The organism is Cytobacillus praedii, assembly GCF_001439605.1.
Lineage (GTDB): Bacteria > Bacillota > Bacilli > Bacillales > Cytobacillaceae > Cytobacillus > Cytobacillus praedii.
Genome location: NZ_LMBX01000013.1, coordinates 25,431 through 83,101, shown reverse-complemented (window position 1 = coordinate 83,101; position 57,671 = coordinate 25,431). Strand labels below are relative to the sequence as shown.

Annotated in this window: 63 protein-coding genes and 1 pseudogene (1 of these 64 only partly in view); 10 read left to right on the top strand and 54 right to left on the bottom strand. The window is 38.4% G+C overall.

The features are described 5' to 3' along the window. Positions 1-1,111, bottom strand: the 5' portion of a protein-coding gene (gene gpr, locus ASU02_RS14760) for a GPR endopeptidase (RefSeq protein ID WP_057765030.1). Its footprint begins 14 nt before the window's first position; the window shows 1,111 of its 1,125 coding nt (coding positions 1-1,111); it begins with the start codon at positions 1,109-1,111; its stop codon lies off the left edge, out of view. Positions 1,112-1,382: 271 nt separating this feature from the next. On the opposite strand from gpr, the gene rpsT reads away from it, so the two are divergent. Beyond that, a complete protein-coding gene (gene rpsT / locus ASU02_RS14755; RefSeq protein ID WP_057764917.1) occupies positions 1,383-1,649 on the top strand; it encodes a 30S ribosomal protein S20 in 267 nt (88 codons plus the stop codon). A 270-nt stretch (positions 1,650-1,919) separates the two neighbouring features. Here the strand turns inward: rpsT and holA are convergent, their stop codons facing one another. Beyond that, the gene (gene holA / locus ASU02_RS14750; RefSeq protein WP_057764915.1) at positions 1,920-2,951 is read right to left on the bottom strand and encodes a DNA polymerase III subunit delta; all 1,032 of its coding nucleotides are present in this window, start codon (positions 2,949-2,951) and stop codon (positions 1,920-1,922) included. Between the two features lie 346 nt (positions 2,952-3,297). On the opposite strand from holA, the gene ASU02_RS25925 reads away from it, so the two are divergent. Continuing rightward, a complete protein-coding gene (locus tag ASU02_RS25925; RefSeq protein WP_075209192.1) occupies positions 3,298-3,432 on the top strand; it encodes a YqzM family protein in 135 nt (44 codons plus the stop codon). A 74-nt stretch (positions 3,433-3,506) separates the two neighbouring features. Here ASU02_RS25925 and ASU02_RS14745 read toward each other — a convergent pair whose 3' ends face one another. From ASU02_RS14745 to ASU02_RS14735, 3 genes and pseudogenes are all read right to left on the bottom strand, one after another. Continuing rightward, a complete protein-coding gene (locus ASU02_RS14745; RefSeq protein ID WP_057764913.1) occupies positions 3,507-5,831 on the bottom strand; it encodes a DNA internalization-related competence protein ComEC/Rec2 in 2,325 nt (774 codons plus the stop codon). Between the two features lie 94 nt (positions 5,832-5,925). After that, positions 5,926-6,378 (bottom strand): annotated as a pseudogene (locus ASU02_RS14740) (ComE operon protein 2); the annotation flags it as partial. A gap of 97 nt (positions 6,379-6,475) precedes the next feature. After that, complete coding sequence (locus ASU02_RS14735; RefSeq protein WP_057764908.1) at positions 6,476-7,099, bottom strand: helix-hairpin-helix domain-containing protein; 624 nt, start codon at positions 7,097-7,099, stop codon at positions 6,476-6,478. Between the two features lie 86 nt (positions 7,100-7,185). On the opposite strand from ASU02_RS14735, the gene comER reads away from it, so the two are divergent. Continuing rightward, the gene (gene comER / locus ASU02_RS14730) at positions 7,186-8,010 is read left to right on the top strand and encodes a late competence protein ComER (protein WP_057764905.1); all 825 of its coding nucleotides are present in this window, start codon (positions 7,186-7,188) and stop codon (positions 8,008-8,010) included. A gap of 91 nt (positions 8,011-8,101) precedes the next feature. On the opposite strand, the gene ASU02_RS14725 is transcribed toward comER, so the two are convergent. From ASU02_RS14725 to ASU02_RS14690, 8 genes are all read right to left on the bottom strand, one after another. Then, a complete protein-coding gene (locus tag ASU02_RS14725) occupies positions 8,102-8,848 on the bottom strand; it encodes a class I SAM-dependent DNA methyltransferase (RefSeq protein WP_057764903.1) in 747 nt (248 codons plus the stop codon). Beyond that, positions 8,845-9,201, bottom strand: coding sequence for a ribosome silencing factor (rsfS, locus tag ASU02_RS14720; protein ID WP_057764901.1), 357 nt, complete (start codon positions 9,199-9,201; stop codon positions 8,845-8,847). The genes ASU02_RS14725 and rsfS overlap by 4 nt, the downstream gene beginning before the upstream one ends. A gap of 4 nt (positions 9,202-9,205) precedes the next feature. Continuing rightward, a complete protein-coding gene (gene yqeK, locus ASU02_RS14715; protein WP_057764899.1) occupies positions 9,206-9,772 on the bottom strand; it encodes a bis(5'-nucleosyl)-tetraphosphatase (symmetrical) YqeK in 567 nt (188 codons plus the stop codon). Continuing rightward, positions 9,762-10,331, bottom strand: coding sequence for a nicotinate-nucleotide adenylyltransferase (locus tag ASU02_RS14710; RefSeq protein WP_057764897.1), 570 nt, complete (start codon positions 10,329-10,331; stop codon positions 9,762-9,764). Before ASU02_RS14710 ends, yqeK begins: the two co-directional genes overlap by 11 nt. 24 nt (positions 10,332-10,355) lie before the next feature. Beyond that, entirely contained in the window at positions 10,356-10,652 is a 297-nt protein-coding gene (gene yhbY, locus ASU02_RS14705; RefSeq protein ID WP_057764895.1) for a ribosome assembly RNA-binding protein YhbY, read from the bottom strand. 5 nt (positions 10,653-10,657) lie between these two features. Beyond that, positions 10,658-11,488: a shikimate dehydrogenase gene (gene aroE / locus ASU02_RS14700; RefSeq protein WP_057764893.1), complete on the bottom strand. Its 831-nt coding sequence runs from the start codon at positions 11,486-11,488 to the stop codon at positions 10,658-10,660. A 68-nt stretch (positions 11,489-11,556) separates the two neighbouring features. Further along, positions 11,557-12,660 carry a ribosome biogenesis GTPase YqeH gene (gene yqeH, locus ASU02_RS14695; RefSeq protein ID WP_057764892.1) on the bottom strand — a complete coding sequence of 368 codons (1,104 nt, stop codon included), beginning with the start codon at positions 12,658-12,660 and terminating at the stop codon, positions 11,557-11,559. Positions 12,661-12,663: 3 nt separating this feature from the next. After that, a complete protein-coding gene (locus ASU02_RS14690) occupies positions 12,664-13,179 on the bottom strand; it encodes a YqeG family HAD IIIA-type phosphatase (RefSeq protein ID WP_057764889.1) in 516 nt (171 codons plus the stop codon). A gap of 394 nt (positions 13,180-13,573) precedes the next feature. Between ASU02_RS14690 and ASU02_RS14685 the strand changes: the two genes are divergently transcribed. Continuing rightward, complete coding sequence (locus tag ASU02_RS14685) at positions 13,574-13,714, top strand: sporulation histidine kinase inhibitor Sda (RefSeq protein WP_057764887.1); 141 nt, start codon at positions 13,574-13,576, stop codon at positions 13,712-13,714. A 224-nt stretch (positions 13,715-13,938) separates the two neighbouring features. Here the strand turns inward: ASU02_RS14685 and ASU02_RS14680 are convergent, their stop codons facing one another. Continuing rightward, on the bottom strand, positions 13,939-14,736 hold the full coding sequence (locus tag ASU02_RS14680; RefSeq protein ID WP_057764884.1) for a phosphatidylserine decarboxylase: 798 nt from the start codon (positions 14,734-14,736) through the stop codon (positions 13,939-13,941). Positions 14,737-14,889: 153 nt separating this feature from the next. Here ASU02_RS14680 and pssA point away from each other — a divergent pair, with 153 nt between their 5' ends. Beyond that, positions 14,890-15,429 (top strand): CDP-diacylglycerol--serine O-phosphatidyltransferase, encoded by a 540-nt coding sequence (gene pssA / locus ASU02_RS14675; RefSeq protein ID WP_057764882.1) that lies wholly within the window; start codon positions 14,890-14,892, stop codon positions 15,427-15,429. Positions 15,430-15,593: 164 nt separating this feature from the next. Here pssA and ASU02_RS14670 read toward each other — a convergent pair whose 3' ends face one another. Both ASU02_RS14670 and ASU02_RS26700 read right to left on the bottom strand, forming a co-directional pair. Next, positions 15,594-17,393, bottom strand: a complete 1,800-nt coding sequence (locus ASU02_RS14670) for a M3 family oligoendopeptidase (protein ID WP_057764880.1) — start codon at positions 17,391-17,393, stop codon at positions 15,594-15,596. A gap of 234 nt (positions 17,394-17,627) precedes the next feature. Beyond that, positions 17,628-17,783 carry a hypothetical protein gene (locus ASU02_RS26700; protein WP_198317448.1) on the bottom strand — a complete coding sequence of 52 codons (156 nt, stop codon included), beginning with the start codon at positions 17,781-17,783 and terminating at the stop codon, positions 17,628-17,630. Positions 17,784-17,953: 170 nt separating this feature from the next. Here ASU02_RS26700 and ASU02_RS14665 point away from each other — a divergent pair, with 170 nt between their 5' ends. Continuing rightward, the gene (locus ASU02_RS14665; RefSeq protein WP_232426262.1) at positions 17,954-18,925 is read left to right on the top strand and encodes a F510_1955 family glycosylhydrolase; all 972 of its coding nucleotides are present in this window, start codon (positions 17,954-17,956) and stop codon (positions 18,923-18,925) included. Between the two features lie 40 nt (positions 18,926-18,965). Here ASU02_RS14665 and ASU02_RS14660 read toward each other — a convergent pair whose 3' ends face one another. Both ASU02_RS14660 and sigK read right to left on the bottom strand, forming a co-directional pair. Further along, positions 18,966-19,295, bottom strand: a complete 330-nt coding sequence (locus ASU02_RS14660) for an antibiotic biosynthesis monooxygenase family protein (RefSeq protein WP_057764877.1) — start codon at positions 19,293-19,295, stop codon at positions 18,966-18,968. Between the two features lie 83 nt (positions 19,296-19,378). Further along, a complete protein-coding gene (gene sigK / locus ASU02_RS14655) occupies positions 19,379-20,095 on the bottom strand; it encodes an RNA polymerase sporulation sigma factor SigK (protein ID WP_057764875.1) in 717 nt (238 codons plus the stop codon). A 361-nt stretch (positions 20,096-20,456) separates the two neighbouring features. Between sigK and ASU02_RS26425 the strand changes: the two genes are divergently transcribed. Beyond that, positions 20,457-20,618, top strand: coding sequence for a hypothetical protein (locus ASU02_RS26425; RefSeq protein WP_157684514.1), 162 nt, complete (start codon positions 20,457-20,459; stop codon positions 20,616-20,618). Positions 20,619-21,201: 583 nt separating this feature from the next. Here the strand turns inward: ASU02_RS26425 and ASU02_RS25920 are convergent. From ASU02_RS25920 to ASU02_RS14625, 7 genes are all read right to left on the bottom strand, one after another. Continuing rightward, entirely contained in the window at positions 21,202-21,342 is a 141-nt protein-coding gene (locus ASU02_RS25920; protein ID WP_082631811.1) for a YrzI family small protein, read from the bottom strand. A 449-nt stretch (positions 21,343-21,791) separates the two neighbouring features. Continuing rightward, complete coding sequence (locus tag ASU02_RS14650) at positions 21,792-22,928, bottom strand: bifunctional cystathionine gamma-lyase/homocysteine desulfhydrase (protein WP_057764873.1); 1,137 nt, start codon at positions 22,926-22,928, stop codon at positions 21,792-21,794. Beyond that, the gene (locus ASU02_RS14645; protein ID WP_057764871.1) at positions 22,929-23,852 is read right to left on the bottom strand and encodes a PLP-dependent cysteine synthase family protein; all 924 of its coding nucleotides are present in this window, start codon (positions 23,850-23,852) and stop codon (positions 22,929-22,931) included. 23 nt (positions 23,853-23,875) lie between these two features. Beyond that, positions 23,876-24,574 carry a 5'-methylthioadenosine/S-adenosylhomocysteine nucleosidase gene (gene mtnN, locus ASU02_RS14640; protein ID WP_057764869.1) on the bottom strand — a complete coding sequence of 233 codons (699 nt, stop codon included), beginning with the start codon at positions 24,572-24,574 and terminating at the stop codon, positions 23,876-23,878. Positions 24,575-24,590: 16 nt separating this feature from the next. Further along, on the bottom strand, positions 24,591-25,229 hold the full coding sequence (locus ASU02_RS14635) for a class I SAM-dependent DNA methyltransferase (protein WP_057764867.1): 639 nt from the start codon (positions 25,227-25,229) through the stop codon (positions 24,591-24,593). Positions 25,230-25,406: 177 nt separating this feature from the next. Continuing rightward, on the bottom strand, positions 25,407-26,330 hold the full coding sequence (locus ASU02_RS14630) for an ABC transporter permease (RefSeq protein WP_057764865.1): 924 nt from the start codon (positions 26,328-26,330) through the stop codon (positions 25,407-25,409). Then, entirely contained in the window at positions 26,327-27,193 is an 867-nt protein-coding gene (locus ASU02_RS14625; protein ID WP_057764863.1) for an ABC transporter permease subunit, read from the bottom strand. Before ASU02_RS14625 ends, ASU02_RS14630 begins: the two co-directional genes overlap by 4 nt. Positions 27,194-27,344: 151 nt before the next feature. Here ASU02_RS14625 and ASU02_RS14620 point away from each other — a divergent pair, with 151 nt between their 5' ends. Beyond that, positions 27,345-27,551 (top strand): YrzA family protein, encoded by a 207-nt coding sequence (locus ASU02_RS14620; RefSeq protein ID WP_057764861.1) that lies wholly within the window; start codon positions 27,345-27,347, stop codon positions 27,549-27,551. 28 nt (positions 27,552-27,579) lie between these two features. Here ASU02_RS14620 and ASU02_RS14615 read toward each other — a convergent pair whose 3' ends face one another. The 23 genes from ASU02_RS14615 to ASU02_RS14515 all read right to left on the bottom strand — a co-directional run bounded on the left by ASU02_RS14615 (position 27,580) and on the right by ASU02_RS14515 (position 50,183). Beyond that, on the bottom strand, positions 27,580-28,284 hold the full coding sequence (locus ASU02_RS14615; protein ID WP_057764860.1) for a YrrS family protein: 705 nt from the start codon (positions 28,282-28,284) through the stop codon (positions 27,580-27,582). Between the two features lie 192 nt (positions 28,285-28,476). Further along, positions 28,477-30,234: a peptidoglycan D,D-transpeptidase FtsI family protein gene (locus tag ASU02_RS14610; RefSeq protein WP_057764857.1), complete on the bottom strand. Its 1,758-nt coding sequence runs from the start codon at positions 30,232-30,234 to the stop codon at positions 28,477-28,479. Positions 30,235-30,527: 293 nt separating this feature from the next. Next, on the bottom strand, positions 30,528-31,004 hold the full coding sequence (gene greA / locus ASU02_RS14605) for a transcription elongation factor GreA (protein WP_057764855.1): 477 nt from the start codon (positions 31,002-31,004) through the stop codon (positions 30,528-30,530). A 156-nt stretch (positions 31,005-31,160) separates the two neighbouring features. Further along, the gene (gene udk, locus ASU02_RS14600) at positions 31,161-31,796 is read right to left on the bottom strand and encodes a uridine kinase (protein WP_057764853.1); all 636 of its coding nucleotides are present in this window, start codon (positions 31,794-31,796) and stop codon (positions 31,161-31,163) included. 5 nt (positions 31,797-31,801) lie between these two features. After that, a complete protein-coding gene (locus ASU02_RS14595) occupies positions 31,802-33,070 on the bottom strand; it encodes a peptidase U32 family protein (protein ID WP_057764852.1) in 1,269 nt (422 codons plus the stop codon). Between the two features lie 115 nt (positions 33,071-33,185). Then, the gene (locus ASU02_RS14590) at positions 33,186-34,115 is read right to left on the bottom strand and encodes a peptidase U32 family protein (RefSeq protein WP_057764849.1); all 930 of its coding nucleotides are present in this window, start codon (positions 34,113-34,115) and stop codon (positions 33,186-33,188) included. A gap of 5 nt (positions 34,116-34,120) precedes the next feature. Next, positions 34,121-34,759, bottom strand: coding sequence for an O-methyltransferase (locus tag ASU02_RS14585; RefSeq protein ID WP_057764847.1), 639 nt, complete (start codon positions 34,757-34,759; stop codon positions 34,121-34,123). 219 nt (positions 34,760-34,978) lie between these two features. Beyond that, positions 34,979-36,106, bottom strand: a complete 1,128-nt coding sequence (gene mltG, locus ASU02_RS14580; protein ID WP_057764845.1) for an endolytic transglycosylase MltG — start codon at positions 36,104-36,106, stop codon at positions 34,979-34,981. A 364-nt stretch (positions 36,107-36,470) separates the two neighbouring features. Beyond that, on the bottom strand, positions 36,471-36,764 hold the full coding sequence (locus ASU02_RS14575) for a DUF1292 domain-containing protein (RefSeq protein WP_053477111.1): 294 nt from the start codon (positions 36,762-36,764) through the stop codon (positions 36,471-36,473). Positions 36,765-36,777: 13 nt separating this feature from the next. Beyond that, a complete protein-coding gene (gene ruvX, locus ASU02_RS14570; RefSeq protein WP_057764843.1) occupies positions 36,778-37,194 on the bottom strand; it encodes a Holliday junction resolvase RuvX in 417 nt (138 codons plus the stop codon). A 3-nt stretch (positions 37,195-37,197) separates the two neighbouring features. Then, positions 37,198-37,464, bottom strand: coding sequence for an IreB family regulatory phosphoprotein (locus tag ASU02_RS14565; protein WP_053477113.1), 267 nt, complete (start codon positions 37,462-37,464; stop codon positions 37,198-37,200). Positions 37,465-37,803: 339 nt separating this feature from the next. Further along, positions 37,804-40,437 (bottom strand): alanine--tRNA ligase, encoded by a 2,634-nt coding sequence (gene alaS / locus ASU02_RS14560; protein WP_057764841.1) that lies wholly within the window; start codon positions 40,435-40,437, stop codon positions 37,804-37,806. 453 nt (positions 40,438-40,890) lie between these two features. Continuing rightward, positions 40,891-41,973, bottom strand: coding sequence for an AI-2E family transporter (locus ASU02_RS14555; RefSeq protein WP_057764839.1), 1,083 nt, complete (start codon positions 41,971-41,973; stop codon positions 40,891-40,893). Positions 41,974-42,061: 88 nt separating this feature from the next. Continuing rightward, entirely contained in the window at positions 42,062-42,187 is a 126-nt protein-coding gene (locus ASU02_RS25915; protein ID WP_328155347.1) for a YrzQ family protein, read from the bottom strand. Between the two features lie 34 nt (positions 42,188-42,221). Next, positions 42,222-42,413, bottom strand: coding sequence for a hypothetical protein (locus ASU02_RS14550; protein ID WP_053477116.1), 192 nt, complete (start codon positions 42,411-42,413; stop codon positions 42,222-42,224). A gap of 12 nt (positions 42,414-42,425) precedes the next feature. Next, positions 42,426-42,899: a PRC-barrel domain-containing protein gene (locus ASU02_RS14545; RefSeq protein ID WP_057764838.1), complete on the bottom strand. Its 474-nt coding sequence runs from the start codon at positions 42,897-42,899 to the stop codon at positions 42,426-42,428. 96 nt (positions 42,900-42,995) lie between these two features. Next, the gene (locus ASU02_RS26695; RefSeq protein ID WP_165571530.1) at positions 42,996-43,163 is read right to left on the bottom strand and encodes a hypothetical protein; all 168 of its coding nucleotides are present in this window, start codon (positions 43,161-43,163) and stop codon (positions 42,996-42,998) included. 157 nt (positions 43,164-43,320) lie between these two features. Then, complete coding sequence (gene recD2, locus ASU02_RS14540; RefSeq protein WP_057764836.1) at positions 43,321-45,729, bottom strand: SF1B family DNA helicase RecD2; 2,409 nt, start codon at positions 45,727-45,729, stop codon at positions 43,321-43,323. Positions 45,730-45,766: 37 nt separating this feature from the next. Further along, positions 45,767-46,429: a tetratricopeptide repeat protein gene (locus ASU02_RS14535; RefSeq protein WP_057764833.1), complete on the bottom strand. Its 663-nt coding sequence runs from the start codon at positions 46,427-46,429 to the stop codon at positions 45,767-45,769. A 275-nt stretch (positions 46,430-46,704) separates the two neighbouring features. After that, positions 46,705-47,820 (bottom strand): tRNA 2-thiouridine(34) synthase MnmA, encoded by a 1,116-nt coding sequence (mnmA, locus tag ASU02_RS14530; protein ID WP_057764830.1) that lies wholly within the window; start codon positions 47,818-47,820, stop codon positions 46,705-46,707. 31 nt (positions 47,821-47,851) lie between these two features. Next, the gene (locus ASU02_RS14525; RefSeq protein ID WP_057764828.1) at positions 47,852-48,994 is read right to left on the bottom strand and encodes a cysteine desulfurase family protein; all 1,143 of its coding nucleotides are present in this window, start codon (positions 48,992-48,994) and stop codon (positions 47,852-47,854) included. Positions 48,995-49,083: 89 nt separating this feature from the next. Continuing rightward, the gene (gene cymR, locus ASU02_RS14520; RefSeq protein WP_057764826.1) at positions 49,084-49,503 is read right to left on the bottom strand and encodes a cysteine metabolism transcriptional regulator CymR; all 420 of its coding nucleotides are present in this window, start codon (positions 49,501-49,503) and stop codon (positions 49,084-49,086) included. Next, complete coding sequence (locus tag ASU02_RS14515; RefSeq protein ID WP_057764824.1) at positions 49,503-50,183, bottom strand: YczE/YyaS/YitT family protein; 681 nt, start codon at positions 50,181-50,183, stop codon at positions 49,503-49,505. The genes cymR and ASU02_RS14515 overlap by 1 nt, the downstream gene beginning before the upstream one ends. 151 nt (positions 50,184-50,334) lie before the next feature. Here ASU02_RS14515 and ASU02_RS14510 point away from each other — a divergent pair, with 151 nt between their 5' ends. Continuing rightward, the gene (locus ASU02_RS14510) at positions 50,335-51,600 is read left to right on the top strand and encodes a replication-associated recombination protein A (RefSeq protein ID WP_057764822.1); all 1,266 of its coding nucleotides are present in this window, start codon (positions 50,335-50,337) and stop codon (positions 51,598-51,600) included. A gap of 30 nt (positions 51,601-51,630) precedes the next feature. On the opposite strand, the gene ASU02_RS14505 is transcribed toward ASU02_RS14510, so the two are convergent. The 6 genes from ASU02_RS14505 to ASU02_RS14480 form a co-directional block, all read right to left on the bottom strand. Then, on the bottom strand, positions 51,631-52,590 hold the full coding sequence (locus ASU02_RS14505) for an ABC transporter permease (RefSeq protein ID WP_057764820.1): 960 nt from the start codon (positions 52,588-52,590) through the stop codon (positions 51,631-51,633). Continuing rightward, positions 52,583-53,509, bottom strand: coding sequence for an ABC transporter ATP-binding protein (locus ASU02_RS14500; protein WP_057764818.1), 927 nt, complete (start codon positions 53,507-53,509; stop codon positions 52,583-52,585). The genes ASU02_RS14505 and ASU02_RS14500 overlap by 8 nt, the downstream gene beginning before the upstream one ends. A gap of 15 nt (positions 53,510-53,524) precedes the next feature. Further along, positions 53,525-54,217: an ABC transporter ATP-binding protein gene (locus tag ASU02_RS14495; RefSeq protein WP_057764816.1), complete on the bottom strand. Its 693-nt coding sequence runs from the start codon at positions 54,215-54,217 to the stop codon at positions 53,525-53,527. A gap of 1 nt (position 54,218) precedes the next feature. Next, on the bottom strand, positions 54,219-54,593 hold the full coding sequence (locus ASU02_RS14490; RefSeq protein WP_057764814.1) for a GntR family transcriptional regulator: 375 nt from the start codon (positions 54,591-54,593) through the stop codon (positions 54,219-54,221). A 4-nt stretch (positions 54,594-54,597) separates the two neighbouring features. After that, the gene (locus ASU02_RS14485; RefSeq protein WP_057764811.1) at positions 54,598-55,383 is read right to left on the bottom strand and encodes a hypothetical protein; all 786 of its coding nucleotides are present in this window, start codon (positions 55,381-55,383) and stop codon (positions 54,598-54,600) included. A gap of 245 nt (positions 55,384-55,628) precedes the next feature. After that, positions 55,629-56,390, bottom strand: a complete 762-nt coding sequence (locus ASU02_RS14480; RefSeq protein ID WP_057764809.1) for a tRNA threonylcarbamoyladenosine dehydratase — start codon at positions 56,388-56,390, stop codon at positions 55,629-55,631. 214 nt (positions 56,391-56,604) lie between these two features. On the opposite strand from ASU02_RS14480, the gene ASU02_RS14475 reads away from it, so the two are divergent. Further along, on the top strand, positions 56,605-57,558 hold the full coding sequence (locus ASU02_RS14475) for an NAD(P)H-dependent flavin oxidoreductase (RefSeq protein ID WP_057764807.1): 954 nt from the start codon (positions 56,605-56,607) through the stop codon (positions 57,556-57,558). Positions 57,559-57,671: the final 113 nt, after the last annotated feature.

Below are 57,671 nucleotides of genomic sequence, written 5' to 3'. Positions count from 1 at the left end.
AACCTGCATTTTCCTGCTTCACATTGCGATGTAATGCTGCATTTAGCCCATTGGCAATTAGATTTGCCATGTCTTCTATAAATACGTCTACTTCTTTTGGAGTCACCATAAGATTATGCCCGATTGGGGATAATACTTCATAAATTAACTTCCGCTTTTCATCTTCTGGCAGCGTTCCGATCATTCCCAAAAATGTCTTTCGGTGCTCTTCCTCTGGCAAATCTTCCTCCGTTAACTTTTTCCTTTTCCCGAAGGTCATACCAGCAGGAGCCAATGCTCTTGATGGCCTGTCTCCTTCTTTTAACTCCTTGCCAAAATGTTTAAGAATAAAATCTATCGTATCGCTAGTGATAGAAACTGCATCTACCACTGTTGGCACACCAATTGCAACAACTGGAATTCCTAGTGTTTCCTTGCTTATTTCTTTTCTTTTATTCCCAACTCCTGAACCAGGATGAATCCCTGTATCAGAAATTTGGATTGTTGAGTTTACACGTTCAATGGATCTTGATGCCAGGGCATCAATCGCAATGACAAAATCTGGCTTCGTCTTTTCAACGATGCCAAAGATGATATCACTCGTTTCAATTCCAGTTAGCCCCATAACACCAGGAGCAATCGCGCTGACAGGGCGATACCCTTCCTCGACACTTTCAGGCTGAAGCTGATAAAGATGACGGGTGACAAGCAAGTTCTCACAAACCTGGGGCCCAAGGGCATCAGGTGTCACATTCCAGTTCCCCAAACCAACAACAAGACATGATGCATCGTCTCTTATTCCAAGCTGCTTTAGAAATTGGGAAAATTCTTCGGCGAATATTTTTGCTACCTTTTGCTGCATAACCGTATCTTGCTGACGGATACCTACAGCCTCCATGGTTAAATATCTACCCTCTTTTTTCCCAATCGCTGCTGCGCCTTCTTTTGTTACCTCGACAAAGGAAATCTTTATATCTTCCTCTTCTTTTTCTTTAATGATAACCCCTTCAATTTGTGAAAGATCTTCCTGATCATGTACATGCTTTTGCTGATCTGCTATCGCTATTTCCCGTGCTTCAATTGCAAGATCAGTTCTGATAGCATATTTGCTCAAATCCAATTGTTCCAAGATGATCCCCTCGCATTCTTCTCTTAAGTCGTCAAATAACATGACTTTCTTTTATCTTTTCCTTCTACATGGAAAAACATTCATTAAATGGCAGGCAATCCTTGCTCTCCTTTTCCCTTCTTCCGAGCATCCAACTTATCAAAATAGACGAAGAGTATTGCAAAAGAACGGAGTGTTTGATAAAATATCACTTGTTCTTAATATTTGATTGTTAATGAATGATGTGAAAGTCGAGTTAATATAATCTCGATGCTTTTTGTAGGAGGTGAATGGAATGCCAAACATTAAATCTGCTATTAAGCGTGTGAAAACAAGTGAAGCGCGTAACGCTCATAACGCAACTGTTAAATCTTCAATGCGTACAGCTGTTAAAAAGGTTGAAGCTGCAATCGTTACTAACGATTCTGCTGCTGCAAAGGGAACTTTTGCTGATGCTGCTAGTAAGCTAGATAAAGCTGCTGCAAAAGGTCTAATCCACAAAAATGCTGCTGCTCGTAAAAAATCTCGTTTAACAAAAAAAATGAACGCTTTAAACGCTTAAGTTTAAAGAATAACGGCTATCTTTCAGGGATAGCCTTTTATTTTTGCAAGAAATGAACAAGCATCTTGCTTAGCACTGTATGGACAGAACTGATACCGAATCGATAAAGGAAACACGAGGAGCGATCATGATTCGATTCTGACTTATCGCAGGAGGAGCAGGGAGTTAATTAAGCGCTAGGTACTGAAGCTAGACAGCATTTCACTTTCAAAAATACTCTACTTTATTATTCTTCAAAAAAAAGCAGTCTAAGTTGTCACTTAGGCTGCCCTATTTTTTATAAGCCTGATCATGTAATCGAAATAAGAACATTTCAATTAAGATTACTTTATTCATTCCGCCAGTTTTCATTTGATAATCCGCTTCTGCTAATAAATTTATGATGTGAGCCAGCTCTTCATCTGCAAAGAGCCTTGCCTGTCCAGCAGCAAGCTTTATTCGAAATGGATGGATTTTTAAATGACCCGCAATTTGCTGTTGGCCATATCCTCTTCGCGCAAGCTCTTTAACTTGATAAATAAGCCTAAACTGTCCGGTTATAAGCGAAAGTATTTTAATAGGTTCTTCATTTTGCTTCAATAAATCATAATAAATTCTTAATGCCCCTTCTACTTGCCTGTTCACTATTTTGTCAATTAAAGAAAAGATATTTTGCTCTAGTGACCGAGCAACAAGCATTTCTACCGTTTCTTCATTAATTTTCGAACCAGACCCAATGTATAATGCCAGCTTGTCTACCTCACTAGTGAGTGTAAATAAATTTGTACCTGCAAGTGTGAGCAGAGTTTCCGCAGCTTTATCGTCAATTTCTACTCCATTTAACGCCGACCGGTCCTTTATCCAAGCCATCAGTTCAGCTTCACTCAGCTTTTTCGCTTCTAATATTGCCGCACTCCGCTTTAATTCCTTTGTTACTTTTTTCCGTTCATCTAATTTCTCATAAGGAGCGGTAAAGACAACAATAGAATAAGGAGATGGTTCCTTTATATAAGCCTCAAGCTTTGCCAGATTATGCTCCACTTTCTCTTTTGTTTTGACTGCAGTAAGAAAAACTGGATTCTGCAAAAAAATCAATCTTTTTTCTCCCATAAATGGAAACGTTTCTGCATCCTCCAACGCCGCATCAATCGGGGTTTCCTCTAAATCATATGTGGAAAGATTGAAATCAATCTCCTCCTCATTTAATAGATGGTTGATCAGCAGTTGTTTTGTTTCATTGATAAGAAATGCTTCCGGACCATATAATAAATATAATGACGAAAATTTCTTTGCTTTTATTTGTTTCCAAAGATCAAAAATCACTTGTCTTCTCTCCGTTCACATTTGGATTCCTATTCTAATCCTAATGAAGCTTGAAGCGTTTGACAAGTATATAAACGAATTCAAGAAGACTCAGTAAAATCTAAAACAATAAATACAAAAGGAATTGACACATCATTTTAAATGTCAATTCCCCCATCTATATAGAACGTCGAAACAAGAGGCCTAGGATACTCTCGTCACGACGGTGCACCAATGTAATACTATTCTTTCCTCACACTCTTTACTTATTTGTGACAACTCTTGTCACAAGTGGAAAAGCGGCGAGGAATGCTAGATTTTTTCATTCTAATGCCTTATACTATATAGGAAATAGGAGGGGTAGACTGTGAACGAATTTGAAAAAGACGTCCAATATAAGCAGAATGATGCCATTGACTCTGGAATTGGATTCATCGTATCTTTCGGCTTCTTCGCAACTGTGTTTATTATTGCAACAGTCATTAAAGTAATCGGATCTTAATGACTACATAAGTGGGATTTTTGAGAGGCTGCGTTTGCAGCCTCTTTTCATTTGTTCAGCTGATTTATATTATCTTATGGATGTACCGCAGAAAAGGTTCCAGTTTCACCCTTAAAAAAATAGGTAATTGCCCCATGCTGATCCGTTCGTAATATTTTTATTTTTCGTTCACTCAAATTTGTTAACACTTCTTCAGCTGGGTGACCATAACGATTATTTTTCCCTGCCGAAATGATGGCAATTTTCGGTTCAAGCTGATCAAGAAAGGCTATTGTTGTTGAGGTTTTACTGCCATGATGACCCGCCTTAAGCACATCAACGGTAAGGTTATCGTAATGATTTACTAGTTGTTTTTCTCCCTCTTCTTCCAAATCACCTGTAAAAAGCCATCTAAGCCCTCCTATTTTCACAAATAGAACAATTGAACCATTGTTACGCTCGACCTCTACTCCAACTTGCGGTGATACGACATGAAAATTGGTATTTCCAGATTTCCAGCTATCCCCTGCACTAAGAAAATTCCAGGGGATGCCGTTCCGCTTCGCTATAGTTAGCAATTCTTTTTCTAGCTCAGATAGTTCTGGTGTTTTTGGTAAAAGGATTTCTTTTACTTGAAGCTCTTTCAATACGGATAAAGCACCGCCAATATGATCTGCATCCCCATGCGTAATAATAAGCTTATCAATTGCTGTGATTCCCTTACTTTTTAAAAATGGAACAACAACCTCTTTTCCAACCTCAAATTTCTTCTTTCTAGCCTTCCATTCCTCTGTATTAAATTGAATGGTCCCACCTGCATCTATTAGGTAATTCCCCTTTCCGAATGGCAGTTTAATAAAGATGCTATCACCTTGCCCAACATCGATAAATGTGATTTCTCCATACGGGGATAAAGCATTTCCTAATAACTGAACGCACATGATGCTGAGCGGAAGAAGGAGCACTTGCATAAAACGTTTGGCTCCTTTCATTCGCTCCCATAACGAGAAAAATAGCGGGATACTCCAAAAGTACAAAAGCATAATCATTAAGGATGGCCTTCCAAAAGTAAGCATAGCAAATGGAAAAAGCGATAGCTTCAGTGCGAGGCCATTTGTTGCCATAATAAGCAAATTTAATGGCTGCATAAGGAATGCTATTGTTGTCCCCATCAACAAATGAAGAAGAAACAAAAGAAAGATGGCTGGTAATATAATCAATGAAAATAATGGAATAAAGATCGTATTGGCTAAAATAGAAATAAGCGAAACTTCATAAAAATAGTAAAGCATGATAGGGATTGCAGCTAATTGACAAATAAATGATGTGGAGAGCAAAAGAGGAATAGCATGATGGAATCTTTTTAAGAGGATTGGTGCAGAAAGTATGAGTGCAAAGCTTACACTGAATGAGAGCTGAAACCCTACATCATAAATAACATATGGCGTAATAAAAGTGTACACAAGAAAAACCACACTGATAATATCGATTGTATTTAAAGTGAAAATGCTCCATTTCTTCAACGATAAGAAGAGAATCATCATGGATACAGCACGAATTACCGAGGGGGCTGCGCCTGTGAGTAAGGCATAACAAGGTAAAAACAGTAATAATGCGATGGTCATTCGTTCTCTTGTGATCCCGATGCGTATTCCCAAATAATACATCATTCCTGACATCATACCGACATGAAGACCTGATATCGCCAATAAATGAACAATACCAAGTTTCTCATATGTTTCTAATCTATTGGTCTCAATGTAATCCCGTTCTCCGAAGAGGAGAGCAACCGCTAATGGGGAAGATTCGTTTGGAAAATGGTCTTGTACATATTGAATGCCATTTTCCCTAACAGATTGGAAGAAGGAAAAGGGGGTTTTCTTTTGAGAAGTGCATTGCAACAAATTTACTTGGTCTGCTTTTAAAATCCAAAAAATTTGTTTTCTAATTAAATATTCCCTGTAGTTAAAGGCATTCACATTTGTTTCCATAGTTGGTTCTGACAGTGTACCTGTTATCTTACAAGCTAACCCTGTTTTTAGATTCTTTATAATCCACTTTTTCTCTTTTTCTGTTTTTATTTGATAAGAAAAAACGATTTTTTCTTTTCGCATCAGATCTTTGCCAATGGCTGACAGACGGTCGCCGTCTACTTTTATATCCTTCTGGAATAAAATATGGAACTTAGTCTCAACAGCTGCAAAATTTGTTCTATTCGTCTTTTCAGCTAATTCGGTCCTTATTAGAAAAAAGAAAAAAATTAAACTAATGATGAAAAGATATTTTTTCGAAAAACCTTTTATTTTCCATAAAAACAATAGCAGAAAAAAGAACACGATAATAAAGACAACAAAATGGACAAAAACTGATAGAATACCAGCGAGTGCGGTGGCAGTGAAATAAATCCATCTCCCTTTCACATCTATTATTCTCCTTTTTTCCTTAGGTAGTCATGTGAGAACCATCATGCAAAGCGATGATCCCCACTGGTATTATTTTCTACTGATTGTTTCCTTGGGAATGAAATTCGATTGAGATCTCATTTCCTTCTACTTGTTCGACCTTTACCCCTGCCATTTCAAAAAGGTTCATTGCATATGGGTGATTTTTATAATCCTTTGAATAAAATACTGTTTTAATACCAGCTTGTATAATTGCTTTACAGCATTGCAGGCAAGGAAAATGCGTAACATATAAATCTGCTCCACTTGTTGGCACACCAAATTTCGCACATTGTAGAATCGCATTCATTTCCGCGTGGATTGTTCTGACACAATGGTTATCAATCACATAACATCCTTCATCGATACAATGCTCCCCACCAGCGATAGAACCGTTGTATCCACCCGCTATGATTCTCTTATCTCTTACTATCGTAGCTCCTACAGATAATCTTGTACACGTGCTCCTTAATGCTAGCAGATGACTTTGAGCAATAAAATATTGATTCCAAGATATTCTTTCCATTTCAGCCCACTCTCCTCGTTCTCTTTCGACAATTTCTCGTAAAATTCCACCTTATCTTCAAGTGTAAGCCTCTATGAAAAATGGGTCAATGGCTTCTTTATTTTACTTTTATTTGTTCTTTTAATTTTTCAAAGCTCTTTTCACCAATTCCACTAATTAACTTTAAATCTTCAATCGCTTGAAAAGGACCATTCTTTTCACGATAATCAATAATAGCAGCTGCTTTCGCTGGTCCTATGCCAGTTAAAGTTTGCAGCTCGGCCTCACCTGCAATGTTAATATTTACCCTTCCATCCTTTTGATCAGCTCCTCCCATTGCAGTCGTTCCACTTTCCAGTTCCTGCCCCACTTCTTCTCCTATTTCAGGAACATAAATAACCATTTCGTCCTCCACTCGTATGGCAAAGTTTATCTTGGTCTCATCTGCAGATTCCTTCAAGCCGCCTGCCTTATTTACCACATCAATCACTCGATCTTCTGCCTCAGCTTCATACACACCTGGTTTATTTACAGCACCTTTCACATCGACAATGACTACTCCTTCTTCAGCCGCATCCTCCGTATTCGTGTTCGTTTTATCTTCATTCATTACCCACTCTTCCTCCTGATCAAGTACATTACTTTCTTCTGATGCTGGTTCAAAGAAAAAATAAGCTGAAGCAAGGATAATACTTATGCCACCTAATGCAGCAAGTTTATTGGCTTTTATCCATTCAATCATTTAAAACATCCTTTCATTTTTAGCATAATCTGCAAAGGAAATTCATATCGTATATGAGTGAGTTTGCTTGTGAAGGGGGGATGAGCATGAACGTTGGAATCATTGGTACAGGAAATATGGGGAGAATATTGGCAGAAGCATTACTTGATGGAAAAGCCGTTTCCCCTTCAGCCATGATAATTACAAATCGAACAAAATCAAAAGCAGAAGAAATAAAGAACATATACGAGGATATTTATGTAGGAGATAACGGAAGAGATGTCGCTGAACGCTCCTCGCTAATCTTTGTTTGTGTGAAGCCTCATGATGTTCATCACGTGATTAAAGAGATTTCGCCATACCTAACGAAGGAAAAATGTATTGTTTCAATTACTAGCCCGATAAGTGTCAAACAATTAGAATCCATCGCCGATTGTTCTGTTGCTAGAGTCATTCCAAGTATAACGAATCGGGCCCTTACCGGTGTTTCATTACTATCGTTTGGTGAATGCAGTTCTTATTGGAAAAAACAAATACGGAGTCTGTTTGACCGGATTTCAAAGCCAATTGAAATTGAAGAGAACATTACCCGGGTAGCCTCTGATATCGTGAGCTGCGGACCAGCATTTTTCAGCTATTTAACACAGCGCTTTATTCTTGCCGCTGTGAAAGAGACAGAAATCGACCAGGAAACCGCAACGACGCTTGCTGAGGAAATGCTGATGGGAATGGGAGAACTAATGAAAAAAGGCTTTTATACGCTACCAACATTGCAGGAAAAGGTATGTGTAAAAGGGGGAATTACTGGAGAAGGAATTAAGGTGCTTGAAAATGAATTAGGAGATGTATTCGAACATGTTTTTCAGGCAACCCATGCAAAATTTAAAGAAGATCTTGAACAAGTAAAAAAGCACTACACCATTCAAACATAGTATTCTACAAACATCGACTGAATCCTTCCTTGTTTTTAAAATAATTTTAAAAGGCAAGTCGGCTATGAAAGCCGATCTTGCCTTTTCTAAATTACACTTTCCGGCTAATAAAGAAAATCCGTTCTGATTGTGTTTGCGGAGACACTGCTTCAAAATCAGCAATCACTTCGAGAACTTCAAACCCAGCTTCCTTAAGCCAATTGCCATACACTTCAATTGGAAAAGTACGCTGGAAATGAAGTTCATCATAGCGTTCATACTGACCTGTCTGCTGATCCAGAACAAAGAAACTCAAATCATGCTCCACACTATTTGGATGCTCTCCCTGATAGCTATGCCAAATATAGCTGATCTCTTCATCATTTAATGCAAAGGTCTGATTCATAAATATTTGCATAATCTTGTGAATCGAATGAACATCAAAGATAAAAAGCCCATTGTCATCCAGATGCTCATGGACACGCGAAAAAGTATCAAGAACCTCTTGCTCTGACTGCAGATAATTTAATGAATCACAAAAAATACCAATTACATCGAATCGGCCAAGCCCTTCAAGCTCAGCCATATTTTGCTGGTAAAATTGCACGTTCATCTCCTTATCTGCTGCCTTTCCTTGAGCAACCATAAGCATATCCTCAGAAAGATCAACGCCAGTTACTTCAAAACCTTCTTCAGCAAATTTAATGGAAAGCTCCCCTGTTCCACAAGCAAGATCAAGGATTTTTTTTCCATTTACATGAAATTTACTTACATAATTCTTTACGATTTCTACCCATTTATCATAGGGAACATCCTTCATTAATTCATCGTAAAGATAAGCAAACTTTCCATAGGTCATTGGTTAAGCTCGCTCTGAATATTCTCAAGCGGTGCATCGCCCCATAGGCGTTCTAAATTATAATAGCTTCTTTCATCCCGATGGAATACATGAGCAACAACATCGCCAAAATCAACAAGAATCCATCTTGCTTCATCAAAGCCTTCCATTCTCTTAACAGAATAGCCTAATTCCTCAGCTTTCTCTCTCATTTCCTTAGCAATGGCCTGAACCTGCTTGTCGGAATTTCCGTGGCAAATAACAAAATAATCTGCAATTAGAGAAATTCCTTTCATATTCAACGCAACTATTTGTTCCGCCCTTTTGTCATCTGCTGCCTTTACAGCGGTTAATAATAAATTTCTTTCACTCATTCAATCAATCCTCCGAATTCATAATTAGGTCATTATATGTGTGAAATGTTGCCGGAAAAACCGGCTGACCTTTTTTCATTAAAAAAAATATTGTATTTGAAATGGATTTTATTAATGCTTCATTCAGGCTTTTCTCAGCTATTTCCCGCACTTCCTCTACACCTGGAAAATGCCTGCCTGGTTCAATATAATCAGCTAAATAAATAATCTTCTCTAATAAAGTCATCCCAACTCTGCCAGAAGTATGAAATCTGATTGCATCTAGTATTTCTTCTTCTTCAATGCCCGCTTCTTTATGAACAAGAAAAGCCCCTACTGGAGCATGCCAAAGTTCACTATTGAATTGCAGAAGTCTGGCATCCATCTTCTGATCCATAATAATTTGTTTCATTTCCTCTTTTGGACGAAACTTGGCATAATCATGAAAAATCGCAGCAAGCTCCGCTTTTTTTTCATTCGCCCCATATTTTCTCGCTAATCTAATCGCTGTTTCCATGACACCAAGTGTATGAGTATAACGATGGTCTGTTAATTGTTCCTTCACTTTTAATAAGGCGAGGTTACGATCCATATAAGTGATTCTCCTTAATATAGCTCCTTACCGCTTCAGGAACAAGATAGCGTATGGTCTTATTCTCCTTTAAACGGCCGCGGATAAGACTGGAGGAAATGCCCATTTCAGGTACATCCGCATATAGAATTGGATATAGGCTTTCATGGCAATAAGATGGTCTTCTTACGCCAATAAATTGAACGATTTCAATTAGCTGATTGATATTTTTCCACTTTGGCAAATACTCAATCATATCAGCACCAATAATGAAATAGAATTGGTTATCTGGATGGCCTTCCGTAAGGATTTTCATTGTATCAAACGTATATGAAGGTCCTGTTCTTTCTAGTTCAATCAATTCAATTTTAAAATGAGGATGCCCTTCAATAGCTAATTTGAGCAAATTCACCCGGTCTTCATCTTTAACTGCATTTGTCTTTATTTTATGCGGAGGCTCTTGATTAGGCATAAACCATATTTCATTTAACTTATGCGTATGCAAAACTTCATTCGCAATAATTAAATGGCCGAGATGCGGCGGATCAAAAGTGCCTCCCAATATGCCGATTTTCTTCAAGTGCGCTCCTCCTGCTCCCTCTGTTTAGCTCTTAGGTAAAACGATTTGTTTATTTTCTCTCGATTGTTTATAAAGAACAATGATGTTTCCAATAATTTGTACGAGCTCAGCTCTCGTTCCTTTAGCCAATTGTTCTGCAACTGTATGCTTGTCCTCATCACAGTTTTGCAGAATACTGATTTTCATTAGCTCACGCGCTTCTAGCGCTTCACTAATTTGTTTAATCATATTATCATTAACCCCGCCTTTTCCTACTTGAAAAATTGGGTTCAGGCTGTGAGCCATTGAGCGTAAAAAACGCTTTTGTTTTCCTGTTAACATTTTCCTTATCCTCCCAGTTGGTTGAGTACAATGTTCTTCATGCGTTCGATATTTGGAAAAATGCCTGTCCATTTTTCAAAAGCAAGTGCTCCTTGATAAACAAACATATCTAACCCATTTTGTATTTTTGCACCTTTGTTTTTAGCTTCCCGCAAAATCTTTGTTTCAAGCGGATTATATATTATATCACTTACAAGTGCATCAGTCTCTAGATTATGTAAGGAAAGCGGAAGGCTTTCTATATTGGGAGACATCCCAATCGGTGTTGTTTGAATGAGCAATTGGTAATCTGCCAGTTTTTTCTCAGCTTCCTCTTTTCCAATAGCTGCTGAAGGAACATGAAATGGGCATTCATTTATTAGCTGTTCTGCCTTTTGCGTCGTTCGATTACATATGTCTAATCTGTTTACTCCTGCTTGAGCTAATGTAAAATAGAGTGCTCTTGCGGCACCGCCAGCTCCGATTATCAGAATGTTTTTCTCTTTTATCGTCGGCAGCAGCGTTAATAAACCCTGTAAGTACCCGCTGCCATCCGTATTATAACCGACAAACTTTCCATCTTCGTTCACAACCGTGTTCACTGCTCCGATGGCTTCTGCAAGCGGGTCAAGTTTGTCCAGCAATGGGATAATCGTTTCTTTATGCGGGATGGTAATATTAAAGCCAGCTGTTCCAATTGCCTTTAAACCAATCACAGCTTCCTTTAGGTTTTCTCTTCTCACATGCAGAGGCTGGTAATGAGCGTCTATTCCATAAGCTTGAAATAAATCATTGTGCATAGCAGGCGACATCGAATGAGCGATCGGATCCCCTATTACAGCAAAAAGCTTCTTCATGCTCCATCCCCCTGTTTATGAACTATTTAATCATACACTCTTTCGATTTCACAGAATAACCCTAGTCTTTAGATTAATGATTTTCTAATAAGCGCATGAACGCCTTTTGGTACATATGCAGCTACTTTTGCACCAGGTTCATTAACTGTAATCCAGCCAAGACCTGAGAAAACAATATCTGTTTTCCCTTCCTTAATTGTAAATTCATGCTTAACTAATTCAGGGAAACTCTCCATATCTTCCATTCTCGGCGGGGTTAGTAATTCGCCTGCATGATTCCTATATAACTCATCTGCTTTTTCGAACTTCGTACGATGAATATTGATTTCATTTGAAAAATGACATACAAAGGATCTGCGGCCGCCTGTTAGATAATCAAATCGAGCAAGTCCGCCAAAGAAAAGTGTTTGTCCTTCATTTAGCTGGTACACCTTTGGCTTGATTTCCTTCTTTGGTGTAATGATTTTCAAATCACGTTTATCAACATAATGGGCCATCTGGTGATGATTAATGATTCCAGGTGTATCGACAAGTGCTTTTCCATCGGATAATGGAATTTCAATAATATCTAGAGTTGTTCCCGGGAAATGAGATGTCGTAATTACATCTCCTTCACCTGTAACTTCTTTTAATATACGGTTAATAAATGTTGATTTCCCCACATTTGTACATCCGACGACATATACATCTTTTCCTTCACGATATTCATCAATGGCTGCAGCTACTTCATTGATAAACTGACCCTTCGCTGCACTTACAAGAAAAACTTCCTCTGGTCTTAAGCCAAGCTCTTTTGCTTCCTGTTTCATCCAATTGATCAGCTTATTCGGTTTCACAGATTTCGGCAGCAAATCTACTTTATTCCCTACAAGCAGGATTTTATTATTGCCAACGAATCGATGCAATCCCGGAAGCCAGCTTCCGTTAAAATCAAAAATATCGACAATTTTAACGATTAATGCATCACTTTTACCGATTTCATTTAATATTTTCAGAAAGTCATCATCTGTTAAATGAACATCCTGTACTTCATTATAATGTTTTAAGCGAAAGCAGCGCTGGCAAATAATTTCTTCTTTCTCAAGAGCAGATGTCGGTGCATAACCAATTGCTTCCCGGTCTTCTGTTTGAATCTTTACACCGCATCCGATACACGAATATTGTTCACTCACTTATTAATCCTCCCATTGGATCATTCCTTTTTTTCGGAACCAATTTAATATTTGTCTTTCTACCCTTCGATTAAAACGGGTTATAAATCCATCTGTTTGTGCAACTGGAACAACAAGAATTGTCCGGAATCCACTGCGATTCCCTCCGAGCACGTCAGTTAATAATTGATCGCCAATCACAACTGTCTCTTCCTTTGCAAGCCCCATCTCCTTTAGAGCCCGATTAAATGCTCGTCCTAACGGTTTCCTGGCTGCAGGGATAAACGGGATTTTTAGCGGGTCTGAAAAAGACCTTACACGGTCCTCATTATTATTCGAAACAATCGTTATCTTCACATTGCTATGTTTCATTTCTTCAAACCATTTAATTAATCTTGGTGTAGCGTTTGGGCGATCCCATTCGACTAATGTATTATCTAAATCTGTAATAATCCCTTTAATGCCTCTTTCCTTTAAAACTTCAGGAGTAATTTCAAAAATGCTTTTAGCATGCTGATCCGGCAAAAATTGCTTTAACACTATATTCACACCTCAATTACCTTCAAAATTATTATCAATCGTCCATTTTTCTTAACAATCATAACCAATTATAGTTGTTCTATCAAATACGAAAAGCAAAAATGCCTAATAAGTATAGTATATCCTTTTTAATGGAAAAATTTTTCGACAATATTCTTTGACTTCTTACCTGTGGATAACTTTATTCACATGAGCCACACCCATTTATATACTTTTCTAAATTTTATAAACAACTTAACCACAGGTTATCCACTTAATACTGTGGATAACAGAACGGTTGTTCTAACCGTTTATTTTTGCTAGAGTAAGGGTACAACAAAGAAACCTACATTATATGTATAAGGAATACTAAATAGAATCAAACTTTTTAAATTCTTTATGGAGGTGAATGGACATGCGCAAGCTATCAGACGAATTATTAATTGAATCGTATCATAAAGCAAGAGAGCTGAAACTGAGTCCCGATTTCATCCGCCTTATAGAAACAGAAATTCACAGACGCTCATTATCTCATAGAATAAAAGTTTCTTCATAAAATATACAAGCCCAATCAGGGCTTTTTTCTTTTTTAGAAAATAAGAATGTATAACTAGGAATGCAGAAAATTGTCTAGCTCCACCACTAACCACCTATTAAACTTCAGGTCCCCTCCGCAGCGATTGAGCCGACATCAATTTGCTCCATTCATTGTGTCACCTTTATCGAAAGAACCGGCTCTTCTGCGTTTGTACGGGGATGACCACGGCGCTTGCACTATTCTTAGTTAATTCGATCCGAAGAATTGAATCCTATACAGTCTCCCACCTTCACATCAAATGGTACTTGAATGGAAGGCAATGGGTTGAAGCTATCTTTTTCAAAAAGCAGTACGACCGTTGAGCCAAAGGAAAAGTATGCCATCTCATTTCCTTTCACTAATTCTTCTCCTTCATGAATGACTTCAATTGAATTTACAAACAATGCCCCAACCTTCACAATCGATATAAATCCGCCGCCATCTTGTTTAACCTCAGTAATTTTTCGATAATTTTTTGATAATGAATCTTTTCCATATTTCAATCCGTACTTATTAACTGGATAGGATTTTCCGCCTAGTGTCCATTGATCAATAACTTTTCCAGACACAGGGCTATGAATTCGATGATAATGGCTGGGACTAAGATAGAAGATCATATAATGTCCACCTGAATACTTTTCGACCTTCTGATCATCACCTAACATTTCTTTAATAGAATAATCTTTTCCTTTCACAGTGATAATATGATTCGGCTCAATGATGCCCACGTCTTCGATCACAGCATCCACTGGACTGCTAACTGTTTGTGTGTTCTGATCTGTCATTCTTGCCCCAGCTTTAAGCTTACGGGTAAAAAAGTCATGTAAAGTAGGATAGTCTTTCAGGTTTTTTTCCATTTCACTTTCATTGATTTGATACAATTTAGCAAAAGAAGGAATAAAGAATCGACTTGCTTTTGAAAGGGCAAATCTTTTTAAAATTCCTGACGTCCATTTTCCATTAGTCAGTTCAATCATCAGTCGATAAAAGGATTGAATCAATTATCCCGCCTCCATTTCAGTGTAAATTTACTCTTTACGTATAGTCATAAAAGCTATAAAATTAAATACTATTAATTATATCAGCAAATAAATACCATTTTATGAACTTATTTATAGTATGTGTTTCTTTCAAACAAACGAGGTGTTCCGTGAATGTTTTTATCAGATGTACTTGATCAAACGATTAAGAAGTTAAAAGCTCAGACAGCAAATGTATTAACTTTAGCAAATTTATCATTAGGCGGCTTTGCGATTATTTTTACCTTAAAAGGTAATCTTGAATTAAGCTTGCTGCTAATTTTTGTTGCGGCATTAGCCGACCGTTTTGATGGCATGGTTGCACGCAGGCTTAATATTGAATCAGATTTGGGAAAGCAATTAGATTCCATGAGTGATATTATATCATTTGGTGTTGCCCCTGCACTATTAATATATCAAGGAATTTTATTTGAATTTGGTGATCCTGGCGCTTTTTTCACGATTTTTTATATTGGATGCGGCGCTTTCCGGCTTGCCCGCTTTAATATTAGTGAGAACAATGGATATTTTACGGGTCTTCCTATAACTGCCGCAGGGTGTCTTGCTACCCTAAGTTATCTTGCCATTCCCTACTTTCCGGCCCAATTCTTTTTATTTATGATGATTATTCTTTCCTTTTTAATGGTTAGTCCGTTTAAACTAAGGAAGGTATAAAGTGAAATTTTAATCAGTAGGGGTTTTTCTCCCCCACCAGTTATAACTTTTTGTTCCCTCTACTTCTTGAAGTGGGGTCTTACAGCCCGTTAATCTGCGATAAAATGTTAAAAGCCGCACCCAATTGTTTAAAAAAGGGATGCGGCTTTCCATTTATTTTTTATTTATTTTTCCTCTGTCAGCTTTAAAAACTCCTCAACATCATCCATACATAATTGGACTGCTTTTTCCCAGAAATCTGGTTTTGTTAAATCGACATTTAAATGCTTCATCGCGAGGTCCTCGACCGTCATTGAAGCTGTGTCCTTCAGTAAAGCGATATACTTTTCTTCGTAGCCTTTTCCTTCTTCCAATGCTTTTGCATAAATACCGAGCGAGAATAGGTAACCGAATGTATATGGGAAATTATAAAATGGAACGCCTGTAATATAGAAATGCATTTTAGAGCCCCAGAATAGTGGATGATATTCATCAAGTGCATTTCCGTACGCTTCTTTCTGCGCTTCCTCCATCAATAGATTCAGTTTTTCTGTACTAACAGTCCCGTTTTTCCTCTCCTCATAGAAACGGGTCTCAAATAAGAATCGAGCGTGAATGTTCATTAATAGAGCAACAGAACGCTGTACCTTATCTTCCAGAAGCGTTATTTTCTCCTGCTCTGTTTTTGCATTTTTCACAGACGCATCAGATACAATCATTTCTGCTAAAGTTGATGCAGTCTCTGCCACATTCATCGCATAATTACGATTTAAAAGGTGAAGATCCCTCATTGCATACGTGTGGAAACCATGCCCAAGCTCATGAGCTAATGTTGAAATGTTTGAGGGTGTTCCAGAATAGGTCATAAAGATCCTCGATTGGCTGCTTTCAGGGAAATACGTATGAAATCCTCCGGGGGATTTCCCAGGCCGATCTTCTGCTTCAATCCATTTTTCCTCAAAAGCCATTTTAGCAAATGACGTCATTTCATCACCAAAGTGTGAAAACTGCTCTATAATAAATTCTGCACCTTCTTGATAGGATACCTTTGATTCTGTTTGATCAATGGATGCATCTAAATCATACCAGCTTAGCTTTTCAAGTCCAAGAAGCTCTGCTTTTCTATTTAAAAACTTTACGAGCGGCTGCTTGTTTTTCGAAATGACATCCCACATTGTAGAAAGCGTTTCTTTTGTCATCCGATTAATTGCTAGCGGTTCCTTTAAAACATCCTCCCAGCCACGCTGTTTATAGACATTTAGTCTAAAGCCAGCTAAGTGATTTAATGTTTTCGATAAGTAGTCTGATTGACCCTTCCATGCATCTTCCCATTTAGCAAACATTTCTTTTCGAACACTTCTGTCAGGGTTTGAAAATTTATTAGCCGCTTGACCGACTGATAAGCTCTTTTCCTTTCCATTCTCTGTAAATGGGATTTTTATATTCCCAACAACCAAATCATAAAGCTGGCTCCAGCTATGGTATCCGTCAACCCCAAGTGCATTGATTAAGTTTTCTTCCTCTTTTGATAGTTTTTCAGAAGCTGTTTTTCGTCGTTCAGTAAGAACAAATGCCAATTCTTTTAGACCCGATGTTTGGATTAATTCAGCCCATACTTCAGAATCATAGCTTGTCAGCTTTTCATCAAAAAGCGTGAGAACGGACAAGAAAGCTGCACTTAATTGTGTAATGGCAGCACGATGTTCAGCAGCTTTTTTGTCCTCCGTATTCTGCGCTTGTAAACAGCTGACAAATGCCCCTGCTTCACGCAGCTTTTTTGTAACAGATTGAAATTTTTCCATTAAGTTTACGATATCTTTCTGATCAGAAATGGAATTTGTTTGTTCCCAATTATGTACGATTGTTTCAAAATCATTTATTTTTTCTTTTGTTTCTATTAAATGTGTGAGAAATGCTTCGGATGAACTTCCGCCTTTAAAAAAGACATCCAAATCCCATACTGGTGAATATGTAGTTGCTGTCATACATCTTCCTCCTTCTGTTATTACCTCTCAGACTAATTACATCTATATTATAAGGTAACTTTTCGGAAATTTCTATCAATAAACATTATAGCAAGAACCCATTCGTGCATAACTTCCCATAAGAAGAGTAAAGGAAGTCCAATAGGCGCTAGACCGTTCTATAATTTGAAGATGGTACCGCTTTGATATTTTTGAATAAACAAAAAGCTTATGCAATATATGCATAAGCTTCCACTAGCAATTCCCGCCGAAATAAAACCAGCCGCCAAAGACAAGCAATAAAATTAAGAGCACAACTGCGAGAGCTAACCAAAAACCGCCTCCACCATAATAGGGAGCAGGGCATGGGGGCGGCGGACAACTGAATGTGTATGGACATCCATATGGCATAAACTTCTGCCTCCCTTCTTGTATTAATAAATTATGTGTGTCATTAGGAACTTGTATAGGCTTATGTGTATTTTCCATCCATTTTTAGGATGAATCCTTTGCTTCTGTCTCCTGTTTTCCGTTACTATTGGGGAAGACAATATGACTAATCAGCAGTTGGAGTGAAAAGAATGAATGGATTAATAAAATTATTTCTGCCATGTATGATTGGATTCTCCCTATTCATGGCGGGCTGTTCGAACGGAGAGCAAACAGAAAAGGAACAGACCACAAAAAAGAATGAGCCTGTTCAAGTGAGCAAATTCGAAATCAAAAAGGCATCTCCTCAACGCCTTGAACGCATTAATGGGTTAGGGTATCCAGGAAATGATGAGGGTCTATACATAGCTTCACATCAAGGAATAAAGATTTATACTGATGAAGGCTGGCTTGAAGGATCCTCCCAAAAACATGAATACATGGGGTATCAGGCAAGTGTGGATGGATTTTATGCAAGCGGCAGTGCAGAAGAAGGCTCTAATTTAAAATCACCGCTTGGGTTAGTAAAAAGTACGGACAAAGGGGCTACACTTGAAAAACTCGCTTTTTACGGTGAAAGCAATTTTCAATTTTTATCAAAGGGCTATGGGACAAATGTGATTTATATAATCAATCAAAAGGAAAATTCAGTGCTAGGGCCAGGGGTCTATCTTTCAGAAGATGAAGGAAAATCGTGGAACCCTGTTGCCTTAAAAGGGTTTGATGCCGATACGTTAGGTATGATTGCAGCACATCCTGCGAATAGCAGCAAGATGGCGATGTCTACTAGAAGCGGCATATATTTGTCCGAGGATAAAGGGGAAAATATGAAAAAGGTAACGCCCCCAGTTATGACGACAGCATTAGCGTTTTCGGTAGAAAACCTCTACTATTCAGCAGTAGAAGACAACAAAGTGCTTTTTTATCGTATAGATATAAATACGAATCAAGCCGTTCAGCTGGAAATTCCTTTCTTAAATTATGATAACCCAGTTACATTTATTGCTGTGGATCAAAAGAATAACGATACAATTTCCTTTGCGACCTACTTAAACGATGTGTATGAATCAAATGATGGCGGAAAGAATTGGAATTTAGTATTAAAGAATGGGAAAATAGAATAGAAAAAAATCTCAGGCAAGTAACTTTAGCCTGAGATTTTTTTTATATTTGCTGCTGAACTGCATTCTTTACCGCTTTTACTTCATATAGCCCGCCTTCAGAACTAACGATATATTCTGGCTTTGGCTTGCCTAAATTAGCCTTGTGCCCAGCAATATGCTCCTCACTCTTCTCCCACTTCTTCCAAAACTCCTCAGACTCCCAGCGGATCATCACAAGTACCTCTTCATCCCCACGGCGGCTTTTCTTCACCATTACAGTCGAATCAATAAAGCCTTCTTGTTTCTCAATTATCCCTTGACCACCGAAGCGGTTAACAACTTGTTCAGCATTTCCTTCAGTTACAACAATTTTTTTCATCTGAACAAACATGAAATCATCTCCAATCACTAGTAATAACTCTATAGTAATTGATAATGATTTTCAGTGTCAACTCTTAACTATTTTTAACCATACTAACTATTCTTCCTCTTTTCCTTCTCCGCCCGGTAAAACTCGTGAAACATCTTCATTAATGCCCGCTTTTCGATCCGCGATACATAGCTTCTGGATATGCCCAGCTCTTTTGCGATTTCTCTTTGTGTTTTTTCCTTTTTTAAGTCAAGACCAAAGCGCCCAACGATAACTTCCTTTTCCCTGTCATCTAGCACAGTGATGTATTCCTTTACTTTTTCTAGCTCCATATTTAATTGGATTGTATTTATGACGTCTTCAGAATCTGATTTGAGGACATCAATAAGTGAAATTTCATTCCCCTCTTTATCTTGACCAATCGGATCATGAAGGGAGACGTCTTTCTTTGTCTTTTTCAACGCTCTCAAATGCATAAGAATCTCGTTTTCAATGCAACGAGCCGCATACGTAGCAAGCTTCGTTCCCTTACCTTCTGAATAGCTTTCAATTGCCTTAATTAGTCCTATCGTACCGATGGAGATGAGATCTTCCGCATCCTCACCCGTATTTTCAAATTTTTTGACAATATGAGCGACTAATCGCAAATTGTGTTCAATCAACATATTGCGTGCATGTGAATCACCAGCAGCCATTAGCTGCAAATACTTTTTTTCATCAGCAGCAGATAACGGTTGAGGAAATGCATTGTTCTTTACATAAGAAACAAGAAAGACAATTTCCTTAACTAAATAACCAAGTGCAGTTAAAATCCCAGACATTTTTCCACCCCCGCTTTTTCGGCCATTTGCCTATACATAATTCCTATGTAGCAAAGGAGTTGTTTTTGTCTGTCCACCTATATATTTTATAGGGGAATTATTTCCAAACACTTTTTTTATGGACAATGTTTACTTCCTTTCGCTACAATAAAGTGAAACTTCTATCAGTTGGGAGACCTTACTTCCCTGGATTGTCAGTTGCACAAATCACGTTCCAGATTCCTGTGACCTTTGTCTGAATAGAAAATTCTGTCCAGCTTCAGGCATTATGTGTAGAATTTTTTGTTCACTAAACTGCTTAAAAAATGAGTATTACCCATTAATCTATAATAAATTGAGTATACTTTAAGGTGGGAAAAACTTGATTAATCGTGTAGTTTTAGCACTAGTTTTTTTTATTGTTTTATTAGCAAGCTTAGCAGAAATTATATTTAAAGGTTTTTCATTAAAAACCATTCTCTTATTAATCGCTACAATCATTGTTATTGCATTTTTGTGGATGAGTCCAAAGAAAAGGGATTAGTCCTTTCATTTAATCTAGTTTTAACTGAATGCTGCTTTGGACTTCATTAGTTTGGAGAGGACAAAATTGTCCGAACCTGAGCCTGCTTAGGACAGATTTCGCAAATACAAGTTTATTTCTGTCTGGACTTTTGGGCATTTTCTCGGAAAACACTATTCGTTTATATCTTATAAAAAAAGGGATTAACCATTTGGCTAATCCCTTTTTCTTGTTTATTCAACAACACTCACATCTGAGTAAATAATTAATCCTATAGTTGTGCAAAGTACTAGCCCCATCACAATTGTAAACATGATATAGCCTCCCTTTAAACTCCCTTATCTATTTTAAATTTACCATAAACACATCGAGTATATTTAAAACAAATATGAACATTCTGTTAAGGAAGGAACTATAATTGAATCTATGCTTTTCTCTTCTTTTTTCGGAATTCAAGGGTCAGCAGCAATACATGTAACGACATCAGATCTCCTCCTCTAACTTAAGCTAGGTGGAATCCTTCTCCACCCATAAGATTGCTTGACGGCATTGCATAAAAAGATTCATCTTAAACTACCACCTTTCACTGTTATTTTCAGATAAATTAAAAGTGACGATACATTGAGAATTGGCGATCACGGTTATCTTCTTGAATTTTTTTAACCATTTGATTATGAATTACTTCTTCAATTGAAACATTGCGTTTCTTAATCGTAATTGTAAAAAACAATATATTTAATGTCATGATGGGTTTCACCTCCTTTAAATAGTCCCTTTAATGATAAATGTACAAGCGTCTTGAGCACGATAAACACAAGGCAAGCCTTCTATATTTCTTAGTTAGGGACAAAAAAACCGCAAAGAGACATAGCTCCTGCGGCGACTTAATTTTAGGCATAAAAATGCGCAGGAACACGATTCTCCCTGCGGCATGGATAAGCTAAGTAAAATAAATTAAGCGATCCATTCCCTGTAGGTCGAATTCGTTAAATATAAAGCTGCATGTAATTTTCTAGTAGCAATCAAGTTCATCATCATTTCATTCGACCTCCTTTTTAGAAAATTTTTCACTTACATTGGTAATTATAGCCACATACGATCTATTTGTAAACCTTTTTTTCGCCTAAATTTTAAATTTTTCCAATTATATTACTCGACAAAAAACGCCCGCAATTGGGCGTTTTCTATAGATTATTAATTTTCCAACGCTTGTTGTAAGTCTTCGATTAAATCTTCCACATCTTCCAGTCCCACGGAAATACGTACCAATCCATCCGTGATTCCAAGCTCCGCACGACGCTCTTGCGGAATGGAAGCATGTGTCATTCTTGCAGGAACAGAAATTAAGCTTTCGACAGCTCCAAGGCTTTCCGCTAATGTAAAATATTTTATTTTTTTCAGAAGAATATCTGCGTTTTCTTCACTGCCTACATCAAAGGAAATCATCCCTCCAAAGCCTCTCGCTTGCTGCTTAGCAATGTCATGATTTGGATGAGTTTCAAGACCTGGATAATAAACCTTCGTTACAGATGGATGGCTCTGTAGAAACTCAACAATTGCTCGCGTATTGCTCTCTGTTTCTTCCATACGAATACCCAGTGTTTTTATTCCTCTCATCAGAAGCCATGAATCCTGAGGTCCAAGCACACCGCCTGTTGAGTTTTGCACAAAATGCATATCTGCAGCCAGTTCATCACTATTTACAACGACTAATCCGGCAACAACATCACTATGTCCGCCAATGTATTTCGTTGCACTATGAAGGACAATATCCGCTCCAAATTCAATCGGTGTTTGCCAGTATGGTGTGGAGAATGTATTATCAACAATTGTCAGCAATTGATGTTCCTTTGCTACTTTTGCCGCCTCTGCAATGTCTGTAATTTTTAAAAGCGGGTTAGTCGGAGATTCTAAGTAAAGAGCTTTCGTATTTGGTTTGATTTCAGCTTTAATATTTTCAAGCTTACTCGTATCAACAAAAGTTGATTCAATGCCAAAACGATTCAATACTTTTGTCATCACTCGATATGACCCGCCGTATACATCATCAGTCATGATAACATGATCGCCGCTATTAAATAGCATCATAACAGCAGTAATTGCTGCCATGCCTGAACCAAATGCAAATCCTGCATTTCCGCCTTCTAAATCTTTTATTAATTCCTCAAGGGCATGCCGTGTCGGGTTGCCCGTCCGTGAGTATTCAAATCCTTTATGCTTCCCAACACTTTCTTGTTTGTAAGTGCTCACTTGGTAAATCGGCACAGATACTGCACCAGTATTGGGATCTCCAGAAATTCCGCCATGAATGAGTTTCGTTTTTCTTCTCATTTAAATACCGCCTTCATAAATTTTTTTGCTAATATATCGGTCACTGCCATCAGGAAAAATCGTCACAATATTTGTTCCTCCCTTGGCTTTCTTGGCTTCTTCTAATGCAGCATAAAGGGCTGCACCTGAGGAACTTCCAACTAATAATCCTTCCTTTAAAGCCAATTCCCGAACGAAGCGAAAAGCATTCTCGTCAAGGACCGTATGGATCGCATCGAAAAAAGAAGGATCAATAAATTCAGGCAAGAACTCCATTCCAATCCCTTCGGTTTTATGAGGACCAGATTCACCACCGTTTAAAATCGATCCTTCCGGTTCCACAATCACAGTTTTTATCTTATGGTTCTTTTCTTTTAAAAAGCGGGAAGTCCCCATAAAGGTACCGCCAGATCCCGCTCCTGCAACAAAAATATCGATTTGGCCATCCATCTGTTCCCAAATTTCCGGTCCTAGCGTTTTATAGTACGTATGCGGATTTGCAGGATTCGCAAATTGCTGTGGACAAAATGAATTCGGAATATCATCATGCAGCTGCTTTGCCCTCGCAATTGCACCTGCCATTCCTTCACTTGTTGGAGTATGGACAATTTCTGCTCCAAGTGCCTTCATAATGACTTGTTTTTCCATACTAAACTTTTCCGGCATACATACAATTACGTTAATTCCTTTATTCAAAGCAGCAAGTGCTAAGCCAATTCCTGTATTCCCTGCCGTTGGTTCAATGACAGTTCCGCCTTCCCTTAGCTTTCCGCTTTCAATGGCTTCCCTTAAGAGCTCCTGCCCAAGACGGTCTTTCACACTTCCTCCAGGGTTTAAAAACTCAAGCTTAGCAAATAAGCGGACTCCTGCTGGAAGAGCAAATTGATTTAACTCCAGAATGGGTGTATTCCCAATTAATTCATGAACATTTTTAACGATGTTCAAAAAAATCCCTCCTTCGTACGGAGTTATTGTTTCATCGCTGCTACGATCTTCATAACCAAATCAGCTGAATGTAATGCAGCCTTTTCAAGGAATTGATCAAATGAGACATTTGATTCTTTTCCTGCAATATCTGAAAGAGAGCGGATAACGACAAATGGCGTTCCAAACTGATAGGACACTTGTGCAATTGCCGCAGCTTCCATTTCAACAGCTTGAAGGTCAGTAAATTTGTCGCGAATAAACTCTACTCTAACAGGATCATTCATAAATGAATCCCCAGTTGCAATTAATCCGCGTACAACTTGAATATCTTTAATTTCTTTCGCACATTCCTCCGCAACCTGGATTAACCGGCTGTTCGCTTCAAAAGCTGGCGGCAGCTGCGGAACCTGACCATATTCATAGCCAAATACTGTTACATCAACATCATGATGTCTTACTTCAGTAGAAATAACTACATCCCCTACATTTAACTGTGGATTAAATCCTCCAGCAGACCCTGTGTTAATGACGTAATCTGGTTTGTATCTCTCTAGAAGAATAGCAGTTGATAATGCTGCATTTACTTTTCCAATTCCTGAGCGCAAAAGCACAACGTCTACTCCATTCATTTTTCCGCTTGTATACTCGCAGCCCGCGATCACTTCTTGTGTTTTATCTTCAATTTTTTCTCTTAATAGTGTTACTTCTTCTTCCATTGCTCCGATGATTGCTATTTTCATTATCAAAACCTCTTTCTTAATTTTTCACTCCTTCCATAATCCACACAAATTCATTGCATTGCTCGAACTTTTGCGTAAAACCATTCCGTTCTAACACCCCTTTTAAAAATGGGATTGTTGTATAGTATTCACGCTGCAAATCCTCTGCTAGATTATGAAAGCCGTTTTCCATTGCTTTTTCAATTGCTCTCTTATAGCTTTTAGCAGACTCATACATTGTATCCGCAAAGACTATTTTACCACCAGAGGCAAGCAGGTTTCCATACTTGGCAATAGCTGTTTCTTTTTCTTCATCGGTTAAATGGTGAAATGCATAAGAACTTACAAATGTATCGATTGGCTGATCAAGAGGAAAACTTAGAAAATCGCCATCTACAATCACTGCCTTATTTGCCAGTTTTTGATTAGCAATTTTTCTCATCGATGGAGATGGCTCCACTCCCGTTACCTTCAACCCTTTTTCAATCATCTTTATTGTTAAATTTCCCGTACCAGGTCCAAATTCAAGGACGTGTCCAAATGAGCGATCAGCAACTTTCTGCAATAATTGATCATAATGTTTAAACACTTCTTTATATTCTATATCGTTTCCAGTCACACTTTCATCGTAGGTGTCAGCCCACTGCTCAAACAGCTCGATAAACTCCATCCCCATCTCACTCACTCCTCTATATTATACACACACAATTCCTATGAGTATAGTATGGATTAAATAAAAACATGTTCTTAATTTAGCATAAGTGCGCAAAACATTCAAGAATGAATGAAAGCTAGTCAGTTTTCTATAAAAAAACACCCATTTTTTAGAATCTGGGTGTTTAAAACTTAAAAACTATAGGTGACTTGACCTTCTCGCCTTATTTTTCAATGAGGCATTTAAGCCAGCTGAAAGAAGATAAAATGAAAATAGCAAGAGCATATAAGCCATTAATGGATAAAGGATGATCCATTGGGAGTGGTATAAAAAGGATCTGGACTGACCAATTAGCCCTGACCATTCGTTTGTTATTGAAAGATAGATTGTTGGAAAATACTGTTTTTCTGTTCCTCCAAGAAAAAGATTAAAGATTCCTAGCTGTCCGATAATATGTAATACTTGTATGCATTCATTTACAAATAGAGCAAGCAAATTGCCTTTCAAAGCTGGAAAAATGTGCTTTCTGGAAATATGGCGGTTGCTTCCTCCAAGTGTTTTTGCTGCTTCTACATAAGCATTTTTCTTTATTTCAATTGTTAAATTAAAAATAACGTTGTAAACCCCAGGTATACCTAATATCGTCATTAATAAGCCTTGAATGACTGCTAAATATATAGGCGGAAGAGTCGGCTCGATATTTATTCCAGCCAAAATAAAATAAATAATGATAAAAATGGGGATGCCGCTAAATAATGATATGTGCTTATTCTTTTTCTTATTGTCTGGAGACATTACCCCATTTAAGACTCCAAAAGCTGTGCCAATTGACAGTCTCATTACAGCAACAATCAGTACTGTAAAGACAGTGTATTTTGCCCCATAAAGCAATAGAGTGAGAATATCATATCCCCATTTGTCAGTACCAAATACATGCTCTTTGGATGGAGGGAAAGGAGAACCTTTAAGCTGCTGTTTTCCATCATCAGTCGTTATATACTCTATTTTTTTGGAATACTCCAGATCATAAGGTGCTATATATGGACCAATTAATGAAATTATGACAAAGAAAGACAAGAGTACAATTCCTATAACCAGTAAAATATTAGGCTTTCGTCTCATTTGGCTAGCCGCCTTTCTGCTGCAGCCAATAATAATCTTAGTGAATGATAACAGAACAAGTATAGGATAAATAAGGATAGTAGGCAGATGATCACTAGATTGTATTGATACCCAAACTTAATAGAATGAACGAATATCAATGATGTCAGTCCACGAGTATTATATAAATACTCAACAATGAAGAGATTGCCAATCATAATGCTCAATACTTTATGTATATCAGCCTTTAAAAAAGGAAGAACATTTGTTGTGACATGGAAGAAGTATATATATTTTTTGCTGAGCCCCTTTGATTTTGCCAAAAGAATATAGTCCTCAGCGGTTATTTCCGAAGTTGCTTCAGATAAACTCCTTACTAAATAGATGGCTGGGATAATGATTAATGTAAGGATCGGCAAAAAAATGGCCGGATCATCAATGGAGGAAGAAGCTACTTTAAAAGTCTTAACTCCGAGATTTTTGTTTACATAGACCACCGCTATTTGCAGCATAAGTACTAAAAGAAAATCTGGAACCATTCCTAAAAAACCTAAGCTTGCATTTATCCATCGATTTGATTTCTTCCAAAGGAAAATTCCTAAAAAGATTGAAATTGCAATAACAATGATTGCCGAGACTATTAAATATAAGTAGGAAGCTAAAAAAAAGGAAACTAAGTCATTAAGAATCAAACGAGTTCGGCCTCCCTGAGAATAATACCAAGCATCTCCAGAAAAAAGCCCCATCAAGAATTCTTTAATAACTGCAGCCATTCCATCTATATCGAATGATACCTTTTCATCCTTATTGAATAACCCTAAAGGAAGGGCAGCAAGGATTAACAATAAAAAAAGACTCAATACGTGTCGATATAAAGCTATCATTTTTCCTCCAAGAACATTAATTTACATTTATTTTATCAGAATCTTCTACCATTTAAAAAACTATTTTAATACTAAAGGGAATACTATAGAGGTTTATATGTAAATTGTATTAAAATATCAAGAGGAATATATATAGGAGGCACATTGAGATATGAACTTTCAGCTTGACTTAATTGAGGACAAGATCGAATTTTTTGAAGCCTATGATTTAAAAACATTAGAGAAAAATATTCAAATTCAAATTGACAATAATAGAGCAATTTTACTTTCTGTCCATCATGTTTCACATCAGATGAGCTTAGATGAGAATGGGAGAAGGTATTATTCGGCAGTTGTGCATTTTAAAGCAAAAAGATGAGGCGAGCATGCCTCATCTTTTTAGATTCTTACTTCTTTTCTACTTCTTTTAATTCTTCTACTTTCGTTGGTTTCCAGCCTTGACCATCGACCCAGTCAATATAGACGCGATATATTTGCTTTTGGTCCTTTGTCGTAATCGTTCCAACTGATTTATTAAATCCATTGTTTCCAAGGAACCAGACACTCATATTGCTTTGATCAACACCTGTTGCATATGACATTGCCTGAAGCATTTCTGCCCAGTCTACAGATTCTTTATCGTAAACAGCATAATGTTCCCCAGTTTGTGTTGTACCAATTGGGTTCCAGCTCGGATTTTCAATTGTCTTTTTCACATTTCCAGTACTTCCGCCTTCGGTGACAACCGCTTCTTCTTCATTAGCTGGAACTAGATCTATCTCTTCATCATCTTCTGTATTTGCAGCAGTTTCTTTGCTTTCATCTGTGCTTTCTGTTTCAGAATCGGTTTCCTTTTCATCTTTCTTTTCATCCATAGCTGATTTCTTATTTTCTTCTGTATCCCTATTTTTCTCGTCTTGTTTTGACTCTATTTGCTGTTCTTTTTCTGCTGCATTTTCATCATTGCCTCCGAAGAATATTTTTACAGAAACAAAAATAATTAGCAGTATAACAAGCCCAATGAGCATATTTAAGATTAAATTGGTTTTTCTGCGTTTTCCCCTCAATTCGGAACGTGATTCCCGACTTGATGAATCGAAATTACGGTTCATAAGAAAGATTCTCCTTCCCATACTTCTTCATTCTATTGTTATAAGATATTCTTCAATATTTTATCATGAGTTATGTAACATTGAAAAATATCTCTGCCTACCCAGGATTAACCCTCTCCATACCAGACGGAAAATTAGCAAGGAAAGTTTCACTTTAACATGATTCTAACGAATAGAAAAGAGACTAATGCTTTAATTTTGACTGTGATCATGGTTATAGATTTCTTTTACAATATCTGCGAATAACGGACTGGCACTGCTTGTATTCCCGGTTGCCCCCAGCCTTACAGTAACAAGTGCATATTTGGGTTTATCAAACGGGAAATAACCTGCAAACCATTTATTATAAAGAGGCTTATCCCCAAGCGTTCTCCCCGTTTCTCCTGTACCAGACTTTCCAGCTACTTCATATGGAAGGTCTTGCAGGCTTCTTCCTGTTCCATTCTTATTAACTACCACTTCACGAAGTAGTTTCTGCAGCTTCATTGCCGTATAAGGAGAAAGAGTATCACCTTCAATTTCCTGTTCTTTAAAATCAAGCAATGACGTACTATTTTTATATTCAACTTTAGAAGCCACTCGAACCATTTCTTTTGTACCTCCTCTTGCAATCGTTGCCATCATATTAGCAACAGCTAACGGAGTTGCACGAACCTCATGCTGGCCAATACCTGTAAGCGCAACAAAATTATTATCTTTTTTCGCATCCTCTGATAAGAAGATTCTTCCCTTATCTTCTTGCAGCTGTTTGAAATCCTCAAAGTGGTAAATATCCCCTATCCAGCCAACAGAGCCTGTTAATGATAGCTTTTCAGCATAATTCCCGAGAATATTTGGGTCTATTTCCTTTAATTCTTTCGCTATCGTAGCAAACGTATTATTGCAGCTTCTAGCAAAGCTTGTTAAAAAATCAAGCATTCCATATTGAAATAATGGATCTGGCTCTCCTGTAATTGTCTTGCTGCAATCAAATTGGCGGGATGGATTTGTAAGTTCATAATCTATTGCCGCGGCTGTTACTACCGTTTTAAAAACAGATCCGATAATCTGCTCCTTTAACATGAGGTTTTCCGTCCCGCCGTTTTCTTTATTAAAAGGATCATCTTTGTTGATGGCAGGACGGGATACCATTGCTAGTACAGAGTTCGTTTCTATATCAATAAGTACCGCTCCGCCCCGTTCAATTCCATGCTGGTCAACCAATTGCTCAACCACAGTCTGTAAATTAGGGTCCAATGTCGTTTTAATATTAACTGGATAAAAGGGATTTGCTGGTTCCACATATTTTACATTTATCCCGAATAATGGACCTCCCGTCGCATCAACATGATAGACGAGCTTTGACTTTCCATCAGGCAATAGAAATTCATCAAAGCTTTTCTCCATTCCAGTTAGTCCAACCATCGTTTGGGAAGAAAGCTCCTTGTCAGGATAACGATTGCGGAGCAATGTTTCGTTTTCTCCTGTAATGCCAATTAAATGCTCTGCAGGGTTCTGGACTAAATGATACTTTTTTTCAACTGCAAACACCCCAGGAATTTGCAGCCCATTGATTTTTTCCATTTGGGGTTCAGTTAATTCGATTGGCTCGCCATAAGCAAATGGTTTTTTCGCCTTTTCCACTGCATATTTAAGTGCATATTCAGATACACCAATGATTTCAGATATACGTTTACTGTCCCAGTCCATTTTTTTCAAAAACGGAAAGAGAATAAGTACTGGTTTGCTTTGGTGAGTAATAGGTGTCCCGTCTTTGTAAAGAAAATTTCCTCTGCCTGTGTCAAGGATCATCTCCTGTGAACGCTGACTGACGCTAGCCTCCAATAGATTGATCTCCCTTTTTGTAAAATGCTCTGTTGCCACTATTTGAAGCTGTGTCAGCCTGGCAAGCAAAACCATTAATCCCGCTAAACATAAACATAACCATATTATTGCTCGTTTTTTCCACATAAAAAACACCTCGTCAAAAGTTTTGACGAGGTTTCAACTTTTCAAACTATTTAAAAGCTGAATATTGAGAGACGGAAGTATTTTTATGTGACTGATTTTGGCTAGTTCCCCCATTTGAGGGTTCGTAAAATTATTTACATTACCGAATATGCCGTTTTTACCCATTAGTGATTTTTTCCGCATTTTGCCGATTACAGGCATCTAGCTATTTCGTAACGGTTTTGCTCTTTTTTTCAGGCATATTATATGAAAAAAGGAGAAGGTTGCCCCTTCTCCCTCATTTACCTATTTTCTTATTTAATCGTAATGATTCGTACGTCCATTTCTCCACCAGGTGTTTGCACCTTTACTTCTTCGCCTACTTTATGACCGATTAAACTTTTCGCAATTGGAGAGTCATTAGAAATCTTGCCATCAAATGGATCTGCTTCAGCACTTCCAACAATCGTATAAGTTTCTTCTTCTCCATCTGGAAGCTCAATAAATGTAACAGAGCGTCCTAATGCGACTGTATCTCCACTCATTTCGTCTTCTGAAATGATTTTTGCATTACGGATCATATTCTCAATGGTTGTAATACGACCTTCCACGAATGCCTGCTCTTCTTTTGCTGAATCGTACTCAGAGTTTTCTGATAAGTCACCGAAGCTACGGGCAATTTTAATTCGTTCTACTACTTCTTTACGCTTAACTGATTTTAAATATTCTAATTCCTGTTCAAGCTTCTCTTTTCCAGCTTGTGTCATAGGGAAAACTTTTTCCATTGCCAAAACCTTCACTCCTTCAAATTTTCACAATTCACATCGTGATTGTGTTCTTTCATTTTTTATGTAAGAAGAAAAATGCATAGGAGCGCGTCCTTTTCTAAAGGACGCGCATTGAATAGTCTACTACAGGACTTATTATATATTTTCTATGCTATTGTGTCATAAAAAAGACTTTTGTTCAAGAATTGTTTGAATTTTTGTGACCATCAAGTCGATTGCCACATGATTATGTCCGCCTTCAGGGATAATGATATCCGCATACCGCTTTGTCGGTTCAATGAATTGATTATGCATGGGGCGAACGACATTCACGTACTGATCAATAACAGAATCCATTGTTCTGCCGCGTTCAGTAATATCTCTAGACAAACGGCGAATAATGCGAAGATCAGCATCTGTATCAACAAAAAGTTTGATATCCATCAGATTACGCAGACGCTCATCCTCTAAGACTAGAATTCCTTCTAGAATAATTACATCTTTCGGTTCAACAGTTATCACTTCATTTGATCTCGTATGCATCGCATAATCATAGACAGGCTTGTTAATTCCTTCGTATCTTAACAGCTTTTGAATATGTTCAATTAATAAATCATTATCAAACGCAAGGGGATGATCATAATTTGTTTTCAATCGTTCTTCAAAAGGCAAATGTGTTTGGTCCTTATAATAATAATCCTGCTCTAGCATCAAAATCGAGTGTCCTTTAAAAAATTCATAAATTGATTTCGTCACACTCGTCTTTCCTGAACCAGAGCCGCCGGTCACACCGATGACAACAGGTTTGCGTTCCATAGGGGTTAAATCTCCTTTCGCATCATGTTGTTCGGGTATACCGGTTTATCAAGCTTAAATTGAACAATTTGAAGCGGATGCCGCGCTGCGTCCAGCTCATTCCCATCTTCATCCCAAACTTTTTCAATCACGTGGGTAAAGTTCTTAATTTCTGGTCCAAAAAACTCTACTTCCTGCCCCGGTTTAAAATGATTGCGCTGCTGAAGTGTAACGATTTGTGTTTCTGAATTATAGTCTAGAACCAAGCCAACGAAATCAAAATTCGTCTTTTTGCTATGATTTCCAAACATTTGCTCCTTATACCCCGGAACACCTTCAAAAAATGCCGGAGCTGTTTCACGGTTGGCACACTTCGCTAATTCTTCTAGCCATTCTTGCTTAATTTTGAAGTTTGCCGGATCAGCACAATAGGCATCAATTACTTTCCGATACACGCTGACAACTGTAGCAATATAATGAATGGATTTCATTCGTCCTTCAATTTTTAAGCTGTCTATTCCAAGCTCAATCATTTCCGGAATAGATTGAATTAAATTGAGATCCTTCGGGCTCATAGCAAATGGGGAATCCCCTTCATTAAAGAAAGGAAGCTCATTTTCCCCTTCTAATTGGAAGAGATCATAATCCCAGCGGCACGACTGACAGCAGCCCCCTCGATTTGAGTCACGAGCTGTCATATGGTTACTTAGTGTACAGCGTCCTGAATAAGCAATACACATCGCACCATGAACAAAGGTTTCGATTTCGATATCTACCTTTTCTTTCATTTCACGAATTTCTTCTGCACTTGTTTCCCGTGCAAGTACAACACGCTCTAGTCCTTCTTCTTTCCAAAACTGTACAGCTTTCCAGTTGGATAAAGATTGCTGTGTGCTCAAATGAACTTCAATTTCTGGAGCAACTCTGCGGCAAGTCTCAATAATTAATGGGTCTGCTACAATAATACCCGCAATTCCTGCTTCTTTTAACCCAAGCATATACTCTTCTAGCCCATCAATGTTTTCGTTATGAGCATAAATATTTGTTGTCACGTATATTTTCGCACCGTATTTTTTGGCGAATTCTACGCCTTCTTTCATTTCTTCAAATGTAAAATTATCTGCATTTGAACGTAAGCCATACTCTTGGCCACCAATAAATACAGCATCCGCGCCATAATGAACGGCAATTTTCAACTTTTCTAAGTTCCCTGCTGGTGCAAGCAATTCGGGTTTCTTCACGATTACCCTTTTGCCGTCCACAATTTGGGAAATTTTATCTTCCACTACTGTCATAGGTAATCCTCCTAATTAAACGCGCAAGCGCCTTGCTTAGCCTAGGGCTAGCATAGACAAGCCTCTCTAGAGGATTGGCTGTGGACAATCACTAGGCAGCTTGCACTAGATATTTTTAATAAACCGTTTCTTTAAAGAAAAACCCTGTGTCCAATGGACGATTAGCAGGCTGAATTTCTTCTATTTCACTTAATAGCTCGTCCTTCACATCATCATATTGATCTGGGTCTTCGACACAAAGATCAATTGCTTTCCGATATCGCTTTGTTACTTCAAGGATATATTCAGGACTTTTTAAGATTCCATCGATTTTAAATGAGTCAACATTTGCCTCAATCATTTCTTGAAGCTCGTCAATGATACAAATATCATTCGGACTCATAATATGTGTTCCATTTTCATCTTCAAAAATCGGATATTTATTATCCCGTTCTTTATCATGCAGAAACATATTATGTTCTTGCTTACGATTTTCTACTTCCATGACTTTCCCTTGATATTCATAGTAATTGCCTAAAAGTGAACGCTTAGATTGGAACATCGTCATCATCCCATGAACCTGTACCTCAATTTCTACCTCAGCATTCTCTTTCATTTCGACAATGGCATCCATATTGATTTCACGAGCTAGAATCGCACGCTTTGCCCCTTTTCTGCCCCAATAATTACATGTATACCAATTTGTTCCCGTTGTTTCGGTACTCCAGTGCAATTTCATATTGGGTGCCGCTTCACGAGCAGCCATAAGCACTGCTGGATCACCAAAAATAACTGCATCGGCATTTGCGTCCTGCAAGAATGCAATATAATCTGACAGCTCTTCTATCTTTTCATTATGAAAGATCGCATTCATAGCGACATATACTTTCTTCCCTTTTTCATGGGCAAGCTCGATCGCCTTTTTTATATCATCCTTTAAAAATTCACCTGCAAGACGTAAACCGTAACGCTGTTCACCTATTACAAAAGCATCCGCACCTGCTTCAGCTAGCGGGATGATATCTTCCACACGAATGGGTGTAACTAACAATTCTGGTTTTGACATTTCATTCACCTCTTTTTACTAATCGCAACCCCGTCACCTACCGGCAAAATTGTCGTATAGAAGTCAGGATGATTCATCAGCCATTTATTAAATGAATCAATTTTTTTCACGAGATTGCGTGTACGTTTGTTTTCAATTTCCGGCTCACATACAAGTCCTTTAAAAAGAACATTATCTGTAATAATGACCCCAAAATCATCAAGATACTGAGAATACATTTCAAAAAAACGGTGATACTGCCCTTTTGCAGCATCGATAAAAATCGCCTGAAAAGGACCATACTCTTTTATCAGCGGTTCAGCCTCAAGTGCATCTCCTTTAATGATAACAATTTGTCCTTCCTTTCCTGCCTCTGAGATAAATTGCTCAGCAAGCTCATAACGTTCTGCATCTCGTTCGATAGTTACAATTTTACAGTTAGGGAGTGCTTCAGCCATTCGAAGTGCAGAATATCCGATTGCCGTACCAACCTCTAAAATGTTTTTTGGCTGTTGGATCCGCAAAAGCTGTATCATTGCCTCAATTCCTACAAGCTCCATAATCGGTACGCCATTTTCTTTTGCATAAACTTCCATTATTTGGAATAATCCAGGCCTAGCAGGTATAATTTCCTCTATATAAGCATGCAGCTTTTCATTTTCCAAGCTGCCATCACCTCAATCATTTAGACATGAAAAAAATAGCGTTCACGAAAGAGGACAATTAGTAATGCAAAGACCTTTGCACATTTTCAGCTTCTAAAAGCTGTCATCCTTACTCGACCGTGGGTCACGCTATCGAAAATAATATAAAACACTTGAACTATTTTAACACAAATGAAAGGGGAATGCTAATGTTTCATCCATTCCCCTTTCATTAATCACTTATTGAATATGTTTAGCTTTCTTCTGATTATGCTCCTCAAGTGTTTTCGAAAATAGAACTTCACCTGTTGAAGTGGCTAAGAAATAGAGGAAATCAGATTCATCTGGTACTAAAGCTGCTTCAATTGAGACAACACCTGCGTTAGCGATCGGGCCAGGTGTCAGACCTGGATATTTATAAGTATTGTATGGTGAATCGATCTCAAGATCTTTATAAAGAACTTTATCTTTATGTTCTCCTTGTGCATATAATACAGTTGGGTCAGTCTGTAAAGGCATTCCCGTTTCCATTCGATTATAAAACACACTTGCAATTTTATTGCGGTCTACTTTTTCCGTTGCTTCTTCTTCAATTAATGAAGAAATGGTCAATAGTTCATGCACAGAAAATCCGCGTTCTTCCATGGCAATTCGGTATTCATCGAGAACATCAACTGTTTTGTCCAGCATAGGTGTAATGATTTCTTCAATTGTAGGATTTTCTTTATAAAAAGAATAGGTTGCAGGAAATAGATATCCCTCTAACGGGTATTTTATATCTTTATCAAGAATATCCTCTGTTAGGAGATCGGGATATTTCCCCATTAATGATTTAATCATTGATGGATCATTAAGCTGCTTCATTACTTCAGCTGCACTTCTATTTGTCTTTTCCGCAATAATTCCTGCAATTTGTTCAAGCTGCTTTCCTTCAGGAATAGTTAATTTAAAAACTAATTCTTCCTGTAGCTTTCCAGTTTTGAGGCTATTAATAATCTCAGGAATGGTCATGGAAGGATTTAATGTATATTCACCAGCCATAAATCCTGTTTCATTCTTAAACTTAACATAATATTTAAATATTCGGGCATCCTTAATAATTCCATTGTTCTCCAGGATTTTTCCAATACCTGTGGATGATGACCCAATTGGTATTTCCACTATTTTCTCTTTTTTATTATCCGGGTCTACTGGCTGGATGGCAGATTTAATATAAAAATAGCCTACGCCCGCAATAGCCCCAACAGTAATAACTAAAATAATTGCTATAATCAAAACGATTTTTCGGACTAATCTTGCTTCGCTTTGCCGCTCGATCATCTTTTGCCGAACGATATCTCTTTTATCTTTTTTATTTTCTTGAGACACTATTTCCCCTCCAATCAAGCTGCATACTTCACATTTTCAGCTTAAACATGTCTTGTCAATTTCTTTTTATATCTCGGCTTATTATACTATATTTTCTTTTAGCAGTCGCAAAATAATACAAAAATCAAAGAAAACAGTCACAAATGTGCAAGTACTTGACACCCCAGGTAAGCTCCAAGCATGCCTCTCAGGAAGGTGTCCTTTGCCTTTCTGCGGAATTGACTTTGTGACCTCGAAGGAATAGGGAAGCTTGCGCTGAATGCAAACCAGCTCTTCAAATAGTTATCAGCAACATACGATTTTATAATTCCTTAGGTAAACAAAAAACTGGCTTGTCCGACGACAAGCCAGTTTTTCTTCTATATTATTCTTCTTCCTCTTCAGCAAGAAATGCGTTTAGCATTTCTTCAATCATTTCCCACTCTTCATCGGCATCCGGTTCAATCGGAATAAGTTCACCATCCTGATTATCATCGCTTGGAATAAATGCAGATGCATGAATATCAATTTCTCCATCTTCATCCTCTTCCGCACCAATTGGATAATAAAGGACATACGATTTACCGAATTCCTCTGAATCAAATGTAAAAAGCACTTCACATAATTGCTCGTTACCCTCTTCATCTACTACTGTAATATTTTTTTCTCCGTGTTCCATTTTCTTCACCTCATTAATTTTTGCTATCTAAAAAGCCTTGTAAAATCATGACGGCAGCCATTTTATCAATGACCTTTTTTCTTTTTTTACGGCTGACATCCGCTTCAAGCAAAACTCTTTCAGCAGCCACTGTTGACAAACGCTCATCCCATAATATGACAGGTAAGTGATAAAGCCTTTCAAGCTCTGCAGCAAACTTTTGATTGGCTTCTCCGCGCGGACCAATTGATCCATTCATATTCTTTGGCAAACCGACAACGATTTTACTTACTTCATGCTCTTTAATAATTTTTCCTAATTGTTCGAAACCAAATTCATTTTCTTCTTCGTTAATCTTTATGGTTTCTAATCCTTGCGCTGTCCAGCCAAATGCATCGCTTAGCGCTACGCCGACTGTTTTCGAGCCGACATCCAATCCCATCGTCCGCATACATTATCCCTTTCGCTGCTGCTTCAAGTATGATTTAACAAGCTCTTCGATGATTTCGTCCCTTTCAAGTTTGCGGATAATGTTACGTGCATCCTTATGACGGGGGATGTACGCAGGATCCCCAGAAAGAAGGTAACCAACAATTTGGTTGATTGGGTTATACCCTTTATCTTGAAGAGCCTCGTATACTTGGAAAAGCACTTGATTCACATCATGCTCGATTGGCTCTTCAGGAAAATTAAACCTCATTGTTTTATCAAATGAGCTCATACTTTACACCTCTTTTTTGTTTGAGCGTTAAGCGGGGCACTAGAGCAAGCGCCTTCCGCTTTTCTTGGCCAGCTACGGTGGCTAGGGGCTCGAGGTCATAAATCATCTCGTCCAGAAGGTTAAAGTACAACCTTCCTGCCGATCTGTCTTATGCTTGTCGCCCCTAAGCAAGCCACCTACGCTTTTCTTTGTCCAGCTACAGGCGCTATCGGCTCGAGGTCATAAGTCAATCCGTCCAGAAGGTTAAAGTACAACCTCCTTGCCGGCTTGTCTTATGCTTGTCACCGATGACCAAGCGCCTTCCGCTTTTCTTTCATTCTACACTACTTTGCCTGGTTATCAAACGGATTTGACCCATTCTTCAACAAAATTCAATGCACTTTCGAGCTTTTCTGGGTCTTTTCCACCAGCTTGCGCCATATCCGGACGGCCGCCGCCGCCTCCGCCGCATCGTGTAGCTACTTCCTTTACAATTTTCCCTGCATGGTATCCTTTATCAATCAGATCATTTGTGACACCCGCAATTATGTTTACTTTGCCTTCATTCACACTGCCGAGAACAACGACTGCTGAGCTAAGCTTATTCTTTAAATCGTCTGCCATATTGCGCAGGTTATTCATATCTGTTGCTGCTACTTTTACTGATAATACTGTTACACCATTGATTTCTTTCGTTTTTGACACAAGGCTGCTAGCTTCAATATTACCCAATTTTGCTGCTAATGATTCATTTTCACGCTGAAGCTGCTTCATTTCTCCAAGTAATGACTCAATTCTTGATGCCACTTCCTTCGGATTCGCTTTTAATTTCGCTGCAGCTTCTTTAAGAATACCAATCTGATCATTTAATAATTGGTAAGCTGCCTCTCCAGTAACCGCTTCAATACGACGAGTACCTGCTCCAATTCCGCTTTCAGATAAAATTTTAAATAATCCTATTGTCGAAGTATTTGGTACATGACATCCGCCGCAAAGCTCTAGGCTATAGTCGCCAACTTGAACAACTCGGACGATTTTCCCATACTTTTCACCGAACAATGCCATCGCACCCATTGCTTTTGCTTCTTCAATATTTTTAAAGTCAATTTCCACATCAATACTGCGCCAAATTTTTTCATTCACAATGCTTTCAATTTTCTCTAATTCCTCTGAAGTGATCTGACCGAAATGAGAGAAGTCGAAACGTAAACGATCTTGTTCAACAAGTGATCCTGCCTGATTTACATGCGTTCCAAGCACATCTTTTAACGCTTGATGAAGCAAATGTGTGGCAGTATGGTTTTTAATTACTTTTGAGCGGATTGCTTCACTTACCGTAGCTTTAACTTGTTGGTCAATTTTCAAGCTTCCTGTTTCTACAATTGCACGGTGGAGATTCTGCCCGTTTGGCGCCTTTTGAACATCCTTAATTGCTACTCTTAGCCCTTCTGACTCTAATAAACCTTGGTCGGCAATTTGTCCTCCGCTTTCAGCATAGAATGGTGTGATATCCAAAATCAGCTGTACTTCTTCTCCAGCTTCTGCTGAATTAATTGATTGACCATCTTTAATAAGTGCCACTACTTTTGATTCAGTTACAAGTGAATCATAGCCGACAAACTTGCTTTCAACCTTAATCTCTCCGAGCACACCGCCTTGGACTTGCATGGAATCAACGTCCTGTCTAGCAGCACGAGCTCGTTCGCGCTGAAGCTCCATCTCTTTTTCGAAGCCTACATGATCAATTTTCATGCCTTCTTCTTCTGCATATTCTTCTGTTAGTTCAACAGGGAATCCGTACGTATCATATAAACGGAATACATCTTCTCCTTGAATCATATCATTTCCAGATGCCTTTTCCTTTTTAATAACAGATGAAAGAATCGCTAAGCCGTCATGTAGTGTTTCATGAAAACGTTCTTCTTCATTTTTAATTACTTTCTGAATGAATTCTGTTTTTGCTTTAACTTCTGGGTAAAAGTCATTCATGATTTCGCCTACAACTGGGACTAACTCGTACATGAATGGACGATTAATATTAATTTGCTTAGCATAACGTACAGCTCTGCGCAGTAATCGGCGCAATACATAGCCACGTCCTTCATTAGATGGAAGCGCTCCATCGCCTACTGCAAAGGCTACTGTACGAATATGGTCAGCAATAACCTTAAATGCTACATCTATTTCTTTATTCACACCGTATTTTTCTCCTGAAATCTCTTCTGTTCCACGGATAATTGGCATAAATAAATCTGTATCAAAGTTTGTTGGCACATTTTGAACGACAGAAGCCATTCGTTCAAGTCCCATACCCGTATCAATATTTTTCTTTGGAAGCGGAGTATATGTGCCATCTGGATTATGGTTGAATTCAGAGAACACAAGGTTCCAAACTTCTAAATATCGATCATTTTCACCGCCAGGATATAATTCTGGATCATTTATATCACTGCCGTATTCCGGTCCTCGATCATAGAAGATCTCTGTATTTGGACCACTTGGACCCTCCCCAATATCCCAGAAGTTTCCTTCAAGGCGAATAATTCTTTCTTCAGGCACACCAATTTTCTGTCGCCAAATATCGAAAGCCTCATTATCCTCTGGATGGATAGTTACAGATAGTTTTTCTTTATCAAAACCAATCCATTTCTCCTCTGTTAGAAATTCCCAAGCCCATTCAATTGCCTCTACCTTAAAGTAATCACCAATTGAAAAGTTGCCAAGCATTTCAAAGAACGTATGATGGCGTGCTGTCTTACCTACATTTTCAATGTCATTTGTCCGGATAGATTTTTGGGCATTTGTAATTCTTGGATTTTCAGGGATCACACGACCGTCAAAATACTTCTTTAAGGTTGCCACACCGCTATTGATCCAAAGCAAAGAAGGATCTTCATGCGGAACAAGTGAAGCACTCGGTTCAATTGCATGCCCTTTTTCTTTAAAAAACTCTAAAAATAAACGACGAATTTCTGATCCAGATAATTGTTTCATATATATGCCTCCTAAAGTTATTTTTATCAACAAAAAAAGCCCTCCTCCCGGACAGGGACGAAGAGCTATTCGTGGTACCACCCTGATTTGAATAGAAAAGCTTCAAAAAAACATTTGCCTTCAATTCATCTCTCAAATCCTTAACGCGGATAGACGGCAGGAATTAACTGCACTCCGGATTAGCGTTCTGTTATCCTTCATCTAGGAATTCTTCCAGCCTAGGAATTCCCTTTCTGATGCGAAAAGCGTAATTACGTCGATTAGCCTTAGGGATACATAAGACAAGCCTGCTGTAAGAAATTCTATAACCTTACTGCTGGATTGGCTTAGACCAAAGAGAGCTAGACGACTTTCGCTAGACACGTAGATGGACTATAACATACTCGTTCCTTCTTCATGTTACACTTATACTTTTGATTATAGTCGAATTATATCGAGTTCAAAATAGATTTGTCAAGAACGGTTAAATTTCGGGTTTAATCCTTTTACAAAATGGGCCCTTGCATGGAGCAAGCTCACCTTAATTACCGCTAAAATAGGGACTGCTATAATTAGTCCCAACACCCCTCCTGCTTCTCCTCCAGCAAGGAGTGCCAGCATGATCACAAGCGGGTGCATATGCAAGCTTTTTCCGACAATTAATGGCGACAAAATATTGCCTTCAACAAATTGGAGAACAAAAACGATAACGACTGAGATAATAATCATTTTTACTGATATGGTGGAAGCGATGATTACAGCTGGGATGGCCCCAAAAATTGGTCCAAAATAAGGGATAACATTTGTGACGCCAATTAGCATGCCAAGCAGCAGTGGATATTTCATCCCAACAATCCAAAATAGCAAAGCAGATATGGCTCCCACGGTCACACAGACTAATAGCTGTCCCCTAATATAGCTTCCCAATGATTTATCGACATCGCGCAAAAAAAGAATTCCTTCCTGTCTCCACTTTCTTGGTGTTATATACCATACAGTTCTTTTCATTAATTCATAATCCTTTAGCATGTAAAAAGAAATAAAAGGAATGATGGCGATGATTAAAGAGTAATTTAAAATACTTAATAATATGTTTACACTTTTTGATAAGAGTTTATCTAAAGCCGATTCCATAGCCAATATTCCTTCGTCTATTCTAGTTTGCAATCCATCCGGCCAAGTAGAGGTTTTATGCTGTATGATTTCAATCCACTCTCTGTATTGATTGGCAAATTGCGGCGCATTTTCTGTTAAGTCTCTTAATTGATGAATAAATGCCGGAATTCCTTTATAGAATGCCAAACCCACCCCGCCGAAAAAAAGAAAATAAATGCAAAAAACGGCTACTCCTTTATGTAATCCGCTTTCATGCAGTTTTTTTACAATCGGATGAAGTAAATAGGTAATGAAGGCAGCTATGATAAAAGGGAAAAAGACAGCCATAATAATTTTTAAGATAGGCATCCATAGTTGCTGAAGCTTTAAAAAAACAAATAAGACAATAAATAATAATAGGAGAAATCCCAATCGATAATACCATTTTAATCGAATATCCACACTGTACCCTCCTATCCTTATTGTGGGTGTAAGCATTCAGATTTATGCAAAAAGGGCTGACACCTTAAAGATGTCAGCCCCTATTCTTTTAAAACAAAGCCTTTGTTATTCTTTTTTGTATTTTCTTCATTTGCCGTTCCGACATTAGATTATTTTTTTGTGCCAGGCCATATGCAGCCATTCCTGCACCAAAAACTATCGCTGAGGTTAACACTCGATTCAATTGTCTCACCTCGATTTTTAATTAATTATAAAAGGTAGCGGCGTTCGTCTTCTTCAAATAAATCATCAAGTGAACTTAATGTTCCGTCTTCTTCCACCTGATGTGTATTAATTACACCTTTGGATAAAGAAAGCTCGATAAAGCAGCTCCAGCAATAATATTGGCTTATTCCAATTTTTCCGATATCCTTACTCTGGCAGTTGGGACATTTCAGCATGGAAAAGACACCTCACTCTTTAACGTTTACGATGATGGTGTCCTTTCCAATTGCTGGGGGCAATTCGGTTTTGATTACGCGTTTTCCTTCCAGCATATCTGCAAAGAACCCATCTGATAATTCATACCCTACAATTGTCCCCACTTCTTCCTGAAAATATACATCTTCTAATAAGCCAAGCCGTTCTCCTTCGCTTGTCATAATCGTTTTTCCAGTTAAACGATTTCTTCCTTCAAATGTAAATTCATGCGGTTTTTTAACTGGGGTCATGATCGCTTGATCCACGATCATAACTCCGTCCCAGCCAAAGGAAGACACATCTTGAACATTCAAATGAAACGTTTTTTTCAGCAAAGCCCCTTTTCGAACGAGCAAGCCTTTAACAACCCCACTGCCAGAAATACATATATCGCAAACCTCGCCAATTTTGGCACCGCTATTTAATTCAATAACTGGAAGTCCCTTTAATAATGAGAATGTCCGCAAAGTTAGTCCCACCTTCCCGGAACATTCTTAGTTTGGCTTCAACTTTGAAGAAAAATAACGTGAAACGCTTTCCATTCTCACCAGCAAAAAAGGCGGTTAATGTTTATTATATCTTGGTTTGTTGAACCTCTCGTTCCTTTCACCGCCATCTGAAAGCTCCTCAGAAAACTCATGCTCCTGCTTTTTATTAATCAAATTAGATGTTTGAATCTGCGCAGAGGTTAAATTATTATTAGGAGCCGCAGCTTCATTCCATTTTCTCATATTAATACCTCTTTTCTTTCATTAAAATATTGATAGGAGAGGTTGACCTCCGTTCCATCAACCAAGCTTTTTGGGGTTCACAAAATGGATGATACAAAACAAATATCTTTTAGAAAAGAGCCTACCTAAAAAAGACAGCCTTTATTGGCTGTCCTTTTTAGGTATTTTCTATTTCCATAAAATCATACGGCGTTATATTTTCCATCCCAATTAACGGGTCTGTATTCATTAATTCCTCTTCATATGTTAAAGATGCTCCATCAAGCTCTTTTTCTACAGGGGAATGTTCCGAAAGTGCTTCTTTAAGCTTTTCAGTTAAACTCGTTAGCCGTGATTGCTCATCTGCTCTTTCAACACCTATCTTTAATGCTTCTTCTTCCCCGCATAGGATAAGAAATTGCTTACTGCGTGTGATGGCAGTATAAAGCAAGTTTCTTCGCAGCATTCGGTAATAGCTCTTAACAACGGGAAGAATAACAATCGGAAATTCACTTCCCTGTGATTTATGTACAGAGCAGCAATACGCGTGTGTAATTTGATTTAAATCCTGACGTGTATAGGTTGCTTCGGCACCATCAAAAGAAACGACAACCATATCTTGCTTCTCCGTGTTTTCTTTCGAATAAAAAATCGAAACAATTTCACCCATATCCCCATTAAAAACATGATTTTCTGGCTGATTCACCAATTGAAGAACTTTATCGCCAATTCGGTATTTAACGTCCCCGAAAGCTAATTCTTTTCTTGTTCCGTCATTTGGATTAAAAATTTCCTGTATAATTTCATTTAAACGGTCAATTCCAGCAGGTCCCTTATACATTGGTGCCAGCACTTGAATATCCTTTGCTGTATACCCCTTTTTCTTTGCATTTAAAACTACTTTTTCGATCGCAGTTGCTATTTGTCCAGGATTGCATTTAATAAAGGAGCGGTCTGCCTGCTGGGCAGAAATATTCGCTGGGAGCCTTCCTTTTTTCATTTCATGTGCAAGCTCAATAATCGATGACCCTTCTGCCTGTCTGTAAATATCCGTTAATTTAACCGTTGGAATTCGTTCTGAATTAAGTAAGTCCTTTAACACTTGCCCAGGACCAACCGAAGGCAGCTGGTCCTCATCCCCAACTAATATAACTTGCATATTTTCCGGAATTGCTTTAAAAAGCTGATTAGCAAGCCAAATATCAACCATCGAAGTTTCATCAACAATGATAATTTTACCCTCTAATGGATTTTCTTCATGCCGATCAAATCCTTCTGTCCCATTCCAGCCAAGAAGTCTATGAATCGTTAAGGCAGGCAAGCCTGTTGACTCAGTCATCCTTTTGGCAGCCCGGCCAGTCGGAGCTGCTAAGATAAATGGAAAAGGCTCTTCCTTTTTATAATCCTTCGGGTCTAATGAGCAGCCATGCAAGTCCGCATATAACTCAACAATCCCTTTAATAACTGTTGTCTTTCCCGTACCTGGACCACCTGTTAATATGAGCATAGGCGACATTAAGGCCGTTTGGATGGCATCTTTTTGAGTTGGTGCATAATGTACCTTCAATCGCTCTTCCAATTTTCCTAATGCTAGCAGAAATTCTGACTCTGGAAACTGATCTTCATATTGTGTTTGCTTTAATACCCGTTTAATATTGGTTACTAGTCCTTTTTCCGAAAAATAAAGGGAAGGTACATACAATCGCTGATCTTCGATCATAATTTTCCCTTCTTCCCCAAGCTTAACAATTTCATTAGAAATGCTTTCGAACTCAATTCCGTCACGCTTATTTTCTTCAAGAAGTCTTTTTACACTAGGCAATAGTACTCTTGCCTCCGTGTACACATGTCCGGCCTGCATGCTTTCCGTTTCAAGTATGTATAGACATGCCGCTCTAATTCTATCTGGATGGCTTCCTGAAATCCCTAATTGAAAGCCTAGTTCATCTGCTCTGCCAAATCCAATACCTTCAATATCCTCAACAAGTTTATACGGATTATTCTGTATAACTTCCATCGTTTGCTCTTTATAAGCCTGGTAAATCTTCATTGATAGCTGTGGACCAAACCCATACTGGTTTAATGCAATCATTGCCTGTTCCAGTCCCTGATGCTCCATTAACGTATCATATAAGGTTTTAGCTTTTTCCGGAGCAAGTTTCGGAATTTGGTCAAGCAGGGATGGCTGATTTAGAATTTTTGAAATCGCATTTTCCCCTAATGTTTCAACGATGCTTTCAGCCGTCTTTTTTCCAATTCCTTTAAACAGCTCACTTGATAAATAATTTGCTACACCTTGTTTCGTCTGAGGGATATCTTTGCGAAAATGATTGGCCTGAAACTGGACTCCAAATTTCGGGTGATCTTTCAATTCTCCATAAAAAATATACGTTTCCTGTTCATGCATCTTCGGAAAATATCCAGTTACCACTGCCTCTTTATCCTCATACTGATCATTCGTTTCCTCTACCCGAATACGCAAAACCGTATATAGGTTTTGCTCATTATGAAAGATGGTAACGAGATGCTTTCCCTTTATGTATTTCCCTTGTTCAGCAAACAAGTCTAAGGAGTCCTGTTTCTCCATCATTTTTCCTCCTTTCCCTCGTGATTCCTGCTAATGATCAGATGTCGGAATTTCCCTTTTCAATTAGCTTCTTTCCATATCCAGCAAGTAAATGGTCCGGTTGGATCTTAAGTGCCTGATTGAAATATTCAAGAGCTTTTTCTACTTCTTCTTTAAATCCATAGGCAACTCCGAGATTATAAAAAGCATCTGCATGATTAGAATCAATGTGAATACAATGCTCAAATTGCAAAATAGATTCATCCACAAAGTTAAGCTGTGCTAAACATAATCCATATTGAAAAAATGCTTCCGCATCATTTGGATTAAGCTCAGTGCTTCTTTGGAGATAGGGCAGCGCTAATTTTCCTTGTTCAAGGGCTACTAAGGTCAAACCAAGCATAAAGTAATTATCACCAGACTCTAAGCCTTTTTTCATTGCTGTCTCAAACATTTTTTTTGCTTGTTCAAACTGTTCAAGCTCATAATATAAATTACCAGCACTATAATAAGCAGCTGCTGCGTTTTCATCCAATTCTATTGCTTTTTCGTAAAATTTGAGCGCTTTTTCAACCTCACCGACTGCTGAAAGAACATTGCCAAAGTTAATATAGGAAACGGGATCTATCGGGTTCTCTTCAATTGCTTCCATAAAAATCTTCGCTGCTTCCTCCCATTTTCCTTCTTGCATATATTGAATACCTAATTGGTTATGATCCATCTAACTTCACTCCATTCTTCTGTCAAAATTATAGCATAAGAAAAGCAGAAGCGCCTTGCTCATCCCCATACAATCGCAGAGGTTCTCCGCAACCTAGATTCTGCTCCTAGCCCCTCGCCTTTTATGAGAGATAATGGAACCGCTGCAAGCGAGTGCAGGCCGATGTTGACGATAGGCGATAACGCTGGCCAGACATTCTTCAAAGTACAAAGGATTTAGATTCTAAAAACCATGAAGAAGCCCCAACTCTAATTGATAGAATTGAGGCAGTCTATTTATCCAACATAATCTAAACGTTTTCCGTCCTTATATACTTCATCAATCGTTCCTCCGCCAAGACACTCATCGCCATTGTAGAAAACGACTGCCTGACCTGGTGTAATCGCACGAATTGGTTCATTAAAGATTACTCTCACATTATTATCATCCAATTGCTCAACAGTTACTTTATTATCTGGCTGGCGGTATCTAAATTTTGCTGTACATTCAAATGTTTTTGGCATCTCATTATTTGAAACCCATCCAACATTAACGGCTGTTAGGGAATGTGAGTACAGCTTTTCATTATGAAAGCCTTGTCCAACATAAAGGACATTTTTCTTGAGATCCTTACCAATGGCAAACCAAGGTTCTCCTGATCCGCCAATACCCAATCCATGACGCTGTCCAATTGTATAATACATGAGCCCATCATGCTTGCCCATTACTTTCCCATCAAAGGTTTCCATATTCCCTGGCTGTGCAGGAAGATAGTTGCCTAAGAATTCTTTAAAATTCCTCTCGCCAATAAAACAAATACCTGTGCTATCCTTTTTCGTTGCAGTTGCAAGCTCAGCTGCTGCTGCGAGCTCCCGGACTTTAGACTTTTCAATATTTCCAATTGGGAACATTACCTTTTCAAGCTGTTCCTGACTTAATTGGTTTAAGAAATACGTCTGGTCTTTATTTTCATCGATCCCGCGAAGCATTTTAACCTCACCATCGCGATGTTCCACTCTAGCATAATGACCAGTAGCTAAATAGTCTGCACCAAGATTCATTGCGTGCTCAAGAAATGCCTTAAATTTAATTTCTTTATTACACATCACATCGGGATTTGGCGTTCTTCCAGCCTTATACTCATCAAGGAAATAAGTAAAGACCTTATCCCAATATTGCTTTTCGAAGTTAACAGCATAATAAGGAATGCCGATTTGATTACAAACACGAATCACATCTTCATAATCCTCTGTAGCGGTACAAACGCCATTCTCATCGGTATCATCCCAATTTTTCATGAAAATACCAATCACATCATAGCCTTGTTCTTTTAGAAGAAGTGCTGCAACTGAGGAATCGACTCCCCCTGACATCCCAACAACAACGCGGGTATCCTTCGGTGCTTTATTCATTTCATTTCACCACGTTTCCTATTAAAATAATCTATTTAGTTAATCGCTTCACGATTTTACTCGTTTCCTCTCCTGCCTGTTCAATCTGCTCCAGTGTATTAGAAAGCCCAAAACTAAACCGGATTGAATTTTGCAGGCGATCGTCTCCCTGTCCAAACATGGCAACAAGCACATGGGATGGATCAATTGAACCTGCTGTACATGCCGAACCGCTTGATGCAGCAATACCTGCCAAGTCCAGATTTACCAGCATGGCCTCCACATTTGTTCCAGGAAAGCTTAAGTTTAAAACATGAGGCAATGAATAATCAAGTGATCCGTTCTGACTGAACTCAATTTGATTTTCTGTTAATTTTTTCAGAAAAGCTGTCTTAAACTTTTGATACATCGTTACCTTGTTTTCCATTTCCTGCTGGCTGATTCGAACAGCTTCTAAGAAACCGGCAACAGAAGGAACATTTTCTGTTCCAGCACGTCTTTTTCTTTCCTGCTCCCCTCCAAATAAACGCGGAGAAAGCTTCGCAGCTTTATTGGCATATAAAAATCCGATCCCTTTTGGCCCATTTATTTTATGGGCGGAAACAGATAATAAATCAATTCCATATTCTTTTACATTTATTTTCTCCAACCCATATGCTTGGACCGCATCAGTATGAAAAATAGCGGGATGTTCAGCAAGGATTTTTCCAATTTCTTTAATAGGCTGAATTGTTCCAACCTCATTATTTCCATACATGACCGTCACAAGGATTGTATCATCTCTTAGTGCTTTCTCAACATCCGCCGCCTGGATCCTTCCCTCTTGATCAACTGGCAGATAAGTAACTTCAAATCCAATAGTTTCTAATTTTTGACATGCATGCAGAACGGCATGATGCTCTATTTGCGTGGTAATTATATGTTTTCCATGCTCTCCGTACGATTCTGCCACCCCAAAAATGGCGTGATTATCCGCTTCCGTTCCCCCGCTTGTAAAAATAATCTCATTCGGTTCAGCATTGATGCTTTTCGCTAATTCCGAACGGGCTTCATCAATAATATGACGTGCCTTGCGGCCGAAATGGTGGATGCTAGACGGATTGCCAAATTCTGAACCCATTATCTCCATCATTCTTTCAATCACTTTTGGATGCATGGGCGACGTAGCCGCATGGTCAACGTAAATCCGTTCCAATTTATTTCACCTTCTTATATGAATTACACTGCTAGTGAGTTCGTATTTGCAAATTTGTTGAACATTCATTTATCTGAACCAATTTCAGATTAAATATAAAACATATACCCATCTGAATCGCCATCATCTTTATAGTTGGCTAAATCTTCAACTGTTGTATTGTCCAGTACATCTTTCACAGCATCGCGAATACGCATCCAAAGATGTTTCTTCGCAGGTTCTTCATCTTCAATGCCTTCAACAGGACTAATTGGCCCTTCTAGCACTCGAATAATATCGCCGGCAGTAATATTGGCTGGCACATCTCCAAGAACATAGCCACCGTAAGCACCGCGGATACTTTTTACTAAACCGGCATTTCTTAAAGGGGCAATGAGCTGTTCTAGGTAATGCTCAGACAAATTATTCGTCTGTGCAATTGATTTTAATGAGATCGGGCCTTCCCCGTGCTTTTTTGCTAATTCAATCATAATCGTTAATCCATATCGTCCTTTTGTCGATATTTTCATCAACTTACACCTCTATCCTTCTCTTTACCAATCGTTGTATATACTTGCTTATTTAATCTTGCTAAGAATCGGTCTGTTGCCATCTGACATTGGGGCAATGCTTTCCCTGCCAATGGTCCGATTGCTAAACCAATGATCACTGTACCCCAAAATACGGGACCCCCGAGCTGCCATCCGATAATGAGGACGATCACCTCCATAAAGCTTCGAACACGGCCAACCTTCCATCCTGTTTTCGATGTTAAGGCAATCATCAGACTATCCCTTGGACCTGCTCCAAACTGGGCTGAAATATAAATGCCCATGCCATAGCAATAGATAATAATCCCGCACAGAAACATCACGATTTGTCCAGCTAACGAAGAGGGAGTCTGCATAAACGGCAGCAATAAATAAAGATCAATAAAAACACCAATCAAAACCATATTTAAAAAAGCACCCATTTTCGGGAACTCTTTTGAAATGAGTGAGGCAACAGTCAGAATCAATATGCCGACAATCACTGACCAGCTTCCAATTGTCAGCCCAAGCTGATAATACAGGCCAACATGCAAAACATCCCAGGGTGTTGCGCCTAAATCGGCTATAATCAATAATACAATCCCTAGGCTCATAACGAGAAGACCAGTTAAATACACAATAAACCGTGCACCAATTTGACCGCTTTTTTTCGTAAACATTACCTTTATCTCCCCGCTATGAAAGATTTATTCTTAGTAATTAGATAGACTTTTGTAATTATAACATATTTACTCAGCTTTATCATTTTGCCGAGACATGGAATATGGTATGTTTATTTTATTAATATTTGAACGTTTTGGAGTGATAGAAATGAGTATTAAACCGCTGGCCTTTCGAATGCGCCCAAGGTCAATTGAAGAGATCATCGGTCAGGAGCATCTTGTAGCTGAAGGCAAAATTATTCATCGGATGGTTAAAGCGAAACAGCTGTCCTCGATGATTCTGTACGGTCCCCCTGGAATTGGCAAAACATCCATTGCAAGTGCCATTGCCGGAAGTACAAGCTATGCTTTTCGTACACTTAACGCCGTAACAAACAACAAAAAGGATATGGAAGTCGTTGCAGCAGAAGCAAAAATGTCTGGGAAGGTCATTCTTCTTCTTGATGAGGTTCACCGGCTGGATAAAGGAAAACAAGATTTTCTGCTTCCTTACTTAGAAAATGGAATGATTACATTAATTGGTGCAACGACCAGCAATCCATACCATGCGATTAATCCTGCGATTAGAAGCCGCTGTCAAATATTCGAATTAAAGCCTTTATCTGTAGAAAATATTAAAGAGGCGCTCCTACGAGCACTTGGAGATAGTGAATATGGATTAGGAGAAAAACATGTCAATATTAGTGAAGATGCGCTAACACACTTTGCAACCGCTTCGAACGGAGATGTCCGCAGCTCTTTAAACGCATTAGAGCTAGCTGTTTTATCTACTGAGCCAGATGATTCTGGCATTATCTGCATTGATTTGCAATCTGCCGAGGAATGTATGCAGCGAAAGAGTCTGTCACATGACAAAGACGGGGACGCACATTATGATGTCCTATCTGCCTTCCAGAAATCGATTCGCGGCAGTGATGTAAATGCCGCATTGCACTATTTAGGAAGACTAATTGAAGCAGGAGATCTGCAAAGCATCGCAAGGAGATTGATCGTAATTGCCTATGAAGATATTGGACTTGCTTCGCCGCAGGCTGGAGCAAGAACACTAGCTGCTATCGAAACAGCTGAACGAATCGGATTTCCTGAAGCAAGGATTCCACTTGCAAATGCTGTCATTGAATTATGTTTATCGCCAAAATCCAATTCAGCGATTATGGCCATAGATGCAGCGCTGGCAGATATAAGAGCTGGCAGGAGCGGAGAAGTGCCTGACCACCTAAAAGACGCCCATTATAAGGGAGCCAAAGAGCTTGGAAGGGGAATTGAATATAAATACCCTCATGATTACGAAGGCGGCTGGGTGAAACAGCAATACTTGCCTGACCGTTTGAAAAATAAAACCTATTATGAGCCGAAAAAGACAGGGAAATTCGAACAGGCTCTAGCAATAATTTATAGCAAGATTATGAAATGAGAAAAGGGATGGCAGACGCCATCCCTTATACTATGCAGCAACATCCCTCTTCTTAAATACATAAAATGCAATAGCTTGAAACAGCAGGAAGTACACAATGATCATTGTGACTGAAAAACCTAATGTCATTCCTTTTACCATTGGGGCACCCTCAAAATATTGAAGAAGATCTGTATTTGCAAAAAGAATATATTTTGCCCATTCGTACTTTATTGCAATTAATCTTGTAAGCTGGCCGCCCATAAACATTAGGAAAAGAGACAAGCCGATTGCTAATGAGCTATTTCTAAATGCAGCAGATATCATGAATGCCATGGTTGCAAGCATAATCATATTAATGGACTTTAATCCAAAGTAATTGATTAGGTGCAGAAGCATGCTTTGCTCTGTAACAGTACCATTATAGTAATTCAAATATGGCACGGGATCATTAGGAAAACCAAAGAGAACCATACCTAGAATCGAAGAAAAAGCGAACAGGATAAAAAGCATAAATAAACCAAATAGCAAGACTGTCAAATACTTTGCCGCTAATATTTTTCCTCGTTTAATAGGTCTTATTAAAAGCAGCTTGATCGTTCCCCAGTTAAATTCACTGGCAACAATTCCCGCTGCAATGATGATCGTAAATAATCCTGCAAATTCAATCATCTGTGAAGTATCTGTTAAAAAGCCCCAAACCGTATACTCTTCATTTGGTGATAAATCATTTTCAATTCTGTATTTGTTTATAGCAATTTCTCTTTCATAGCTAATCTTTACTTCCTGAGGAATCGCATCTCCCATTTCAGTTAATTCTTTTTGATAGCTTTCATTCTGAACTTGAAGACCTTTTTTCCACTCAGAATTGTCCGGAACACTTCCTTTGCTATCCTGGTATTTAATAAAGCCGCCCATAACGATTAATACGAAAAGGAGCAGCCCGATCATGACATACGTTCCCGTCCTTTTAAATATTTTCATCCATTCGTTTTGAATCAATTTAATCATGAATAAGTCCCCCCTTTTGTGAAGTAACCTCAAGGAAACGATCTTCTAATGTCTTCGCTACTTCCTTCACTCCATAAATCTGTATGTCCTGGTTAACCAGTCTTTTTATCACTTCGGGTACTTTCTCTTTCTTTAGCGGCAAAGCAATGCCATTTTCAGTTAGTTGAACTCTACTATCTGGGTACATGTCTTTTACTATTCGGGATGCTGCCTCTTTCCCTTCTACTTCAATTTCATAAATCTTCTCATTCCCCTGAACAAAATCAGTCATAAGCTGAACATCGATGAGCTTCCCCTGTTGAATGATTCCAATACGGTCGCACATCATTTCCATTTCAGATAACAAATGGCTTGATACGATGACTGCCATATCCTTTTCTCTCGCCAGCTTTCTAACATGGTCCCTGATTTCGCGGATACCAGCTGGATCCAAGCCATTCGTTGGTTCATCAAGGATTAAGATTTTCGGATCATGAAGAAGACATTGAGCTAAGCCAAGCCGCTGCCTCATACCAAGGGAATACGTTTTTACTTTGTCATGAATGCGATCAGTAAGACCTACGAACTCTACTGTTTCAGCAATTTTTTCTTTTGTAATTCCCTGAGACATTCTGGCATAATGAACAAGATTTTGATATCCGCTCATGAACTTATACATTTCTGGATTTTCCACAATACCGCCAACATGTTTTATTGCCTGCTCAAACTCTGTTTTAATACTGTGACCAAGGATTTTAATATCACCAGAGGTCATGCCAATCAGACCGACAATCATTCGAATTGTTGTTGTTTTTCCAGCACCATTTGGGCCTAGGAAGCCAAATACTTCCCCTTTGTTAACATTAAAGCTCAGAGAATCAATAATCGTTCTGCCCTTTATTGTTTTAGTTACATTTTGAATTTCCACGAGGGTATCCATTGTTTTTTTCTCCTCTCACTCTTTAAAAGTCATCTTCATCCATTGAATAATCGATAAACCTTTTGTTTCCCTTAACTCCTCCACATTTTGCCGATCAATCACTTTTCCATCTTTAATGGCTAGTACCTCATCCAAAAGCGGTTCAATCTCGTCGATTTCATGGGTTGCAATGACTACTGTCTGATTTTCAAAATCAATATAGGATAGTAACCCTTTTACAATCGAATCTCTTACCATTGGATCAAGACCAGAAAAAGGTTCATCTAAGAGCAAAACGGATGTCTCTCTCGCCAATGCAAGCACTAGTTTTAATCTCCCTCGATTCCCTTTAGACAATTGCTTTAGCTTTTTGTCAGGATCCAGCTTCATAAATGCAAGTAATTCGTTCACACGATCTATTCGAAAATCCTCAAACTGCGATGCATAAAAGTCAATCATATCTTTTACCGTAAAAGGCTGATAGAACATATCCAGTTCAGATAAATAGGCAACATCTTTCGCAATTCTTCTATCGACTGCTTTTCCTCTAACTAGAACTGTGCCTTTAGTAGGACGGACTAAGCCAGCTATCATTTTTAATGTGGTTGATTTTCCGCTTCCATTTGGACCGATTAAACCATAAATTTTCCCTTTATCAAGCGCGAAGGATACATCATCTAATCCCGAATCCCGTCCATATTTTTTAGATATATTCTTGAATTCAATCATCTTAAATCTCCCGCTTTCCAATAAAGTATCTTTTTAAGCCAGAGACCATATCCTCTTCTGTTAGTCCAAGTTCTTTCATGTTTTTAACAAACGATTCAATGATGTCCATTTGCATACGGAGCTTTAATTGATGAAGCATCCCTTCATTCTCTGTTACAAACGTTCCTTGTCCTCGTCTCGTTTCCACGATTTCCATCCTCTCCAATTCACTATATGTTCTTTGAATCGTATTTGGATTAACCCCCGACTTTACTGCCATTTCACGAACTGAAGGAAGTTTGTTTCCCGGCAATAATTCCCCGCGGATAATCTGCTGATTTATTTTGTCAGCAATTTGCATATAAATGGGCTTTGATGCTTGGAATTCCTCAACCATGACGCTACACCTCAACTTTCCGTTCAAGCAGCCATACAGCAGCATAAAAAACAGCAAAAATTATAACCGTATAAATGATCCCGTTCATTATTGATAGTTCAGCATTGTCTACAAATCCAGCAGAAGCTGAAGTTTTCCCAGCTTTAAACTCAATCGAATATGCATTGAGTTTAATAACCCCTATGTTTTTCAGTTTTTGATACATGGGGAGATTGCTCACATAGTTGCCTATTGCAGTAAGTAGAAGCCAAGTGCCAATAACGATAGGCCAACGGATAGAGCGCAAGAATGGAACCTTTTTCAATGAATGAAACAAGGACCAATAAAATAAAACCCAAACTCCAAGGAAAATGGTACCAAGCGTAATTCCCAGTCCTATTAAGGTAATATTGAGGGCAGGTCCACCGGTCAAACTAAACAGACTTTCCGCATTTACCGCATGACTTAGTCCCCATAACGCAACAACTAGTGCCATAAAAAAAGATACGGCATATAAAACAAACCCAGCTGCTAGTTTGGCTAGAAAAAGAACAGCCCCTCTGTTTGGATTATGAAGCCATAGCTGAGTCTGACCTTCGATATTAAGAGAAGTAAGAAGATATGCCGGCAAATAAAGCCCATGCCCCACTAAAATCATGACCGTTATAGCAGCAAATATATTTGGCTCATTGAAATATTTCGTTAAGCCTAAGCCGACTATAATGCCCAATATTAATAATGCGATTCCAACCATAAACCAATTTTTCGTAAGTTTTAATTCTTTATAGAACAATCCTTTAAAAACTTTCACATATTCCGACCTCCGTGTCAGCGTTTTAGTGTTCTAGTAACATAGTACACTGAAACATATTGTTCGTCAATTAGAAATTTACATATTCTTGGTATTTTTTAAATGCTAATTGTCAATACATTTGCAAAAACGCTGCTTATTCTTGCAAAACTGCAGGTATTTTTGCAGGGTCAAGGCTATTTTGCACTCCTTTTTAACAGCAAAAAAGCCCGGCTATTACTAGCCAGGCTGCATTCTCATAAATATTAATCATTCACACGATAAATTTTAATATCTTTTAACAGTTCTCTAGTCACATAGCTTGCCATGATTAAGCCCGCTGTTGATGGACAGAAGGCATTAGATGCAGGAGGCATTTTTGCTTTGCGGATTTCCGCATCTTCCTTTCCAACTACCTTACGAACATCCTCCCGAATGACAATCGGGCTTTCATCAGAGAAAACGACTGGAATTCCTTTTCTTATCCCCTCTTTTCTCAAGCGGGTACGAATAACCTTTGCAATTGGATCTGTGTGCGTCTTTGAAATATCTGCAATTTGAAATCTCGTTGGGTCTATTTTATTTGCGGCACCCATACTTGAAATAATTGGAATATTTCGCTTTAAGCATTCCTTCATTAAATGGATTTTATAGGATATTGTATCTGATGCGTCAATGACAAAATCAAGTCCATGCTCGAAAAACTGTTCATAGGTTTCTTCTGTATAAAACATTTTCAATGCAATAACTTCACATTCTGGATTAATATCCTTAATTCTTTCTTTCATTAAATCAACCTTTGGCTGCCCAATGGTTGAAAGCAAGGCAATGATTTGCCGATTCACATTCGTAATATCTACATCGTCCTTATCAACAAGCACTAATCTTCCAACTCCTGAACGAGCTAACGCTTCAGCTGCAAAGGTTCCTACTCCGCCAACTCCCAGAACAGCTACCGTACTGTTTTTCATTATTTCAAGGCCTTCCTTGCCAAAAGCCAATTCATTTCGTGAAAATTGATGCAACATCTATCTCAACTCCATACCTTTTAAAATGATATTCCCTTATTTTTTTCCCGATAATGAATATATCATACTTTTTGAAAAAAATAAGCATCTACAAGATCCAAAAATTTTTTATACTAACTGTTATGACCAGATGACAGTTGTCACTATTATATTTTTTCTTCGGGTGATACGCTTAGGCGGGGATGAAAAATATGGGAAGAAATGGGGAAATCGTATGAGCTTACCGCAATTAAAAATTGGACATATGGAGCCAAAAGTTCCAATCCTTCAAGGAGGGATGGGGGTTGGCATATCACTTAGCGGGCTGGCTTCAGCCGTTGCCAATGCAGGTGGAATTGGAATTATTTCAGGTACTGGGATTTCTACAGAAGAATTGCGCTTCCACATTCGAAGGGCAAAGAAGCTTATAAATGATACCGGCTATATTGGTGTGAATGTTCTATTTGCTATGAATGATTTTGCAGAAAAAATGAAGGCTGCACTCGAAGAAAAAGTAGATTTTATCATATCAGGCGCTGGTATTTCTCGTGATATGTACGCTTGGGGGAAGGAATATGATGTTCCTGTTCTCTCAATCGTATCATCAGCCAAGCTAGCTAGACTATCGGAAAGATTAGGTGCTGCTGCAGTTGTCGTGGAAGGACATGAAGCAGGGGGACATCTTGGTACAGACCGGCCGCTATTTGAAATTCTTCCTGAAGTAGTGGAAGCAGTAAATATCCCTGTAATCGCTGCTGGGGGGATATTGACAGGGCAGGACGTAGCTAAGGCTATCCGGCTGGGAGCATCAGGTGTTCAGATGGGAACTAGATTTGTTGCCAGTGAGGAATGTGATGCTCCACTCGCCTTTAAGGAAAAATATGTGCACGCCAATGAGGAAGATACCATTTTAGTTAAAACAACTGTTGGACTACAGGGAAGAGCGATAAAAAATAAATTTACTGATTTAATTTCAGGTTCAGGTAAATTAAAAATTGAAAAATGCCATGATTGCCTAAAAAATTGCTCCTATCGCTTTTGTACTTTAGACTCTCTGCTGAAATCAGTTGGTGGAGATGTTGAAAACGGCTTAATATTTGCTGGATCCAGAGTGGCGGAAATTAAAAAAATCTTGCCAGTCCGGGAAATCATCCATTCAATTACATCAGAGTATAGAGCTGCCTGGTAAGTCATACCATTACGGGAACATTTTACTTTTTGTTACGGTATTGTTGATTTTNTGGCTCCTTGCGGGAACGTTTTGCCTTTTTTCGTTACCGTCTTGTAGCTTTTTAACTTCTG

Bases quoted from the DNA above. Each gene is read 5' to 3' on its own strand.
- ASU02_RS14495 (WP_057764816.1), bottom strand. From the start codon at position 54,217: ATGATTGAATTCAAGAATATATCTAAAAAATATGGACGGGATTCGGGA.
- mtnN (WP_057764869.1), bottom strand. From the start codon at position 24,574: ATGAAAATAGCAATCATCGGAGCAATGGAAGAAGAAGTAACACTATTA.
- ASU02_RS14620 (WP_057764861.1), top strand. From the start codon at position 27,345: ATGAACTTTCAGCTTGACTTAATTGAGGACAAGATCGAATTTTTTGAA.
- ASU02_RS14535 (WP_057764833.1), bottom strand. From the start codon at position 46,429: ATGGATCATAACCAATTAGGTATTCAATATATGCAAGAAGGAAAATGG.
- ASU02_RS14475 (WP_057764807.1), top strand. From the start codon at position 56,605: ATGAGCTTACCGCAATTAAAAATTGGACATATGGAGCCAAAAGTTCCA.
- ASU02_RS14670 (WP_057764880.1), bottom strand. From the start codon at position 17,393: ATGACAGCAACTACATATTCACCAGTATGGGATTTGGATGTCTTTTTT.
- ASU02_RS14735 (WP_057764908.1), bottom strand. From the start codon at position 7,099: ATGATTGAATGGATAAAAGCCAATAAACTTGCTGCATTAGGTGGCATA.
- ASU02_RS26695 (WP_165571530.1), bottom strand. From the start codon at position 43,163: ATGAGAAAATGGAATGAAGCTGCGGCTCCTAATAATAATTTAACCTCT.
- ASU02_RS14480 (WP_057764809.1), bottom strand. From the start codon at position 56,390: ATGTTGCATCAATTTTCACGAAATGAATTGGCTTTTGGCAAGGAAGGC.
- mnmA (WP_057764830.1), bottom strand. From the start codon at position 47,820: ATGAATAAAGCACCGAAGGATACCCGCGTTGTTGTTGGGATGTCAGGG.
- yhbY (WP_057764895.1), bottom strand. From the start codon at position 10,652: ATGTTAACAGGAAAACAAAAGCGTTTTTTACGCTCAATGGCTCACAGC.
- ASU02_RS14685 (WP_057764887.1), top strand. From the start codon at position 13,574: ATGCGCAAGCTATCAGACGAATTATTAATTGAATCGTATCATAAAGCA.
- ASU02_RS14615 (WP_057764860.1), bottom strand. From the start codon at position 28,284: ATGAACCGTAATTTCGATTCATCAAGTCGGGAATCACGTTCCGAATTG.
- ASU02_RS14635 (WP_057764867.1), bottom strand. From the start codon at position 25,229: ATGGGGATGGAGTTTATCGAGCTGTTTGAGCAGTGGGCTGACACCTAC.
- recD2 (WP_057764836.1), bottom strand. From the start codon at position 45,729: ATGGAGAAACAGGACTCCTTAGACTTGTTTGCTGAACAAGGGAAATAC.
- ASU02_RS25920 (WP_082631811.1), bottom strand. From the start codon at position 21,342: ATGACATTAAATATATTGTTTTTTACAATTACGATTAAGAAACGCAAT.
- ASU02_RS14660 (WP_057764877.1), bottom strand. From the start codon at position 19,295: ATGTTTGTTCAGATGAAAAAAATTGTTGTAACTGAAGGAAATGCTGAA.
- alaS (WP_057764841.1), bottom strand. From the start codon at position 40,437: ATGAAACAATTATCTGGATCAGAAATTCGTCGTTTATTTTTAGAGTTT.
- ASU02_RS14575 (WP_053477111.1), bottom strand. From the start codon at position 36,764: ATGGAACACGGAGAAAAAAATATTACAGTAGTAGATGAAGAGGGTAAC.
- ASU02_RS14490 (WP_057764814.1), bottom strand. From the start codon at position 54,593: ATGGTTGAGGAATTCCAAGCATCAAAGCCCATTTATATGCAAATTGCT.
- ASU02_RS14565 (WP_053477113.1), bottom strand. From the start codon at position 37,464: ATGAGCTCATTTGATAAAACAATGAGGTTTAATTTTCCTGAAGAGCCA.
- aroE (WP_057764893.1), bottom strand. From the start codon at position 11,488: ATGAAGAAGCTTTTTGCTGTAATAGGGGATCCGATCGCTCATTCGATG.
- ASU02_RS14725 (WP_057764903.1), bottom strand. From the start codon at position 8,848: ATGACCTATGGAAAGTTTGCTTATCTTTACGATGAATTAATGAAGGAT.
- ASU02_RS14595 (WP_057764852.1), bottom strand. From the start codon at position 33,070: ATGACAGTAGTGGAAGATAAAATTTCCCAAATTGTGGACGGCAAAAGG.
- ASU02_RS14610 (WP_057764857.1), bottom strand. From the start codon at position 30,234: ATGTGGAAAAAACGAGCAATAATATGGTTATGTTTATGTTTAGCGGGA.
- ASU02_RS14500 (WP_057764818.1), bottom strand. From the start codon at position 53,509: ATGGATACCCTCGTGGAAATTCAAAATGTAACTAAAACAATAAAGGGC.
- ASU02_RS14550 (WP_053477116.1), bottom strand. From the start codon at position 42,413: ATGCTGAAATGTCCCAACTGCCAGAGTAAGGATATCGGAAAAATTGGA.
- sigK (WP_057764875.1), bottom strand. From the start codon at position 20,095: ATGTCTGGGATTTTAACTGCACTTGGTTATTTAGTTAAGGAAATTGTC.
- ASU02_RS14505 (WP_057764820.1), bottom strand. From the start codon at position 52,590: ATGATTAAATTGATTCAAAACGAATGGATGAAAATATTTAAAAGGACG.
- rsfS (WP_057764901.1), bottom strand. From the start codon at position 9,201: ATGAGTGAAAGAAATTTATTATTAACCGCTGTAAAGGCAGCAGATGAC.
- udk (WP_057764853.1), bottom strand. From the start codon at position 31,796: ATGGAACGCAAACCTGTTGTCATCGGTGTGACCGGCGGCTCTGGTTCA.
- rpsT (WP_057764917.1), top strand. From the start codon at position 1,383: ATGCCAAACATTAAATCTGCTATTAAGCGTGTGAAAACAAGTGAAGCG.
- ASU02_RS14515 (WP_057764824.1), bottom strand. From the start codon at position 50,183: ATGTTTACGAAAAAAAGCGGTCAAATTGGTGCACGGTTTATTGTGTAT.
- ASU02_RS14630 (WP_057764865.1), bottom strand. From the start codon at position 26,330: ATGAGACGAAAGCCTAATATTTTACTGGTTATAGGAATTGTACTCTTG.
- comER (WP_057764905.1), top strand. From the start codon at position 7,186: ATGAACGTTGGAATCATTGGTACAGGAAATATGGGGAGAATATTGGCA.
- ASU02_RS26700 (WP_198317448.1), bottom strand. From the start codon at position 17,783: ATGCCATATGGATGTCCATACACATTCAGTTGTCCGCCGCCCCCATGC.
- ASU02_RS14625 (WP_057764863.1), bottom strand. From the start codon at position 27,193: ATGATAGCTTTATATCGACACGTATTGAGTCTTTTTTTATTGTTAATC.
- ASU02_RS14590 (WP_057764849.1), bottom strand. From the start codon at position 34,115: ATGTCAAAACCAGAATTGTTAGTTACACCCATTCGTGTGGAAGATATC.
- pssA (WP_057764882.1), top strand. From the start codon at position 14,890: ATGTTTTTATCAGATGTACTTGATCAAACGATTAAGAAGTTAAAAGCT.
- ASU02_RS14510 (WP_057764822.1), top strand. From the start codon at position 50,335: ATGAGTATTAAACCGCTGGCCTTTCGAATGCGCCCAAGGTCAATTGAA.
- ASU02_RS14665 (WP_232426262.1), top strand. From the start codon at position 17,954: ATGAATGGATTAATAAAATTATTTCTGCCATGTATGATTGGATTCTCC.
- yqeK (WP_057764899.1), bottom strand. From the start codon at position 9,772: ATGGATCGTAACCTCGCCTTATTAAAAGTGAAGGAACAATTAACAGAC.
- ASU02_RS14650 (WP_057764873.1), bottom strand. From the start codon at position 22,928: ATGAGAAGAAAAACGAAACTCATTCATGGCGGAATTTCTGGAGATCCC.
- ruvX (WP_057764843.1), bottom strand. From the start codon at position 37,194: ATGCGGACGATGGGATTGGATGTCGGCTCGAAAACAGTCGGCGTAGCG.
- cymR (WP_057764826.1), bottom strand. From the start codon at position 49,503: ATGAAAATATCGACAAAAGGACGATATGGATTAACGATTATGATTGAA.